Origin of the sequence: Microbulbifer variabilis (assembly GCF_023716485.1) — a bacterium.
Taxonomy (GTDB): domain Bacteria; phylum Pseudomonadota; class Gammaproteobacteria; order Pseudomonadales; family Cellvibrionaceae; genus Microbulbifer; species Microbulbifer variabilis_B.
Map to the genome: position 1 here is coordinate 2,795,950 of NZ_CP092418.1, position 57,671 is coordinate 2,853,620.

Annotated in this window: 61 protein-coding genes, 2 tRNA genes and 2 pseudogenes (2 of these 65 only partly in view); 15 read left to right on the forward strand and 50 right to left on the reverse strand. The window is 44.1% G+C overall.

From position 1 onward, the window contains the following. Window positions 1-648 carry the 3' end of a BatD family protein gene (locus tag MJO52_RS12455; protein WP_252081980.1) on the forward strand. The gene continues 1,056 nt to the left of window position 1, outside the view, so only the last 648 of its 1,704 coding nucleotides appear in the window; its start codon lies beyond the left edge, outside the window; it ends in the stop codon at window positions 646-648. Window positions 649-744: 96 nt separating this feature from the next. Here MJO52_RS12455 and MJO52_RS12460 read toward each other — a convergent pair whose 3' ends face one another. Next, the gene (locus MJO52_RS12460) at window positions 745-1,836 is read right to left on the reverse strand and encodes a glycosyltransferase family 4 protein (RefSeq protein ID WP_252081981.1); all 1,092 of its coding nucleotides are present in this window, start codon (window positions 1,834-1,836) and stop codon (window positions 745-747) included. After that, entirely contained in the window at window positions 1,836-2,954 is a 1,119-nt protein-coding gene (locus tag MJO52_RS12465; RefSeq protein WP_252081982.1) for a glycosyltransferase, read from the reverse strand. The genes MJO52_RS12460 and MJO52_RS12465 overlap by 1 nt, the downstream gene beginning before the upstream one ends. Window positions 2,955-3,053: 99 nt before the next feature. Between MJO52_RS12465 and MJO52_RS12470 the strand changes: the two genes are divergently transcribed. The 5 genes from MJO52_RS12470 (at window position 3,054) to MJO52_RS12490 (ending at window position 9,255) form a co-directional block, all read left to right on the forward strand. Then, complete coding sequence (locus tag MJO52_RS12470; RefSeq protein ID WP_252081983.1) at window positions 3,054-4,298, forward strand: glycosyltransferase; 1,245 nt, start codon at window positions 3,054-3,056, stop codon at window positions 4,296-4,298. A 4-nt stretch (window positions 4,299-4,302) separates the two neighbouring features. Then, window positions 4,303-5,079 carry an ABC transporter permease gene (locus tag MJO52_RS12475; RefSeq protein ID WP_286036963.1) on the forward strand — a complete coding sequence of 259 codons (777 nt, stop codon included), beginning with the start codon at window positions 4,303-4,305 and terminating at the stop codon, window positions 5,077-5,079. Next, window positions 5,076-5,780 (forward strand): ABC transporter ATP-binding protein, encoded by a 705-nt coding sequence (locus MJO52_RS12480; RefSeq protein ID WP_252081985.1) that lies wholly within the window; start codon window positions 5,076-5,078, stop codon window positions 5,778-5,780. The genes MJO52_RS12475 and MJO52_RS12480 overlap by 4 nt, the downstream gene beginning before the upstream one ends. Next, the gene (locus MJO52_RS12485; protein ID WP_252081986.1) at window positions 5,780-6,958 is read left to right on the forward strand and encodes a capsular polysaccharide export protein, LipB/KpsS family; all 1,179 of its coding nucleotides are present in this window, start codon (window positions 5,780-5,782) and stop codon (window positions 6,956-6,958) included. Before MJO52_RS12480 ends, MJO52_RS12485 begins: the two co-directional genes overlap by 1 nt. Window positions 6,959-7,074: 116 nt before the next feature. After that, window positions 7,075-9,255, forward strand: coding sequence for a glycosyltransferase (locus tag MJO52_RS12490; protein WP_252081987.1), 2,181 nt, complete (start codon window positions 7,075-7,077; stop codon window positions 9,253-9,255). A gap of 1,245 nt (window positions 9,256-10,500) precedes the next feature. Here the strand turns inward: MJO52_RS12490 and MJO52_RS12495 are convergent. From MJO52_RS12495 to cysC, 11 genes are all read right to left on the reverse strand, one after another. Further along, window positions 10,501-11,550 (reverse strand): XcbB/CpsF family capsular polysaccharide biosynthesis protein, encoded by a 1,050-nt coding sequence (locus tag MJO52_RS12495; protein WP_252081988.1) that lies wholly within the window; start codon window positions 11,548-11,550, stop codon window positions 10,501-10,503. Between the two features lie 280 nt (window positions 11,551-11,830). Next, window positions 11,831-14,374 (reverse strand): glycosyltransferase, encoded by a 2,544-nt coding sequence (locus MJO52_RS12500; protein WP_252081989.1) that lies wholly within the window; start codon window positions 14,372-14,374, stop codon window positions 11,831-11,833. Window positions 14,375-14,506: 132 nt separating this feature from the next. Beyond that, window positions 14,507-15,658 carry a capsular polysaccharide export protein, LipB/KpsS family gene (locus tag MJO52_RS12505; RefSeq protein ID WP_252081990.1) on the reverse strand — a complete coding sequence of 384 codons (1,152 nt, stop codon included), beginning with the start codon at window positions 15,656-15,658 and terminating at the stop codon, window positions 14,507-14,509. Further along, on the reverse strand, window positions 15,655-16,689 hold the full coding sequence (locus MJO52_RS12510) for a hypothetical protein (RefSeq protein WP_252081991.1): 1,035 nt from the start codon (window positions 16,687-16,689) through the stop codon (window positions 15,655-15,657). Before MJO52_RS12510 ends, MJO52_RS12505 begins: the two co-directional genes overlap by 4 nt. A 123-nt stretch (window positions 16,690-16,812) precedes the next feature. Then, entirely contained in the window at window positions 16,813-17,205 is a 393-nt protein-coding gene (locus tag MJO52_RS12515; protein WP_252081992.1) for an adenylyltransferase/cytidyltransferase family protein, read from the reverse strand. A 39-nt stretch (window positions 17,206-17,244) separates the two neighbouring features. Next, window positions 17,245-18,114, reverse strand: coding sequence for an NAD(+) kinase (locus MJO52_RS12520; protein WP_252081993.1), 870 nt, complete (start codon window positions 18,112-18,114; stop codon window positions 17,245-17,247). A 193-nt stretch (window positions 18,115-18,307) separates the two neighbouring features. Beyond that, entirely contained in the window at window positions 18,308-19,276 is a 969-nt protein-coding gene (locus MJO52_RS12525) for a 1-aminocyclopropane-1-carboxylate deaminase/D-cysteine desulfhydrase (protein ID WP_252081994.1), read from the reverse strand. A gap of 432 nt (window positions 19,277-19,708) precedes the next feature. Next, window positions 19,709-19,785: transfer RNA gene (locus tag MJO52_RS12530), tRNA-Asp, on the reverse strand. A 27-nt stretch (window positions 19,786-19,812) separates the two neighbouring features. Next, window positions 19,813-19,888, reverse strand: a tRNA-Val gene (locus MJO52_RS12535). A gap of 95 nt (window positions 19,889-19,983) precedes the next feature. Then, entirely contained in the window at window positions 19,984-22,350 is a 2,367-nt protein-coding gene (locus MJO52_RS12540) for a DUF6351 family protein (RefSeq protein WP_252081995.1), read from the reverse strand. Between the two features lie 203 nt (window positions 22,351-22,553). Further along, on the reverse strand, window positions 22,554-23,183 hold the full coding sequence (gene cysC, locus MJO52_RS12545; protein WP_252081996.1) for an adenylyl-sulfate kinase: 630 nt from the start codon (window positions 23,181-23,183) through the stop codon (window positions 22,554-22,556). A gap of 979 nt (window positions 23,184-24,162) precedes the next feature. On the opposite strand from cysC, the gene nhaA reads away from it, so the two are divergent. Next, entirely contained in the window at window positions 24,163-25,605 is a 1,443-nt protein-coding gene (gene nhaA / locus MJO52_RS12550) for a Na+/H+ antiporter NhaA (RefSeq protein WP_252081997.1), read from the forward strand. 180 nt (window positions 25,606-25,785) lie between these two features. On the opposite strand, the gene MJO52_RS12555 is transcribed toward nhaA, so the two are convergent. From MJO52_RS12555 to MJO52_RS12600, 10 genes are all read right to left on the reverse strand, one after another. Continuing rightward, window positions 25,786-26,181, reverse strand: coding sequence for a universal stress protein (locus MJO52_RS12555; protein ID WP_252081998.1), 396 nt, complete (start codon window positions 26,179-26,181; stop codon window positions 25,786-25,788). Between the two features lie 346 nt (window positions 26,182-26,527). Further along, window positions 26,528-27,358 (reverse strand): glycerophosphodiester phosphodiesterase, encoded by an 831-nt coding sequence (locus MJO52_RS12560; RefSeq protein ID WP_252081999.1) that lies wholly within the window; start codon window positions 27,356-27,358, stop codon window positions 26,528-26,530. Window positions 27,359-29,798: 2,440 nt separating this feature from the next. Then, window positions 29,799-30,191 (reverse strand): hypothetical protein, encoded by a 393-nt coding sequence (locus tag MJO52_RS12565; protein WP_252082000.1) that lies wholly within the window; start codon window positions 30,189-30,191, stop codon window positions 29,799-29,801. Window positions 30,192-30,456: 265 nt separating this feature from the next. Continuing rightward, window positions 30,457-30,636, reverse strand: a complete 180-nt coding sequence (locus MJO52_RS12570) for a hypothetical protein (RefSeq protein WP_252082001.1) — start codon at window positions 30,634-30,636, stop codon at window positions 30,457-30,459. A gap of 12 nt (window positions 30,637-30,648) precedes the next feature. Continuing rightward, entirely contained in the window at window positions 30,649-30,978 is a 330-nt protein-coding gene (locus tag MJO52_RS12575) for a hypothetical protein (RefSeq protein WP_286037021.1), read from the reverse strand. A 62-nt stretch (window positions 30,979-31,040) separates the two neighbouring features. Further along, window positions 31,041-31,214, reverse strand: a complete 174-nt coding sequence (locus MJO52_RS12580) for a LexA family protein (RefSeq protein WP_252082003.1) — start codon at window positions 31,212-31,214, stop codon at window positions 31,041-31,043. Next, window positions 31,215-31,448 carry a hypothetical protein gene (locus MJO52_RS12585; protein ID WP_252082004.1) on the reverse strand — a complete coding sequence of 78 codons (234 nt, stop codon included), beginning with the start codon at window positions 31,446-31,448 and terminating at the stop codon, window positions 31,215-31,217. Window positions 31,449-31,526: 78 nt separating this feature from the next. Next, entirely contained in the window at window positions 31,527-32,375 is an 849-nt protein-coding gene (locus tag MJO52_RS12590; protein ID WP_252082005.1) for a CPBP family intramembrane glutamic endopeptidase, read from the reverse strand. A gap of 120 nt (window positions 32,376-32,495) precedes the next feature. Further along, window positions 32,496-32,798 carry a hypothetical protein gene (locus MJO52_RS12595; protein ID WP_252082006.1) on the reverse strand — a complete coding sequence of 101 codons (303 nt, stop codon included), beginning with the start codon at window positions 32,796-32,798 and terminating at the stop codon, window positions 32,496-32,498. Between the two features lie 208 nt (window positions 32,799-33,006). After that, entirely contained in the window at window positions 33,007-33,225 is a 219-nt protein-coding gene (locus MJO52_RS12600; RefSeq protein ID WP_252082007.1) for a hypothetical protein, read from the reverse strand. Window positions 33,226-34,853: 1,628 nt separating this feature from the next. Here MJO52_RS12600 and MJO52_RS12605 point away from each other — a divergent pair. The 3 genes from MJO52_RS12605 (at window position 34,854) to MJO52_RS12615 (ending at window position 35,919) form a co-directional block, all read left to right on the forward strand. Beyond that, the gene (locus MJO52_RS12605) at window positions 34,854-35,234 is read left to right on the forward strand and encodes a hypothetical protein (RefSeq protein WP_252082008.1); all 381 of its coding nucleotides are present in this window, start codon (window positions 34,854-34,856) and stop codon (window positions 35,232-35,234) included. Between the two features lie 134 nt (window positions 35,235-35,368). Beyond that, complete coding sequence (locus MJO52_RS12610; RefSeq protein WP_252082009.1) at window positions 35,369-35,572, forward strand: hypothetical protein; 204 nt, start codon at window positions 35,369-35,371, stop codon at window positions 35,570-35,572. Window positions 35,573-35,697: 125 nt separating this feature from the next. Next, window positions 35,698-35,919, forward strand: a complete 222-nt coding sequence (locus MJO52_RS12615) for a hypothetical protein (RefSeq protein WP_252082010.1) — start codon at window positions 35,698-35,700, stop codon at window positions 35,917-35,919. On the opposite strand, the gene MJO52_RS12620 is transcribed toward MJO52_RS12615, so the two are convergent. The 8 genes and pseudogenes from MJO52_RS12620 to MJO52_RS12650 all read right to left on the reverse strand — a co-directional run bounded on the left by MJO52_RS12620 (window position 35,916) and on the right by MJO52_RS12650 (window position 39,105). Continuing rightward, a complete protein-coding gene (locus tag MJO52_RS12620) occupies window positions 35,916-36,443 on the reverse strand; it encodes a hypothetical protein (RefSeq protein ID WP_252082011.1) in 528 nt (175 codons plus the stop codon). The genes MJO52_RS12615 and MJO52_RS12620 overlap by 4 nt on opposite strands. A 19-nt stretch (window positions 36,444-36,462) precedes the next feature. Next, window positions 36,463-36,669 (reverse strand): holin, encoded by a 207-nt coding sequence (locus MJO52_RS12625; protein WP_252082012.1) that lies wholly within the window; start codon window positions 36,667-36,669, stop codon window positions 36,463-36,465. Further along, window positions 36,666-36,863: a hypothetical protein gene (locus tag MJO52_RS12630; protein WP_252082013.1), complete on the reverse strand. Its 198-nt coding sequence runs from the start codon at window positions 36,861-36,863 to the stop codon at window positions 36,666-36,668. The genes MJO52_RS12625 and MJO52_RS12630 overlap by 4 nt, the downstream gene beginning before the upstream one ends. Beyond that, complete coding sequence (locus tag MJO52_RS21570; protein WP_435583614.1) at window positions 36,812-37,063, reverse strand: 3TM-type holin; 252 nt, start codon at window positions 37,061-37,063, stop codon at window positions 36,812-36,814. The genes MJO52_RS12630 and MJO52_RS21570 overlap by 52 nt, the downstream gene beginning before the upstream one ends. A gap of 187 nt (window positions 37,064-37,250) precedes the next feature. Continuing rightward, a pseudogene (locus tag MJO52_RS12635) lies at window positions 37,251-37,679 on the reverse strand (IS5 family transposase); the annotation flags it as partial. Beyond that, entirely contained in the window at window positions 37,580-38,029 is a 450-nt protein-coding gene (locus tag MJO52_RS21465) for a transposase (protein ID WP_353505431.1), read from the reverse strand. The pseudogene MJO52_RS12635 and the gene MJO52_RS21465, both read right to left, overlap by 100 nt. A gap of 74 nt (window positions 38,030-38,103) precedes the next feature. Beyond that, window positions 38,104-38,586, reverse strand: a complete 483-nt coding sequence (locus MJO52_RS12645) for a YcxB family protein (protein ID WP_252082015.1) — start codon at window positions 38,584-38,586, stop codon at window positions 38,104-38,106. 210 nt (window positions 38,587-38,796) lie between these two features. After that, window positions 38,797-39,105 carry a D-Ala-D-Ala carboxypeptidase family metallohydrolase gene (locus tag MJO52_RS12650; RefSeq protein WP_252082016.1) on the reverse strand — a complete coding sequence of 103 codons (309 nt, stop codon included), beginning with the start codon at window positions 39,103-39,105 and terminating at the stop codon, window positions 38,797-38,799. A 127-nt stretch (window positions 39,106-39,232) separates the two neighbouring features. Here MJO52_RS12650 and MJO52_RS21470 point away from each other — a divergent pair, with 127 nt between their 5' ends. Further along, the gene (locus MJO52_RS21470) at window positions 39,233-39,700 is read left to right on the forward strand and encodes a transposase (RefSeq protein WP_353505432.1); all 468 of its coding nucleotides are present in this window, start codon (window positions 39,233-39,235) and stop codon (window positions 39,698-39,700) included. After that, a pseudogene (locus MJO52_RS21475) lies at window positions 39,616-40,008 on the forward strand (transposase); the annotation flags it as partial. The gene MJO52_RS21470 and the pseudogene MJO52_RS21475, both read left to right, overlap by 85 nt. Window positions 40,009-40,103: 95 nt before the next feature. Here MJO52_RS21475 and MJO52_RS12655 read toward each other — a convergent pair. The 5 genes from MJO52_RS12655 to MJO52_RS12675 all read right to left on the reverse strand — a co-directional run bounded on the left by MJO52_RS12655 (window position 40,104) and on the right by MJO52_RS12675 (window position 44,093). After that, window positions 40,104-40,931, reverse strand: coding sequence for a hypothetical protein (locus MJO52_RS12655; protein WP_252082017.1), 828 nt, complete (start codon window positions 40,929-40,931; stop codon window positions 40,104-40,106). Window positions 40,932-41,298: 367 nt separating this feature from the next. Beyond that, complete coding sequence (locus MJO52_RS12660) at window positions 41,299-42,063, reverse strand: substrate-binding periplasmic protein (protein ID WP_252082018.1); 765 nt, start codon at window positions 42,061-42,063, stop codon at window positions 41,299-41,301. A gap of 493 nt (window positions 42,064-42,556) precedes the next feature. Further along, window positions 42,557-42,799, reverse strand: coding sequence for a LexA family protein (locus tag MJO52_RS12665; protein WP_252082019.1), 243 nt, complete (start codon window positions 42,797-42,799; stop codon window positions 42,557-42,559). 99 nt (window positions 42,800-42,898) lie between these two features. Next, window positions 42,899-43,096 carry a hypothetical protein gene (locus MJO52_RS12670; RefSeq protein ID WP_252082020.1) on the reverse strand — a complete coding sequence of 66 codons (198 nt, stop codon included), beginning with the start codon at window positions 43,094-43,096 and terminating at the stop codon, window positions 42,899-42,901. Between the two features lie 295 nt (window positions 43,097-43,391). After that, window positions 43,392-44,093, reverse strand: a complete 702-nt coding sequence (locus MJO52_RS12675; RefSeq protein ID WP_252082021.1) for a hypothetical protein — start codon at window positions 44,091-44,093, stop codon at window positions 43,392-43,394. A 441-nt stretch (window positions 44,094-44,534) separates the two neighbouring features. Here MJO52_RS12675 and MJO52_RS12680 point away from each other — a divergent pair, with 441 nt between their 5' ends. Together MJO52_RS12680 and MJO52_RS12685 are read left to right on the forward strand one after the other, a co-directional pair. Continuing rightward, complete coding sequence (locus MJO52_RS12680) at window positions 44,535-45,086, forward strand: DNA-processing protein DprA (protein ID WP_252082022.1); 552 nt, start codon at window positions 44,535-44,537, stop codon at window positions 45,084-45,086. A 409-nt stretch (window positions 45,087-45,495) separates the two neighbouring features. After that, window positions 45,496-45,852 (forward strand): hypothetical protein, encoded by a 357-nt coding sequence (locus MJO52_RS12685; protein WP_252082023.1) that lies wholly within the window; start codon window positions 45,496-45,498, stop codon window positions 45,850-45,852. Between the two features lie 273 nt (window positions 45,853-46,125). Here MJO52_RS12685 and MJO52_RS12690 read toward each other — a convergent pair whose 3' ends face one another. The 14 genes from MJO52_RS12690 to MJO52_RS12750 form a co-directional block, all read right to left on the reverse strand. After that, window positions 46,126-46,572: a GmrSD restriction endonuclease domain-containing protein gene (locus MJO52_RS12690; RefSeq protein ID WP_252082024.1), complete on the reverse strand. Its 447-nt coding sequence runs from the start codon at window positions 46,570-46,572 to the stop codon at window positions 46,126-46,128. 150 nt (window positions 46,573-46,722) lie between these two features. After that, the gene (locus MJO52_RS12695) at window positions 46,723-47,607 is read right to left on the reverse strand and encodes a DUF2971 domain-containing protein (RefSeq protein ID WP_252082025.1); all 885 of its coding nucleotides are present in this window, start codon (window positions 47,605-47,607) and stop codon (window positions 46,723-46,725) included. Between the two features lie 137 nt (window positions 47,608-47,744). Next, the gene (locus MJO52_RS12700; protein WP_252082026.1) at window positions 47,745-48,110 is read right to left on the reverse strand and encodes a hypothetical protein; all 366 of its coding nucleotides are present in this window, start codon (window positions 48,108-48,110) and stop codon (window positions 47,745-47,747) included. Between the two features lie 102 nt (window positions 48,111-48,212). Further along, window positions 48,213-48,761, reverse strand: a complete 549-nt coding sequence (locus MJO52_RS12705) for a hypothetical protein (RefSeq protein WP_252082027.1) — start codon at window positions 48,759-48,761, stop codon at window positions 48,213-48,215. A gap of 580 nt (window positions 48,762-49,341) precedes the next feature. Next, on the reverse strand, window positions 49,342-51,525 hold the full coding sequence (locus tag MJO52_RS12710; RefSeq protein WP_252082028.1) for a hypothetical protein: 2,184 nt from the start codon (window positions 51,523-51,525) through the stop codon (window positions 49,342-49,344). Next, a complete protein-coding gene (locus tag MJO52_RS12715; RefSeq protein WP_252082029.1) occupies window positions 51,526-52,224 on the reverse strand; it encodes a hypothetical protein in 699 nt (232 codons plus the stop codon). Window positions 52,225-52,317: 93 nt separating this feature from the next. Then, on the reverse strand, window positions 52,318-52,554 hold the full coding sequence (locus tag MJO52_RS12720) for a hypothetical protein (protein ID WP_252082030.1): 237 nt from the start codon (window positions 52,552-52,554) through the stop codon (window positions 52,318-52,320). A gap of 32 nt (window positions 52,555-52,586) precedes the next feature. Continuing rightward, complete coding sequence (locus tag MJO52_RS12725) at window positions 52,587-53,513, reverse strand: hypothetical protein (RefSeq protein WP_252082031.1); 927 nt, start codon at window positions 53,511-53,513, stop codon at window positions 52,587-52,589. 10 nt (window positions 53,514-53,523) lie between these two features. After that, window positions 53,524-54,075: a hypothetical protein gene (locus tag MJO52_RS12730; RefSeq protein ID WP_252082032.1), complete on the reverse strand. Its 552-nt coding sequence runs from the start codon at window positions 54,073-54,075 to the stop codon at window positions 53,524-53,526. Between the two features lie 848 nt (window positions 54,076-54,923). Then, window positions 54,924-55,313 (reverse strand): hypothetical protein, encoded by a 390-nt coding sequence (locus tag MJO52_RS12735; protein WP_252082033.1) that lies wholly within the window; start codon window positions 55,311-55,313, stop codon window positions 54,924-54,926. Between the two features lie 336 nt (window positions 55,314-55,649). Then, a complete protein-coding gene (locus MJO52_RS12740; protein ID WP_252082034.1) occupies window positions 55,650-55,904 on the reverse strand; it encodes a hypothetical protein in 255 nt (84 codons plus the stop codon). Beyond that, a complete protein-coding gene (locus MJO52_RS21300; protein ID WP_286036964.1) occupies window positions 55,901-56,032 on the reverse strand; it encodes a hypothetical protein in 132 nt (43 codons plus the stop codon). The genes MJO52_RS12740 and MJO52_RS21300 overlap by 4 nt, the downstream gene beginning before the upstream one ends. Window positions 56,033-56,047: 15 nt before the next feature. Next, window positions 56,048-56,974, reverse strand: a complete 927-nt coding sequence (locus MJO52_RS12745) for a hypothetical protein (RefSeq protein ID WP_252082035.1) — start codon at window positions 56,972-56,974, stop codon at window positions 56,048-56,050. Window positions 56,975-57,019: 45 nt separating this feature from the next. After that, window positions 57,020-57,391, reverse strand: a complete 372-nt coding sequence (locus tag MJO52_RS12750; protein WP_252082036.1) for a hypothetical protein — start codon at window positions 57,389-57,391, stop codon at window positions 57,020-57,022. A 226-nt stretch (window positions 57,392-57,617) separates the two neighbouring features. Here MJO52_RS12750 and MJO52_RS12755 point away from each other — a divergent pair, with 226 nt between their 5' ends. After that, window positions 57,618-57,671, forward strand: the beginning of a protein-coding gene (locus MJO52_RS12755; RefSeq protein ID WP_252082037.1) for a hypothetical protein. 258 nt of this gene lie beyond the right edge of the window; the window shows 54 of its 312 coding nt (coding positions 1-54); the start codon lies at window positions 57,618-57,620; its stop codon lies off the right edge, out of view.

Consider the following 57,671-nt stretch of genomic DNA (forward strand, 5'->3'; position numbering starts at 1 on the left):
ACTACCGCAATCGTCGCCACTCAGCCCGGTAATTATCAGCTACCTGCCGTCACACTCACCTGGTGGGATACCAAGAGCCAAAAACAGCGCGCCACCCAGCTCCCCGCCTTCCGCTTTGAAGTCAGCGGTACTGCTGCAACCACACCCCAAACTCAAGAGCCAGGAAATCTCCCTACACTGGCTCCTGGAACCACCACTTTGGAGGAGCAAGATCATTTCTGGCGCAATCTGGCCATAGCCGCCCTTGCCTCCCACCTTCTGTGGATTTTTTACCTTTATCGATATCGTCCCCAACGGCTGGAACAGCCCACAGCGAGCGCCGAGCCAGCAAGAAAAATGCACCACGAAGCCAAGCTAAAGAAGGCTCTTGAAAGTGAAGATCCTAGACACATTCAACAAGCCCTACTCGACTGGCTTCTGCAACGCTGGCCACAAGTTGAGGGTAATAATTTAAGTGAGGTTTCGCACCAGTTAGGCTTTGAGGAGCTTCATGAGATCCAATCGCTGCTCAGCGCAGCCATCTATCAAGAACCTGTTAAACCGCTAAATATAGTAAAAATAAAAGTTCTGGTTGATAGGTTGATGAGTCGAAAGGGCGGTATGGACAAGGCATCGGAGGTTGAAGAATTACCGAAGCTCTTCACCTGAATTTTAGCAGTGGGCTTGACCTGACAGCTACCTAATCCTGCTATCGATTTAGCCGGCCAAGCCCCAACCCAGGCATATATTTAATCAGCGCTATTACTAGGCCCGATTCAAAATAGATTCCATCAATGAGAGAGTCTCAGAGGCTGCCTTATCCCAAGAAAACTCACTCGCCCTTTTCAATGCACAGGATTGCAACTCAGTTACTTTCAGATGATCTTCAGTCATTACTGCGAGTGCCTGTGTAATTTCTGCGGAGGAATCTGGATTGACTGTTAATGCTGCATTCCCAGCAACTTCAGCCATAGCACCTCGGTTAGCCGTCAAAACAGGGGTTCCCTGACTATAAGCCTCGACTATTGGCAAGCCAAATCCTTCATATAACGATGGAATTAGTAGTGCTCTAGCCTCCCGGTAGAGCTTTGGCAATTGATCGTCGGCCATATAACCGAGAATTTCAACGCTTCCCTCTAGGTCCAACGCCCGCACTCTCTCTTGCAGCTCAGGCATTCCCCATCCCCTACCACCACAAATTTTCAACGGCAGCGGCTCTGCCACTATCGTACGATATGAGGCATAAGCTTCTAGTAACCTCCTAAGGTTTTTGCGGGGTTCAATCGTACCCACAAATAGAAAATACCCACCAAGAGGGCCCGGGACTTCAGAAACCTTCAGAAAAGGAGCCTCATAAATAGTCACAACCTTCTCAGCACAAGCGGAAAATGACTGCTTCAACTCACTTGCTGTAGATTCAGAAACGGCAATAACTGAGCCAGCCAACTTGACAGCCAGAGGCATCAGTAACCTCTCAAGCTGCAGCCCCAAGCGCGACATAGTCTTAGGAAAGCGCTGCCATACCAAATCGTGGATTGTGAGCACCTTAGATACCGATGCCCCCAGGCAAAGCGGTAGGTGGTGACGGGGGGACCAAAACAGATCTACTTCATCCCTCCAAGCCCAAAATGGAAAAACTGCCTGAGCAAAGAAAGTACTGAGACTCCCCCTTTGAATGTTTCCAGACCGGACAGTCACATTTGGTAGGGATTGAAAATCAACCAGAAGAGGTTGATGGCTATATAAGTACCAATGATGCTCACTTCTTAACATTCGTTCCAAAAGTGCACGGGTATAACGTCCAATGCCTGTAGTGGGAATTGAAAGTGGCCGAGCATCCACTGCTATTTTGGCCATTAATCCACCACTCCCCTTTCCAAGAGAACTTCCCGATAGAGTTGGTGATATGCTTCTGCCATTTTGTCAGCAGTAAACAACCTCTCATAACGACTACGACCAGCGCACCCCATCTCCTCAGCTTTAACAGCGTCAGACCACAAATCATCCATCGCTTCGCGTAATGCAAGATGATCAGCCGGCCTCACAACATGGCCCGTTACTCCATCTTGATTAACAAAACTGGTTCCGGTACCGATTTCACAAGAGATAAGTGGCTTGCTGTTCATCAACCCTTCAATCAAGGTTACCCCGAAAGCCTCTGAGCGCAAATGCGAGGGGAACACGACGGCTCGGCATAATTTCATTAGCGCGACTTTCTCCTCATCACTGACAAAACCGGCAAAACATATGTTACTTGCTCCAAGCTTATCCACCCGAGATTTCAAGCGACTGGCCTCAGGTCCTTTACCAGCGATAACTACTCGATAGGGCTGATTCGCGGCGGCTCTAATTAAAAATTCCAACCCTTTGTAATACCGGAGAACACCAACAAATAGCATAAAATCCCGGCCAAATTGCAGCTCAAGGCTTTTCATTGTCTTATCCGAAGGTTCAGGGTACCCATCCTCGGATACCCCAAGGGGAATCACCTTCACTTTATCCTTATAAGCGGCAAGAACAGGGCTGCTTTCTAGATAATTGTATGATGTCGCTACGATACGATCTGCTCGAGCCAAAAACCAACGCATCAAAGGCCAATAAATAGCACCAAGTAGTCGTTGCCTGACAATATCGGAATGATAAGTCACTACCAGCGGGCGTGACTTTCCAGCCACAAAATAAGCTAGATCACCGAACGGCCAGGGGAAATGAAAATGTAACAACTTGGCTTTTGAGCGATATAGAGCCCCAAAAAAACCCGGCCCAATGCAGCAAGAAGCAATTGAGAACCAACGCTTTTTTGCAACAACAGGAAGCCGACCATTCAAATTTAAATTTGCGGGAGTATCGGCAAGAGTTAGCACACCACACTTGTCTGTTTTTTGTGCAACCTCTAAGATTACCTGCTCGAGCCCCCCTTGAGATTCTGGGTAAAACGTACGGTAACAGTGGAGAATTTGAAGTTCGGGGAACAATTGAGACTCGCTTAATTGATGGGTTAGTAACCTACTGGTAACCTGTTGTTTTATAACACATTAAGGTATATTAACGCCCCCCAATAGCCCGGTGTCAACGTGAAAATACTATTCTCTACCATGCAATTCGGGCCCGGATATAATCAAGGAACCGAAAAATACATACGCAATCTTGCGCTAGATTTAAGTAAGCGCGGTTGTGACGTAATAGTCGCGGGCGGCGACCCTGAAGGGATATTAGGTAATCGCACATTCATTGATGAAGGAGGATTTCGCCAAATCAAACTTCCAACTTTTGGATGGGGGACAACTGAAGGTGACTCAGTAGACAATTATCTTTCTTTACTTTCTGAATTGAAGCCCGATCTCGTGCATATGGTGAATCCGGCACATATTGGTATTAATTTACTCAATGCAGCTCAGAAATTAGGTATTCCATACTTTATTTCGATTACTGACTTCTGGTGGCTATGCCCCAAACATACATTGACTCTCAAATCCGGTGATTTCTGCTCAGGCTTTATCGATCAAAAAACTTGTTTTCAATGTATTGCAGAAACACACCCTAACAAACTGCTAAAAACTGCTTCTCAGTTCACACTTGTAAGAAATACTGTCGCTAAAATTCTGCATTTAAAGAATACTTCATTTACAACAACATTAGAAAACAAAAATCGCAAACAAATATTGGCCTCAATCCTAAATAAAGCGAAAAAGGTAATTTGCCTATCTAAAACAAGCCTGAAACTGATAAAAGAGTACTACTCACTCAATAATTGCCACTATATTCCTGCAGGCCTTTCCGATACTTGGTTCGAAACAGTTCCTGACCGGCAAACGACCCCTCCCCCCTTCGTAGTTGGGTTTCTTGGGGCTGTTGCCCCTCACAAAGGCCTGCATACTCTTACCCATGCGCTAAATACTCTCAGCGATTCAAAAATAAAACTCAAGGTCGCAGGAAGAATTTCCGACCAACGCTATGCCGAACAGTGCCTAAACTCCTATAAAATTACCGAGTATGTCGGTGAGCTTTGCGAATCACAGAGCAAAGATTTTCTAGACTCTCTGGACTTGTTAGTAATACCTAGCAACTCACCGGAAAATCAACCTCAAGTGTTACTTGAGGCAGCCGCCAGAAAGAAGCCCGTACTTGCTTCTAATATCCCTGGTTGTGCAGAACTACTTTCTCCGGCCGCCATTTTCTCTGTTAATGATGCGAACCAATTGAAAGAACTGCTAGATATGGCTAGAAAAGACATATCGAAAATAGGTTCCCCTACTTTGGGATTGTCCTCGAAAGCAGTTTCTGAGAAAGTTTTATCCGAATATCAAACAGTGTTTTAACCCCGTGATCTTTCTACAAAAACATCATAGAGACATCGTCTTTTACAAGGCGCTCTGTAATTTACGATCTGAAGCCTCAAAAACCTACCTGAGTTTCCTCTGGTGGATAATAGAGCCAATTTTTTCGATGGCGATCTATTACTTTATATTTGCTGTTGTATTTCAAAAGGGAACAGATGATTTTGTCCCCTTCCTTCTTGTGGGATTGGTAGTTTGGCAATGGTTTGCCCAATGTGTCAGCCACTGCTCAGCCGCAATCACTCAAAATCATGCACTGATCAGCCAAGTCAACTTCCCCAAAGTAGTACTCCCATCGATTAATATCGTTATGGACACCTTCAAGTTCAGTATTGTGTTTATGCTACTGCTCATTGGGTTATGGGTAATGGGGTATCCACCCACATGGAGTTACATCTACCTTCCATTAATCCTTACGATACAGTTCCTGCTCAACTATGCCTGTGGCCTGATCGCCAGCGCGCTCATTCCATTTGTACCAGATCTCTCTAATCTGATTCCCCATTTGCTGCGACTCGGTATGTATGGCTCAGGAATCCTCTATACCGTCAGCTCATTACCAGAAAACATTCAAGATATTCTTGCTTACAACCCAATGATCTGGGTAATTGAGAGCTACCGCGATATATTGATGTACAACCAAATACCTAACGTATCTAGTTTGGCAATCTACACCTGCGCAGCTATATCACTTTATGCCCTAGCTAGGTTGATAATGAGAAAGCTAAATCCCGTATTCGCAAGAGCACTGATGCAACGATGAGTGGAAGCAAGAAGCCAGCCATTAGCTTAAACAATGTACGAGTGACCTATCGCTCAGGAATTCCATTTACCCGTACAACCAATGTTTACAGCCCATTGAAAGATATTAGCTTCGAACTATATGAGGGCGACTCACTTGGGGTTCTCGGACGTAATGGCGCAGGGAAAAGCACCTTACTTCGCCTGTTAAACGGCATTATAAAACCAGATGGTGGTAAAGTGATCAACCATGGTCACAGAACTGCGCTGCTCTCACTGACTGTTGGCTACGACCAAAACCTTTCCGGCCGCCAAAACGCTGTTATCAGCGGCATGATGATGGGCCTGAAAAAGCATTTCATCGTCAGTAAACTAGATGAAATTAATGAATTCGCCGAGCTTAAAGAGTTTTTTGACCAACCTGTTAAAAACTACTCTACAGGTATGAAACAACGGCTTGGAATGGCTGTCGCTATTCATTTGAAATCTGATATCTTACTGATTGATGAGATTTTAGCAGTCGGTGATTCTAGGTTTAGAAGAAAGTCAGAGGCAGTAATGAGGGAAAAAATTACCTCAGGAGACACTGTGGTTTTGGTTTCTCATTCTGCAGAAACTGTTAAGCGGCTTTGTAACAAAGCCATATGGATTGAAGGTGGTGTTGTAGCCCAATACGGTGATAGCAAAGATGTAGTAGCATGCTATGAAGAGTCACAAAAGTAATGCGTGTTCTTATATACGAGCCAATGCCAGATATTCAACGTGCAGATGTAATCTTAGCAATTGCGCGTAAAGAAACCGAACTTGGAAATAATATTTTGCTATTGGTTGAAGAGGAAGTACAACTTTTTAGTAGAAACCACATCAATCAACCACACAGTGTAAACTGCACAAACATAGTAAAAGCAAAGATTGCAACAAGCGGATTAAATTTTATCTCCCTACCTAGAAGCAAAGCTCTAGCGAAGCAATTCGAAGCGAACCCAAATAAAACCCTAAGAGAAATAAAAAACTATCGAGCGAACTGCTTCCATAAAGTGATAGAAAGCTATAAACCGGAAAAGATAATAATTTGGAATGGGCTACCCCATTACCAACAGGACTTTATAAATCTTGCTCGCGATATAAATCCAAATCAGAAATTTTCCTTCTTAGAGGCCGGCTGGTTTCCACAGTCGGGCACTTACTATGAAGACCCCCTTGGAGTAAATGCGCAAAGCTCAATCTCTATTACAAAACCAAAAACTATCAGTTCGGAAGAGCGGCAAAACGTAAGACAGTGGAAAGTGTCATATAGGGAAAAATTTGGGGATAATGATATCTCTGATAATGGATATCTGTTTATTCCCCTCCAGTTAGAAACAGACACAAACATTACAAAGTTTTCTCCATTTTCCACTATGAAAAACTTTCTTGAGTGGGCCGAATCACATGTAGCCCCCAATATAGATATTATTGCACGCCAGCACCCTCTTGACCGCACCCCACCATTTAACCTCCTCCCCCCAAATAGCCGAATAAAGCTCGATAACGAAACCCCACTACATCAATTGATATCAAAATCTAGTTGTGTTTTGGGGATAAACAGTACTGTTTTACTTGAATCATTGATATACGACAAACCTGTTTACGCAGTAGGGGATGGGGTTTTTTCTGGAGCTGACGCCATCATTAAAACAGAGCTGGATGAAACTATACTTACCCATCATACTTTCTCAATTGAAGGCCAGGAAGAGCTCCTTCACTTGCTTTTACAAAAGCAAAAAAATCTTACAGTATCAAGAAGCTCATTTTTTAACAAGCTAATATCGGCCATCAAAGATCAGAGATACTCATGTTACCCTCTATCCGGTATTATTTTTTCTGCTTTTAAGGTATGGATAAAAAACAAGTTAAGTTAAAAAATAACGTAAACCTGATTTTTCTGAAACAAAACATTATAATTTTTTAAATAAAATCGAAACCCAACAGAAACAATTCAATGGTAATGTCCCAGTAATCAACACTCGGAGCTACCATGAATCAAACGATTTTCCTCGATGTAATAATTCCGTTCAGATATAGCCCACTGCGAGACAATTGTCTAATTAATTTGGAAACAGTTCTAAGTGAATTCACCTACCAAGATGCTCGTTTTATCCTTGTCGATTCTGGTAGTGATGCGGAAGCCTCAAGTAAAGCAAAAGATATTTGCATTAAGTATGGCGCCTTATACTCTTACATAAATACCGCAAATGAAACCTTTTCAATCGGAAAAGCACGCAATCACGGTGCAGAGATATCAACAGCAAAATATATCCTTTTCCAGGATATAGATCTACTCCCGTATGCGAATTTTTATAAAGACCTCGAAATACTTATTAATGAGAGATTCAGCGATGGGATAGATGAAGTTATCAATATCCCATGTATATATTTATCCGACAGCGCATCTAAAGAGTATATAAGCAACACGCCTGAAAACAGAAAAATCTATCTCCAAGACAGCATGAAAACTGGAGATGAAAGAATAGAGTTTTACGCTGCCAGTTCATCAGTTGCTGTTTTTGATCGGTACTATTACTGTGCCCTCGGGGGACATGATCCAAGATTCCAAGGGCATGGCTGTGAAGATTTCGAACTATTCTATCGAGCATATAGTAATAACCCAAGATTTCCAAGACCATCAAATATATACAGTAACGACGGACACTGGAATACGCAAAGCTACTCTGGATTCAGATCCTGGTATAGAAAGTATGGAGATGAGACTGCATTAGATGGCATATTTATTGCTCATCTATGGCATGAGCGGGAAAAAGAGTCTAGTGACTATATAAGGAAGTCAAAGGAAAACAAGAACCTGTTAAAGCAGTGTATGTTAGAACATGACAATCAATGTAGTTGCTGGCTGCCACCGATACCCTACAATGAAAAAAGAACCCTATTTCTTGGAGTTGAAGGCAGTGAGTTTACTGAGAGTATAAGAGAAGTCATACCCTCTCTTGGGCATGTTGATTACCAACGTGAATCATTTTTTGAAACAGAAACAGAGCTTAAAGAGCACATATCAAAGAAAAAAATAGATCAAGTATTTTTTCACAATCCATACGCAAACAAACAAAGATTAAACATCTATAGATATTGTAGAAATGAAGAAATACCATACATTGTATACGAGAGAGGAGCACTCCCTGGAGCCGTTTTCTTTGATATGAATGGATTCAATACTGACAGCACTTCATATCACGAAAAAAACTGGGACAGAGAACTATCTGATACCGAAATTTTATCAGTTACTGAGTATTGTAAAAACGAAATACAACAGGGAGGCTACCTTGAAAAGCAGCCAAAAAAAATGGGCTCGGAGTATATTAAAAATAAGTATCGAATAAATGGGAAAAAGATATGCCTTGTACCTCTTCAAAGACCAACTGATACTGTTTGCGAAATTTTTAAGGGGCCACTACGGGAATATTCTGATTTCTATGCATGGGTGGACATTGTATCTAAATCACTTAAGGAGTGGGTATTTCTTATTAAAACACACCCGCTTGAAAAAAACCCTACATACCCATTTGAAGACAATCACAATGTTATTAACTGCGACCTAGAAAATATATATGATTTAATCGATGCTGCTGACTCAGTATTCCTTCTAAACTCAGGAGTTGGATTGTTATCTATTCTAAGATTTAAGAACGTTGTTTCTGTTGGTGATGCGTTCTATTATCATAAAGGAATATGCAGTAAGGCTGAAACCCCAGAAGAAGCTGCGGCACTTATTTCGAGGGAGTGGGAACCAGATAGAAATCGTGTTTATAAGTTCCTCAATTATCTTATCAATGAGTTTTATTCATTTGGCCAATCCTCAACAAAATCAGTGAACAGAAATGGGGATGAAATTACTATCACCACCAAAGTTAAATTCGGAATAATTCGCATACCCGGGCAAGGGATTCAAGAAAAGTTTAATTCTAGGACGCTCCCTCTATTTTCCAAAAAATCCTACCTGCTTGGAGTAAAATTCTCACAAGTTGACATCCCCCATAATACAAAAAAAACAACACTCCACACATCGTCACACTTTATGCTTCGAGTCAAGAGGGCAATAAAGCTTCTAATTTGGAAGAGCATAGGCTCAAATAATGGCGTGGAACTTATTTCTGGAATTTATCGCCTGCTAGGTATAAAAAAAATAGCTTCTAAGGACATTTAATTATTACCCGAACCAACCCAGTATGCCACTCTTTTAAAAAGGGTTACTGATTTAGATAGGCGCTTAAAAATAAGAACAAGTATTGTGGTCAACTCCAAACCGGATATTTTTTAAGCAGATTTCTCAAATTTGATGGGAATTATATTGCCCCAGCCTCGTATGTACTCTGCGAGAGTTGATGAAATCCATATAAGCTCTCGCATCTTTTAAAGTATTCTTTCTTATTGCATAAGTGTTTTCGATTGACCGCTCTTGCTTCAGGTTGCTAAGAAGGTTTTGTTGGTTTACTGCCTAAAAAATTTTCTTATGATTCATTGAGCACATCATTCTATGCTGCTTCAAGAGCGCTTGGTAGATATGGTTGGTATGGTTGGTATGGTTGGTATACTGATTACCTTGATCAGAATGATACAGAAGACCCTTTGATTTCGTATGTAAGTTGACAGCCTTATGTTTCTGATCTTTTCGCACCGACATACTTGCCGTAGCGCTTGCGGTGGGGCTTTGCTGTAACCCTTTGAGGTTTGTATAAGCCCCACTACTTGTCTGATCTGAATAGCTCAGTTGGTAGAACATTCCGCCATGTAATGATACGCTGATAAGTCTCTTTAAATAGCTTGTTGCCAGCTAAGAAATTAACTCTTTCCGAATTAGGGTATCTATTTGTTACCGCGCCCCATCAGTTACTTTCTATGCCTTGCCCCCTTACCAGAGGCCAAGGTCTGTAGGTTTATATGTTTCCCAGGGGCAATATCCACGTAGCCAGTATGAGTTGCAGCTCTCGACGGATCGTCTAGGGAAGTCTATCTAACAACTCTGCAATTATTTTCAGTAAATGCCCGGCTTATCTCAGACTGTAAGTCTGGGACCGTTTATTCCCGCTCCGTTGGTAGTAACTCATCAATGTTTTTTCTTGGTCGGGAGAGGTGCCAACTCTACTAACTGCCCCCCCTCTTATCAATTGCACTTACTATCCGAAACTAAGCCCATCTAGAAATTTTTAAGTTGAAAACATCAATATGTCTTATTACGAGAAAAAAGGTTAATTATTTAGGATAAATATCATACTTAGCGCAAGATCGAATGAGATCAGTTTTATCTCAATAAATTTTTAGGGAATCCGAAAAAATTATCAGCTAGATAATAGCATAAACCCTGAAAATTAGAAATAAAAAATTCCTTCTCATCTAAAATAGTGTATTTTATAAGCTTCTCTGCGGAATAGTATGCTTTTCTCAGGTATCATTAATGCTCTATTTTTTTAGATGAAACAACACCTACCTCATAAAAAAGATTATTTATTAAGAGCATCAACAGATTCATACTATATTTACTAACATCTGCGTGAGATTTTATTTTTGGATGAGAATAATTGAAGAAGTTTGCCATGCTTTTATAATCACAAAATATGCTTTCCACCTCAGAAAAAATAGGCGAAAGCTCGGAGTAAATAATATTTATATTTTTATTTAGCTGGTTATTTTCAAGCAAAGATGAAAATTTTTCAGCCTTGCCTTCAGGGAATGTCCCAGATACAAAATGCGAATCTTCGTGCTGATTAAAATGATACTCACCTGTAATAATAGGATCAACAGAAACACACTTAAATTGGCCCAATATTGCATGGTAAAGACTACCCGTCCCTCCTTTAGATGCGCCGTATAATACAATATCATTTTTATGGATATTAAAATTAGCTGAAATCTCTGAAATTAATAATTGAATATCATTTTCTACTTGATTATTAAAGTTGTTGTTCAAGTAGAAACTACCCACAACACCGCCAATATCCGCCAGCCTAAGTACATATGTGTTATTTGGAATATATTTTTGTATGGATTTATAGTTTAGATAGAAATTCCTTGTCGCTATATCAGAATTATATGCTCTGTCAGCAACGGAGGAAAAAATGATCAATAATTTTGATTGATTACACTTTATTTGAGGTTCCTCTAAGGTATAAAATATAGACCGATAAAATTGAAGGTTTTCTTTTTTTATAAACTTAGAAAAAGAAGATGCGTCTTTGAATTTACTGAATGTGGAAACTCCACCTTCACTATGAGTTAAATAAAAACCACTATTTGTTAGTTTAACAACAAGGTTTTTAACGTTTTTATTTCGACGTGCAAGCCCGTAAATATTATGAAGCCTCTCGGATTTATGGCCGGCCTCTGATCGATCAATATCAATTGAGGATAACCCCAAAAGGTCAACCTCTATAGGCCCCTCAATAATTGAATCATTTAACTTAAGTTTCCCTGTGGAACTTTTGAAAATTTTTAGATTAAACATAAATCTACCAATAAATACTAATCTTAATCTGACAGATCTGTTTCTGAAGAACCGATAACTGCCAGATTAAGTGTAAATTTGTTAAAATTGCTGAAATTGCTAAACCCAAATACAAGCAAAATATTATATTTTTAGAGTCGATCTTAAGGGTATGCGCTCTCCCCTGAATACGCCAATAATTAAAAGAGAATTAAACACCATCTTTCTCTTTATCTAATACTAAGTCGCCTCACTAAAATAAGGCCAGACCTAGGTGTTTACAAAATTTTTTATCTAAACCTCATGTATCAAAAACAACATCGTTACTAATTTTCTCATCACAAACATAGCGGTAAAATGAATCCAAGGTAGAGGCCACATAATTTTCAGCAGAAAAACCAATAACTGGTTTCTTCTTTGGGGTGTTAGCAAATGTAATCATTGCATCAGCAAAGGAATTCGCTGTAGTCTCTGTTAAAATCCCTATGCCATCTTTTAGCACACATTTAATTCCTGGTACATTTGTTCCTATACATGGTACACCCAATGTTAACGCTTCTAATAATACAAGCCCCTGCCCTTCATAGTCAGATGCTAGCACCATACAATCACAAGCTTTTACTAAGGGATAAGGGTTTGCTAGCCTTCCTGTAAATACCACATACTCAGCAATTCCCAGTTGCCTGACTTCAGACTTTAAAATTTCTCTAAGAGGTCCATCGCCAACCACAAATAAAATAGCCTTTTTCTTCTCTTCTTTAATTAAAATAGAAAACGCACGAAATAAGCGTTTATGATTTTTTTCAGGGGAAAGTCTACCCACCACCACAAATTTCAAGTGATCTGTAGTATTGATAATTGTAGCACATTGAATTGAAACTAGTGAAAGTGGGATTTCAGATTTACGTTTTATATCTGAAGGGGAGATTGAATTTTCAATTGTAACCGTAGAGTATTTACTCGGGTAAAAAGATTTCAGTTTTCTCTCATTTTCAATCCGAACACTATCTGAAACTGATACAAATGTCTCATAATGTTTATAACTGCTGAAGACTGCATTTAGCTGCGGGAGACTTCTATTTGGATTGGAATTGCTCGCCTCAGCATACATATCACAGTGCTGATAGATCACCCTTTTATTTGTATCTAGATGTGCAAATAGCTGAGCCCAATAGAAAGTATAGCCTGAAAAATAAATAGCTATATCAAATGAATTATCACTAAAAACTCTTCGAGCTTCTTTTCTAAAAGCCGCATTAATTAATTCCTCATCATAACAAGAGGGATTTGTTTCTTTACTTGTAAACTTAGAGTATGCTTTAGCCTCATCAAACGTTAAACCAATCCCAGGATACAATAAAATCACCTGACATTTCTCAGCAAGCCTAACAAAGTACTCTTTTCTAATAATCGAAGAATCTGTTGCCTTAGCATCAACAATAAATGTCATTTCGTATTTACTGTGATCTATATTTTCGACTAGATTTACGAAAGAATTACTAATTCCATTTGCAAGCAAGCCTCCCGGATGGACTAGTATTTTTTTCTTAGTACTCTCTTTAACCGGTAAGTTTTGGCTTGAACCAAATAGAATACTCAAAAGCCTTTCGCTAGACTTTCCATCTTCATTAGGGATGAATTTTCCCACTGCTGCAGTATAACTGGGGAACTCAGATGGCTTCACTGCATTATGGATAGCATTTGAAAGTTCAGGTAATTCATTTACAACCTTAGCAGGAAGTTCTTCTAATTCAATATACAACCCTCTTTCACTCTCATAATGAGAGCGGTCTGGAACATATAAAATTATAGGTCTGTTAAGCGCAAAAAAGTCAAGGGTTATGCTGGAATAATCACTAATTAGAATATCTACGCCGGCAAGAATCTCATTAATATCCATTTCATCAGGGACAAAATTGAAACCACCCTTTAAAGAACCTTTAAGTTTTTCCTTTACTAAGCCATGAAGAGAAACAAGTACATGATACTCATCACTCAAACTTATTGATAAATGATCAAGTGCTTTAATAGCAAAGCCAAAATCCATCGACGGCTTTCCAATTCTACCCCGCCAAGTTGGAGCGAAAAGTACAACCTTTTTATTATAATTTATACCCAAACGTTTTAGGACACTTTTTCGGCTAGTGTTCAAGGTTGTGTCGATACGTGGAGATCCAATCTTACACACCTTATGAGAATTAAGATTCTTCGCGCCGTATGAGTCGACTGTAGTCTTTTTAGCGTACTCCCCAGCCAAGGGGATATGTGTTGCTTGAATGAAATTTCGTTGTCCATTTGCAAAAGAAAACAATCGATCATTCGTGTCAAGACCAAGTGTTTTAATTGGGATACCATGCCAAGTATTTACATAAAACTGACTGGGCTTTCGAATGAAATAGTCTGGAAAGGTTAAATTGTTGACTAAATATTCCGCCTTAAGCAGCGCTTTCGCATAGTCAATTGTATCTCGAGCAATAAGCTTCACATTTTTTCGGCAAGATATCTCAGCCGGAACACTCTCGGGGTTATTGACAACCCAAATTATGCTAAAGTCTTCTGCTTTTTGATGTCCAATCAAAGCCTGGTAAATAGCAAAAGGATGGCAACTTATATTTTTCCCCCAATGACTTTCAAAAAGTATAACGTTTTTTTTCACTCCTATTTCGTCAAAATTTTCCAGATAAAATCTTTGACTGGAACTAAGCCGAATAACCGCATTATGATATATCTTGCGCCCAAATTTAGATAACAATTGGTATCCCCGAATACGCCTCAATCTTGAGTCAATTGGTTTATATCTATGAAGAAAACCATGCAAGATCTTTATCACTTTCTGCTTTTTCATTGTCATACTATACCTCAAATGATTCTTAACCTTAGATCAACATTAAATTTCTGGGAGCAGAAAAAATAAAGCTAAATTATATCAACTACAATTACCTAAAAAATCACTCCGAAAACTTCACCTTAATCATTTTTATAAGATTACCCCCTTTCTCTTATAAAAAATGGTGTATCCTGCAAGATACTGAAAAAAAGGTTTCACCAGTCGTAAGGCAATTAAATATCTCTTAAATCTTGACTGAGGATTAAAAATTTTTTTTCTAAAAAATAGTTGCTTACCAACTAAGTAGCCGATGAGGCAAAAAGCTTCTGCCTCATTATAATGAGGCCACGCGAATTCAGCTCGAACATCACCATAAGTTATTGCTGTATTCTGTCCCCAAATGCCCTCCCCCATGGCTATTACCGGCTTACCTACTGCCAAACTTTGCAAAAGTACAGTGCTATTTATACCAATTATGCACTTAGCACCTGCTATATCTTTAAATAGGTCACTCTCTCTGGACCAGGAAAAACCTTTAGGGAGATCAAACATCTTCATTGAAGATTTTGGGTGTTTTCGAACAATTACTTTATGAGTTTTTGGTAACCATCTAGCAAGCTCACTAATAAATTCTTGCATTGACGTGAATGGTGAATATAGTCGAATATTTGAATCAGTCTCCACTTGAAGTGGAACTAAGATGTACTTCTCTTCGTTTTTTAACCCAGATAATTTTTTTCGCCTGTATGATTCACAGAATTCCTGGCCGTGTTTGTAATACCCCTCAAGCTCATAGGTAGCCTTTTTAGCAATTTCACTTCCACTATTCACGCCCTTAGGATCAAAATAATATGTATTTGACTGATCAAACCATGCCACTTCCATGAAGCGAACATCTATATTATGCTTTTTCGTAACATTCAGGAAACCGGTTTGGTAAGCAAAATTTCCATTCCATAGATAGACATAATCAAACCCCTTTCTTTTTAGTAAATCTTCGCAATCTAAATTATGCTGAGAAATAAATTCTTCTTGCGCAATACGATTTCTCTTAAGGATCTTCCATAACTCTCTTGCACTAGGAGTTGCTATGTATATCCGCCTATATACTACTGGGTCTAAATAATTTATTATTGCGGAAATATTGAGAGAAATGTTGTCATCATCATCAAATAGCGGCATTGCCACACTTACACAAATATAAACCAAATTCCCCGCCTTTTTTTCTCTAAGTGCGATTTCACGGAAAATTGGCAGCCGATGGCAATTACTAAGAGGGACGTAAAGCAGTACCCGTCTCATAAAGAAACCTTTAATCTGTGTAGAAGTCGACGAATACTTTGCCCCATCGGGGATGGGTCTGTCTGATTTTCATTCCTTATGCGCTTCTTTTCACTATCAGTAATCGCCCATTGCGCACGGATTTTTTCTCGCAGTATTTGGTGCTGATCATGAAAATTATAATTTATGATCTCATTAGCTAACCGCTCATCTGCATCTAGTGTATCCGATATAAGGCCCTGGTAATAGCCAGCATAAGGATCGTATATTGGGAAAAATTCATCCTTTCGTACGGAAGAAATATCATTCAAAGTAACAGCAAAATTATTGATTTCTCGATATTCAATTGAGTCTCTCCCAACCTTCACACTCTCTTGGGTAAACGACGCTCCTCTCAATACTGAAACTTTTTTTCCGAGAAAAAATGCATCAAAAATAATCCCGCTTATATCAGATACCACTAGTTGAGATTTTAATAACCAATCAACCTTATCCTTTTGGCTGACGACGATTTTAATTTTCTCAGGAATCTGTCGGATTAACTCTGAATTAAACACAATCGTATTATGGTGGGGTGCAACAACTAAAGTAAACCGCTTACTTAACTCTTCAAGACCGTCCAAACTACTCTCCAATGAGGAGTGCTCCCCCCAGGTCGGAGCATAATATACAATTGGTTCCTCATTTGCGCTCCATGAAAGTTCAGCTTGTTGTTTTTGCCAGCTACTTAGTACCGAGTGCCCAACAACTATTGAATTCGCTACACTTACAATTCTCTGTTGAGAGTAATTACCGAAAACAAAGTTAATATCTGCAAGACCGCGCCATAGTCCGTAGTTATAGTCTTCTTTAGCTAATCCATATTGAACAAAAGCAAGCTTGGCCGAGCGCAACGAACCCACCCCCTCAAAGGCAGTGTGGGCTATAATGAGGTCAAAATGATCTAGCTCTTTGATCGCAGAGCCTCGTTTAATGCGGATATATCTTGCTGAATGAGTATACTCTCGCTCAGTTGAACGGACAAAATCAGCATTATAGACTCTATCTTCCACTGCAACGTAACCATTCACCAATTCAATTATCGGCTTAAAGCAAGCTAGTTGATATTCGTTCCAAACAAAAAAACAAATAGATCGCACTTTAGATACTCACCACCTATCAATACCTACTTACTTTTAGGCCATCTCACGAACCAAATCTATTACTTGTGTTGTTGAAATCCCTTCTGTTCTGGGGAAATAGTGAACTTCACATAAGTTTGAATAGTGATCAAACTTACCTTCCCAATCATTTCCCATAACAAGCATTTCAGCATTGAATCGTTTAATATATTCAGCTTTCAGCTCAAGCGACTCTTCAAGAAATACCTCATCAACACAGTGAAGTGACTCAACAATTTTCATCCTGTCATCCTGGCTATAAATTGGTGGACGTCCCTTCTTGCTGATATTCAAAGCATCAGAGGAGACGCCTACGATTAAGTAAGCCCCTAATTCCTTCGCTCTTTCAAGGATATTTACATGGCCGATGTGAAATACATCAAAAGTCCCAAATGTAATAACTCTCACTGATACCTCTCATTTGTTTATAACTTGTAATTTTTTAATTTACTCGGCCCAACCAAGTTTCGACCTGCAAGTTTCGTAAAAATTATGCTCCAAGGGGTGCACCAGCGTTAATCGGTGCGGTTTTTTATGAATACGGATCACATCCCCTGGCTCAGTGATTATCTGATCATGACCATCACAAGTTACATAAGGCTTAGTGATATTCTGCCCTCCCACAATGATTTTAAATTCACTGCTGCCCTCTACAACGATCGGGCGGCTGCTCAGGGTATGTGGGTTTAGCGGGACCAAGACAATTGCATCGAGTTTTGGATGCATGATCGGGCCTCCACCCGAAAGTGCATACGCTGTCGAACCTGTCGGCGTAGAAATGATGAGCCCATCAGAGCGCTGCGTATAGACAAATTGACCATCAATGTAGAGGTCAAATTCAATCATACGGATAAATTCACCTGGGTGTAGGACGACATCATTTAATGCAGTGCCCCTGTCAACCGGCTTACCGCCTCTCGCCACAGACATATCCAGCAAGAAGCGGCTTTCGGCCATATATTTGCCAGCCAAAACCTCCCCGACTTTTCGTTCAACCTCATCCGGGGTGATATCAGTGAGAAAGCCTAAACGACCGCGGTTAATACCGAGTAAGGGCACACTGAATTTTGCCAAAGCACGAGCAGCAGCGAGTAGGCTGCCATCGCCACCTACTACAATGACCAAGTCGCAGAGTTCGCCTAACTTCTCTTTTGAAGAGACACGTGCCTTGTTGGCAGATACTGCTGTTGCAGTATCCTTCTCCAACACGACCGCGTAGCCCTCTTGCTCAAGAAAAGCCATAAGGCGTTTGAGTGAAAGCACAGCACTATCACTTCCTGTGCGGCCGATCAGACCGATATTTTGAAATTCCGACACCGCTCCCTCTCAGGTGCCCGAGCCTGGGCCTTGCGATTGATACTTTACCTTTCAGACATCGAAGCTGGTACTACACGACGGCGGGAAAAGCTTCTCAAAAAGTGACAGGAGATTATGCCTTAGCTTGCGTTTAGAGTCGAACAAACACACCCGGGGTAGGAGAAATTACCATACGAAGAAGGGAATTTTTAGTCTAGCAGCCTAGTTGAAATCCACGCCGACCCTGTAGTCCGCCGGAGTGGAGCGCCAAAATCTTGGTGCCACAGCTGAAATGACCCTCGTTAGCTTTCCGCGAAATCGCATACAGCAGCTTGGCAGTATAAATAGGATCTAGAGGGATGCCAGCTTGCATCTCAAAAGCCCGGTGAAACTCCTGTAGTCGAACGGGGTACTTACCATATCCTCCACAATGGAACTCATCAGTCAGCTCAACCTCACCTGCGTTTTTCTTTTTGAGACCTGATGTATTATATTGTGATAACGCCGCGAACCAATGCCAGGCAGCTCGACGAACAGAGCCTCCCGCTTTTAGCACCTCAACACCATGTACAGGAAAGCTACTTATGGAAGAGTTTAAGCCGCCCAGTGTTAGTCCAGTTCCACAGGCCACCCAAAGCTGGTCAAAGTTGATGGGGACAGTTCCTTCAATAATTTCCCCCAGTAAATGAACTCCTCTTACCCCGGCAAGATTTGCCCCACCTTCCGGCAAATAGGCCCCAATAGCAGAGCCAACACCAACCCGATTGAGAAAGTCTGACTGGCTGCGCTGCCTGTATAATTCACGGGACACGAATATAAATTTCATACCGAGGCGCTCGGCATCTTGAAGCATGGCACTAAGCACCGGTGGGCGCTCACCTCGAACAATACCAATTGTGCGAAAGCCAAACCGCGCTCCAGCAGCAGCAGTGGCATGCAAGTGATTTGACCATGCTCCACCACAAGTGATTAACGTCTCGACACCCAGCTCCCTTGCTTTAATCAAGTTAAAAATGAGCTTATACGCTTTATTACCTGAAATAAGTGGGTCCAGCAGGTCATCACGACGAATCCAGACCTCAACTCCCGGAAAAAGATTACTTCGGACCTTTTGGTAAGGAATCGCGCGCGCAGCTTCAGCGAAAGCATTCAGACCAAGAGTAGTTAGGTAGGAAACTGTCACGTATCTCCAATCCCTTCATAAAGAGGCAACCTGACAGGGCTCACTCCATAAAAGCAGCCCTTTACCGATAAGAACACAACCCCGCCCTCAAAAAAAGTTCACGAGCAAAGTGTGCATCCCAACCCATCCAGAGCCAGCAATACGATAGAGTCTAACGCCCTCCGTATTAGGTTGGCGCTCGGCACTTAGCCAGAGATCATATGAACAAGGTGAAGAGCCCCCTAGCGCAGGAGTAATATAACTGCTGCAAGTTCCTTCGTTCCCGCCAAATACCACAAGCTTGAGCACAAGAAAAAAGAGTTGTGCCACTCACCTCAAATAGCTTGAAGGGGTCAAGCAAGGCGCAGTTCCAGAGCTTTTCAGGCCTAATACCAGTTCGCCCACACACGAATAAAAAAGGCCCGTACGTATGTACGGGCCTTTTATCGTATCTGGCGGACCGGACGGGACTCGAACCCGCGACCTCCGGCGTGACAGGCCGGCATTCTAACCAACTGAACTACCGGTCCTCGGTAGTAAACTTCCATTTAGGAAGTTGGTGGGTGGTACAGGGGTCGAACCTGTGACCTACGGCTTGTAAGGCCGTCGCTCTCCCAACTGAGCTAACCACCCGCTGCTCATCTTCTTTCAGGGCCTAGCCCCTTGAGCGAGGCGCATATTACTAGAATATAATTTCCTGTCAATAATTTTCGCGCCAAGTCCCACTATTATTCATCGGGCATGCTTTCCGAAGGTACAGACACCGGCTGCATCTCCTCCTCCCCGACACTTGCCTCTTGCAATAGCTTGCCTTGTCGATAGTCTGGGTCAATTAAATGACCTGCAATTCGCACTGGGACCCCTTTAGGAATCAACTGCTCTCTTGGGCGGGCCAAATCCTGTTCATTGTAGTTGCATACCCCGGTTGGGAAGATGCGTCGTAAGTCATCGAGACGACCTGATATCTCTTCCGTATGAGAGCCATAGACGCCTTTTGCAAGAGCCCTCTCCACCGGCTGAAGCGCGCACTTAAAGATGTCATCAGTCACTGGTGCTCCGGCTACCTGCCTTGAGGTGCTGTGGGCAGGGTACTCCCGCATACATTTCCCTTTCGACTGGCGGTTCCAGTCTCCATTCCAAACATCAGATCCTGATGCTAGTACATTACCTTCGCTATCAAAGCATTGATCACTGGCATCCTCAGGTCGATTACCAACTACACCTTTAGCAGGGTCATTAATGATGTTTTGCATCCACCGGTCGACCAGATCAAGCGCATCATCCAATGGGTTGTAGTCTTTGTGACTCATCCAGATCAGTTGATTGTCAGCGTGGCCGCGGGCCCTCCGGATACGCTCTCGAGTCGAAAAAGAAGCCGAGCTGTGATGCATATCTGGTTCTTCGTCCAGATAGTGGCGCATATCAATTATCGGAATTTCTACATCCCCAAGGAAAACATGACCAGACCTATAAATCCCCTTGATTGCCTCCAAATCCGCGCGGCTACGCTTAGCTGGGCTCGCCAGAGTCCCCATGTTTAAATTTTGCTCACTCCATACGGAAAGGCGCACAGGAAAAAGCCCACCATTGAGAAACCAGAGCTTTTCTTGCGACTGATTCTGCGGGGCTTTCCACCCACCTATTGCAGCATTGATTTTTAAGAAATTATCGATGCTTATCTCTCCATCAACCAACGCTTTCAACCCATACTGAACCCCTTCGTTATCCCAGGTTGTATTCGCATAGCCATTTTCAGCAGCACCATAGAACTGGCGAAGATTTTCCCAATGTGTCCAATGCACTCTATCCGGCAAATCACCGGAAAAACTTTTAAAGAAGTGTACAAAGTTTGGGTTATTTACCAGTGGCACCAAACCACGCCAACCTTCTACGCATTCAGTTGCGCCGCTTGGTCGTCCCCTATAACGGCCATCAAACAAACCAGCGGCTAAAGTAATCAGCTTGAAGCGGCTATCCGCCTCAGGGTTCGCAGCCAACCCCTGTATCCGTTGACGCTCCTCAACATCCTGCCAGCGGGGGTTGTTAGTATCCAGGACATCGAAAAAATACTCTAAAGGCTCACAGTCAAAGGCGTAGATAGTCTGGGTTACCATATCTGGATAGGAGTAAAGTGGTATCGCCGCATCCAGTAGCCCCGGTGCATTTTGCGCCAAGATGTACTGCTGAATAGCACCTCCCGAGCCACCGATACCAACCGTATACATGGGCTCACCATAGAGTGCTTGGAACTGTTTTTTTAGGCGCCGTGCCGTATCCTCTGCCAACCATAAGTTATAGTGATTTCTGGTTTGATTCGCCGTCGAATAAACGATGGCATATCCTCGAGCCAACTGGTCCATTCGCCGAGTTGTCACATCTCCTTTGCTCAAATTACCTTGGCGCCAACCTATACCTACTCCCCCACGAAACTGATATATCAAACGCCGGTTCCAATTGCTGGCATTTGGTTTTTCGGCAGTTTCGCCGTCTCCTCGCAGAGCTGCAATAGCATAATGATGCCGGTTAATCGTGCCTGTTTCGACACGGACAATAAAATCTACTTGTCGACCATTTACTGTTACCTTATCAATATCGTTACGTGCTTCATGTAGGTAATAAAAGCTTCCATCTGTTGTGCTCCTATAGAAGTACGTTACCTCCGTTGCATGGCTACAGTCTCGGCTATAACCAATCACCTCTTTGGTTTTCTTCCCATCTGGACCTAAAGCAAAAATTGGGACCCCCTCCTTGGCCTGGTTATCAACCAATGGCTGCTTATCGGTGATCGCATTACGACCACAAAAGAAGGGGTACTTTGAGGGGCCAGTAAATAACGTTTCTACTGGTCCAACCTCACCAATTGAGATAGGGAATGGAAAATACTCAGGCGGACGTGACATCATTCTAGGGTGAGGCCCCGCATAAGCCGGTGTAGAAGCATAATCAAGAGCGCCAGCCGGCACCCCTATTACTGGAGCATCTGCTTTGCCATGTACTTTTGGCAATTTCGCATACGCGATCCAAGCGACTACCCCCAGCACTCCGAGCAGCGCCAAGAAAAATACAGAGAGAAACCAAGCTCCCCTTGTCGACATAAACGCCTCCACAGCTGTCAACTTCACCAAGTGATACAGCTTGAGTATATGAAGGGATAAAGAGGTCAACCGACAGTTGGCGCCGGGGAGGACTTATAGGAAGGATGTATCAGAAATATCGAACCAAGTAGCCCAACAAATCAGGCAAAGACAAAAAGGAAGCCCATCAGGCTTCCCTTATAGTATGCTTCATAAAAGTCAGCTTAATCCTTGGCAATAAGACCTTTCTCTTGCAGGGTAGAAATAATCACTTCCACCTCTTGCTCCAAGGTCATTTCTGCTGTATTAAGACGCAACTCAGGGGAAATAGGCGCTTCATAAGGGTCATCAATTCCAGTAAAACCCTTAATTTCACCCGCACGAGCCTTTTTATAAAGGCCTTTAGGGTCACGAGATTCTGCCTCCTCCAGTGGACAGTCTACAAACACCTCCAAATAAGGCAGATTGCCATCCTCATGCATCTTTCTAACCATATCGCGATCTTCTCGATATGGACTAATAAAGCTACTGAGAACCACTATCCCAGTGTCCGCAAACAGTTTGGAAATTTCACCTACACGACGGATATTTTCTTTGCGATCTTCAGCAGAAAAGCCTAGATTTGAGTTGATCCCCAAACGTATATTGTCACCATCCAAGCGATAGCTCAGGACATCTCGCGCAGCCAAAGCCTTCTCAACCGCTACTGCTACCGTGCTCTTGCCGGAACCCGACAGGCCGGTGAACCAAAGGGTCACGCCTTTGTGACCAAGAATACTGGCCCTGTTGTCACGAGTTACATCGCCATCATGCCAATGTACATTGGTCGCCTTGCGTTCAACTGTTGTCGTCACCGATCACTCCAAGATTTTGATTCAACTCCTATTCCCTCTTCAGTGAGAGGTTCGCAAGAAACCACTCCCCCAGAGGCTAGACGGCCAATTATCAGGCATTTGAAGCATTAGCGTAAAGGCTTTGCTTATAGCATATTAAACCACATATAGTAGTGGATGTGCATAAGTACCTCTGGCCACTTATTTCTAAATTTCGACCTCAAGCAAGAACAGTGGCACCAAAAAGAGAAAAATTTGAGGTATTAAGCCCTAAGAAGAAGCGCCTTTTTCCCTGGTCGAGAAGTAGAGACTATTTTTCCATTGACTGTTGTGGGCCAGCAAATAGATTTAACCTAAATTTGATCATGATTATAATTCTATTGAGAGCATCATAAATTCAATGCCTCAACACTGTGCACTTCAAATAAGTTTCTTTAAACAACAATCAGTATTAACCAGGTAGCAATTAAAGCATATCTCATTGCGCTCTATATTGCAGTTACAACACATATAAACAATTAAATATTACGTTATGAATCTAGCCTCATTTCATCTAATGACATTATGCAAGCATAGACAATTATACCTTTAGATATTTCGCATCCCGCATATAGAAGTGCCACGTAAGGACTATGACACAACCTAAAAGAGCGTTAGCAAACAAGTAACCCTAAAAAGTTATAAGGTGGGATAACCCCTTTAATAATTAGCTAATATTCAAAAGGGAGATTATCTTTTAGTAGGCGCCATGCTTCACTCTCCAATTACATATGTAAGCAATATCACACATATAAATTTGTGCTTACTTAGTGCCTGCTCGTAAGCGAGAGATGACCATTTCTCCCCCTATTTTCAAAACTAAACCCAGTTACACCCTACTCAATAAAAAACGTCAAATATAGAAAATGACACTATGACCATGATAACCTCTGGTTTGAACCGGCATGAAATAGCCCTGCACTTAGTGGGGCTTAGCTTTATAAAAGGAGGCAATTAGCCGATGGCAAAAAGTGTTCTGGATAGATTCAAAATTCGTAAAGGAAAAGTCTTTGAGGCACCGCTAGAGGGGGCCTTTGGCCGCCTGGTTACACCTTTTGAAGAATTTATCCATCGCCAAAGCAGCAGTGGTATCTTACTGATGCTCTCTGCAATGGTTGCACTGATTGTTGCCAACTCCCCTCTACAGGATGCTTACAAGCACCTGCTCCATATGCCTGTCAGCATTGGCACTGGTGACTGGGTGCTTTCTCTATCACTACATCATTGGATTAATGATGGCCTAATGGCCATCTTCTTTTTCTTGGTAGGGTTAGAACTTAAACGTGAATTTTTAGTTGGGGAACTCTCAGATCTACGCCAAGCAGTCCTGCCCGTGATGGCAGCGGTTGGCGGTATGGTAGTTCCAGCCTTGATTTATAGCTCCCTAAACAATGGCGACATCGCAGAACGCGGTTGGGGCATCCCTATGGCTACTGATATCGCTTTTGCCGTGGGCTGTATAGCATTACTAGGAAACAGAGTCCCAAGGGCTGTGGTAACTTTTCTGGTAGCCCTAGCCATTGTAGATGACCTAGGAGCAATTCTTGTAATTGCTATTTGGTATACAGAGCAAGTGAACACTACCGCTTTAATGGCCTCCGGATTTCTAGTTGTAATCATGGGCTTACTCAATGCCGCCGGGGTTCGCCGCTCTTCTGCCTACGTCTTTACCGGTATTTTGCTCTGGTACGGACTTTACAAGGCAGGCGTTCATGCCACTCTAGCAGGCGTAATTACGGCAATGGCACTACCTGCCAAGCCAAAGTATGATCCTGTAGCGTTCAGCACCTTTGTTAAAGATATTATCCGCAGCTTCGATCGATACTTTCGCCCCGGTGATAAGATCATTGCAAACGATGCCCTCCATGCACGTGTAATGGCCTTGGGTAACGGTGTAAATCTAGCTCAGTCCCCCCTACAGCGTATGGAAACCCGCTTACATATCCCGGTGGGCTTTATAGTAATTCCAATTTTCGCACTGGCTAATGCGGGCATCCCTTTCGATAGCTTTAGTAGTTCAGCAGCGGTACTCAACCCAGTAACACTCGGTGTCATTAGCGGCTTGGTTGTTGGCAAGCTAATTGGCATTGTAGGCGCAACTTGGATAGGCTGGAAACTTGGCTGGGGCAAGCTACCCAAGGCTGCGAACTTTCAGCATATCGTAGGTGTGGCATTACTCGCCGGCATTGGCTTTACTATGTCTATCTTTATAGCCGAGCTGGCATTTAGCTCCCAGTACGAACTTCTGGTGCAGGCGAAAGCCGGTATCCTACTAGCTTCTGTAATCGCCGGAGTTGCCGGCTTCCTAGTTCTACGCAATGCACCTATCTCTGAAGAGCAAGAGGATGAATTCAAGGAAGCTGAGAACTCAAATTCTGGACTGCCGCCTCATTCCGTCTCGTAGCAGGGTAGATTTGTGGTAGGCCTAAAATTTCCGCTTTAAATCGTACAACCGGAGCCGAGTAACTATAATCAATAGTTACTCGGCTAAGATTTACTCACATAACAATTACTTAGATAACAGCACCGGCTAGCTTTGGTAGCGAGCAACTCAACTAACAACAACAAATAATTTCAGTGTCAATTAAATTCGCACTAAAGTTACATCACAATGAGCATAATTTACGATACTATTTGCTGTAGAGCCTATTAGAGAGCTTATACCTTTCTTAGAGTGAGTCCCGAGCACGATTAAATCTACACTTCTTTTTTCAGCTTCCTTGCAAATCACCTCATAGGGCTTACCTACTTTCAGGATTCTATTTTTCTTAGAGATACCGAAATCTGAAACTATCTCCTCAAACTTCGGAATAGCATCCTCTTTAAGCTCTCGCTGATAATCCTTAGGCAAAAAGCTGTAGGGAAGCACATTTAATACGATTAACTTACTTTCATGCTGGCTTGAAAGTTCTACAGCCCTTGAAAGCACAAAGCGCCCTTCTTTGGAAGCCTCTATAGCGCAAAGAATTGTTTTATACATCTAACCCCCTCCCCATATTATGATAACTAAACACTACTAAAAACAGCAGATCAACACAAAACTCCAACTGCTAGATTCATTGTCACACCGAAATCCCCCCTAAGCACCCACCAAAAATCCAAATACATCAATTTCCAGCCTACTCATTACGGCATCTCTGTATTTGTAACCAGATCCAAACCATTCAATCAGGAAGGTACTTAATTCATCAGGAATTGGGGCTAAAAGAAGCCGCCTTGGAACCAACTAAGTATCACTAGAGTACCCAAAATACAATAAGGATCCAATTCACTTTAAAATTTTTTACATTTCAACCTTCCATAGCCTTTAAAAATAAAGTGATCAGTTAACGCTCACCAGCATCAACAAGCGCTCGATAAATTCGGCCTGGATAATCGCCAATAATCCCATCTACACCCAATGATATACTACGCTCAATATGGTCTTCATTGTTCACTGTCCAAAGGTCCACAGCCACTCCTTTTTTCTGAAAAAAGCGTACATAGGGCTTGGTCGTAATACTATATGGCAATTGTGCAACATCAAACTTGGGCTGAAAAGCCCAGCCAAAACCCGTACTCCAAGCAAGACTTGCTTCGATAAGCTCACTTATAGTTGCGCTGGTTCTAACCTGACCCCCGCTAAGTTCACGGAAGTACTTCATGGCTTTACTATGCTGGCTAGCAACAGTAACTTGCTTCTCCATACGGTAATCTGCAATGACTTGCCAAAGAGCCTCAGAAAGAGTCTTATCATTGGGCTTAATCTCTATATTAAAATAGCCATCTGGGTAACGCTCAAACAATTCATTGAGAGTTAACAGAGTGAGTCCTTGCCCCCTAAAAGGGTAGCTACTGCCATTATCTAATGTGAATTCGTGACCAGCATCAAGGGTTTTAATTTCACCCAACGTCAAATCCGCAATTTTTTCAGGTATCCCAACATTATCCTTAAGATCTGAATCATGATTAATGATGACAAAATAGTCTTTCGACAGATGAACATCTAACTCTAGTATATCGGCACCTTGCTCCAATGCTCTATCAAACGCTAGCTCTGTACCTTGAGGATATTCACCAGATGCCCCCCTATGTGCGAGAATCTCAATAGAAAATGCCTGATTACAATATCCAACACACAAAACACAGAATGCCAATGCACGCATAAATATCTTCATCTTTCAAACCCATTTTATGTTAAAGGAGAAGCCTTTCAATAAATAGCCAAAATATCTTCATCGCAAGCAAACCAAACCGCCACCTTTCAAGGCAATCGTCAAGTTTCAATTAGGCTTTTATTTACGACCAATTCAGCAGAATTAGCTAAACAACAATTAAACATTTTCTAGCAAGCCTTATCAGCTAACTCACATCATTGTCATAAGCGATATAATTTTTTCCAAACCAGCCCCACCTTAACTCTCCTCGTTAAATTAGTACAACTACAACTTCTCCCAACAATAGGTACCAGCTCACAAGTTTCTATTTTCTAATACCGCCATACTACTTCAGGTAAAAATATTCGCCAAAATTGAGACATCAAATTAAACATGACGCCTAAGAAATCCGCCAGAAATAGATTATAGCGCCACTAAACTATCAACATTTTGATATGAGACAGAACGTATGGAGACATACCCGCAAATAAAGCGCTAACAACTGAGCAATAAAAATTTAAGAGCTTAAAGCCATACTGACAGCCCAGCAAGAGAGAAAAAGGTTTAAAAAGGAGCTCGCCCTCTTGGCACTCAACAAGAAGAATCGCACACGCTGAGAGACTGATTAGCTTGAAGCTAGCCCGCAAAGTGATTGAAGCATATCGGGCATACCGTTTCGAATATAGCAGAAAGAAAAACTCCTCTGAACTACCTAGAATGCAGCATCACTTCCAAGTCACTGAGCCCTTCTAACGCAGCCATAGCTCAGGAGAAAGCCACAAAATCGTCAATTTACCTTATCGACAGGGATATCAATCGTGAGTTTCAAAGTTAGACGGCAAGTGTGTGAGACCGGCTTGATATGCAAGTATTCCTAAATCTCATCAATACAGAAGCGAAATAATTGCGCACTTAGACACGCCAAATGAACTTAACCGCCAGTTTAATGCAGAGAAGCCCAATCAAAATTTAGCGCGTTGATACTACCTATATCTGGGCTTGGTTAAGACTGGTGTTGCCTAGCAACCACCATCGATTTGCATGCTCACATGCATCGTCAAATGGTCCCTCTCAAAGCAAGCAAATGCCACATTAACAACAAAGGCCTTGGTAATGGCCCGGGAATATCAAGAAATACCCAGTGGAGCTATGCTGCTCTTAGATCAAGGCAGGCTGTATACGAGCCTTTGATCATTCCTTAATGTATTACTACAACTGGAAGCGCCTCCTGGTCGAATATTTTGTTGATTCGATCCATCTCCTATATAGCCTCCCTTATTCTGAACAATTGCCCTGGTGGTAGTAATCTCGATATGCCCCATTCCTTCTTTCATAGAAAGTCACCCTGGACGGTTTAAATTCGCAATAATCTTTCCCCTCCCGATCGTACAATTACGAATGTCATCGATGGAGTAAGGAGACTGTATAACAGCTTTGCTGCTCTGTTGAAGTAAAGGGTAAATAAAGAAGCATTTATTAGTGGAGTAACAATATTAATTTACACTTAAGAACTTTTGCCCTCTCATTTAGATGAAAAGCAGGAAAACACAGTGAAGTATCGCATGATAGAGAAGCCTCCTAATAAGTTATTAAATTCGTCTTGGGGGCAAATGTCGTACCCTCTCGATGTAGCCTAAAATGCATTCTGGCTGCCATTTAAAATAATTATTTAATCTAGGAGTTTCCGAATGGTTGCTTTAAGAGGTTCTACAAAAATTCCACCTTATCAACTCACAGAACACGACGAAGACTTACAAGACAATCCACCAAGCACTGGGTTTGCCGCAAGAGGCAAAGAGGGCAAAGCTAGAGCACGTGCATTAGCGCGAATTAACGTTGCAACTGGCTTAAACCTAACAATAGATGACTTTGAGGTAACTATGACGGCTTCAGGCGATACTAGTCGATATACACCAGTTGAGTGGAAATGCTCACGAACGGTGGGGCATGGTACTCGGGAGCGCACCTGGTCTCTTATTATAGATATGGATGACATCCCACCAGGTGCCGCAAGTAATGGGCCCGACCGTCCTCACATTGGATATTCGTATTGGTGCAACGGTTACGATCCTATAGGAAGGGTTAACGGTCATATCTTTATCGAATACGTATCTGCATCAAGACTAACCGAGTGAATAAAGGGAGTGGCTTGAGCAGTCCAGCAAAACTCAAGTCACTCCCAAGGGAAATCTTCCCATCTAGCGATTCAAGTAGGCAATGTAAATACTTACCGCACATTCAATTTTCTCTGGACACCATTGTCCCCTATAAACAAAGAGCCACTGCTATTTTTTTGCTGATTCAACCCATCGTCTATATGGCTACTTCTACTCAGAAGCATTGTCCTGAAGTGAATTAAACCCAGTACACAACTCAATTGCCTGAGGCTACCGACACCTTTTGCGCTAAGATACAGTAGAAGATAGCCATAACCGAAACTTAGATTACAACAATTGTATAGTTAAATGTGATGAGGCTCTTTATTGGTTTTAATAACCTCTCTAACCGTTGCACCACCAATATCTCTGCAAGTTTGACCATTACTAAAATAAAGCTTGACAGCTTCACCCCTAACCACTGGGCGAACAAAACGCCAAGGCCAAAATCCGAAACGCTGAGAGCCGACATAATTTATTACTGCATTAGCTCCTAAGGCATCAGCCTTATCAGCAAATACCTGCAAAACATCAGTTACACTGCCATAAGAATTTTTACCTATTTTAATTCTTTGGATCTTTTCATATTTTATATCTGATGCTGGGTGCCCCGTAACTAAGCATATATCCAGTGAGTCACTCGCTGAAACTGGTACTGAAGCAAGCATTAAAGTTGCAATTAAGCCTAAATTTTTCATTATCACTCCCTAAAACTAATAAAACCAAGTGTACATAATTCCCAAATCGACCGCACCCAAAAAAATGATAAAATTAGACGATATAACACCAAAAAAGTACAATTTCTTGCCAGCTGCATTTTTTCAAGACAGAGTTCAAAATATTCCCTTTCAACTCCAAGATTCCCTCAAAACGGTAAAGCTAAGATCTGACCATTTCTGTGCGGATGGCTTACCGACTTAAAGCCTACAGAAAAATGTTAAATCAACCAATTAGACAAGGCTTCTACAAAGATATTTCAGAAGGAATAGATATGATAAAAACAGCTGTGCGGCGCTGCATCCACTGCCACTTCTTTGGCGTGTCCAACGCACAGACACCATCACACTTGGGGATTTTCTTGGCCGCGCGGTTGGCGAGCTTGACCAGGGTTTTACTGGGCGCAATACCCACACCCACGGACATACAGATATTACGTCAGAGGGTATTGCGGATCTTGCGGCCGTAGTCCTGCCAGTCCTCCTGCAGCCCGTGCAGGTCCAAAAACATCACGTCGATGCTGTAGACCTCCACGTTGGGACTGAACTCCCTCAGTATTGTCATTATCCGGTGGGAGATATCGCCATACAGAAGGTAATTGCTGGAGAAGCTAGCCACTCCATGCGCACGCAGCAGGTGCTGGACCTTATAGAAGGGCTCCAGGTCGCCTATACCTAATAACTTCGCCTCCTTGGAGCGCGCCACCACAAAGCCGTCGTTATTTGAGGGCACCACCACCGGGCTCCCGTGCAGATCGGGCTTGAATATCTGCTAACTGCAGTCCACCAATACCAGCATTCAGCGCGGCCGGTAGTAACAAACCGAAGCCTTTACCCCCCCTCCACAATCAATTCCTGCCCCTCCCAAATAGGGATCGGCGCGTAGTCATCATTCGCAGATAGCAGCCGCCCCTGCTGCTGGTCCAGCACCTTGCAGGTCAGCTGCCCATCCAGGGCCACCACCACATCGCCATGGGTAGGCTTTAGCGAGCGATCGACAATCAACTAATCCTTGTCAAAGATACCGAGCCCCATCATGGAATCCCCATTTGCCCACGCCATAAAGATCGCCGCCGGCTTGTTGTTCATGTGCTCATCCAGGCTGAGGGCCACCTCCTCACCAATCAGCTGCAGCAAGGCGGTGCGCGCATTCTGATTGGGGCAGCCAACCACCCATTCCAGGCCCGCACATAGATTATTAACGTGGTGAAGTTGTTGAACGTGAGCGGTCAAAGGCATGGTCTACCTCCTTGTAGGAACGACAAACCCTAACCACCAAAGGCACTGGCCCCGGTGGCTTACCCCCACCAAGGTCCGCTACTGATTTATCGGGGCTTTAGGCGATAAACACCGATCAAAAGCCTTGCCCCGTCGAACGGCATGACGAAAAACGAGGTACGCAACAGCATAGAACACTGCGATACACAAACCAGTATCGCTGGCCACCATATCCCAAAGCTTTGAACGCGAACCCGATTCCGTTAAAAGCAATACAGGAGCCGCGAACTGGAAGAAGAAATTGTGAGCAGTGTGGGCGATGGTGGCAACCCAGACTGATCCCGAGCGCATTCTGAGCTCGCTGAATACAAAGCTCATGGCGATAATACCGAGGCCATAGATCAACGCCATGAGCAACGTATAATCTGTCTGGTAGAAACCTCCGTAAGCAATGAGTGGAAGATGCCAGGACGCCCATACAAGTCCGCTGACGAGATAGGGGTTCTTAACACCACCACTTACCAACTTTGGCAATAGGAATCCGCGCCATCCGAGCTCTTCCCCAAATGCGCCGATCAGGCCAAGCACTAAGACGGACAGAAGAACAGGGCTGAGTTGGATCAGTTGCTCCAATGACACCAGCGAGAATTGCCGGATATCGATGGCTGCAGATACCAGACCCGTTAGCAATACTAATAGGAATGGAATTGCGACTGCATAGACGTAGTAGCGTCCCTTTCCGATCCGAAAGCTGACATCTTCATATCCAGATTTCAGGATGAGTCTCAGCACTATTGAAAGAGAGCCAGGGATGCACATCAGGGCGACTATCCAAAGCGGGCCGAAATTCCTGACACCCCCGCTGGCGATGATGAACGCCTCCAAGCTCCAACTAATTGCAAGCACCAAGACGATAAAGACTAATGCTTGGTTTCTATCCCTCATCATACCTACGTGTGTTCAACGGCTAACACCTTACTCAGCCACCATCGGAATGGAGCCGCTTTGTGCTAGCGTAGCGTACAGCACAAAGGGAGAGCAGTGTAAGTGGTCAGATGCAGTAACTCCTTATGAGTTTTTCTCTTCACTATTTTCGTAATACGACTCAGACACTTTTATTGCTTTTGTATACGCTTTAAAACCATCGAAAAGCATATAGCTTCTAACTTGCGCCCATTCAGCTGCGCCAATATGACCAGCATTCCAACCTGACTCACTGCATCCAACTGAAATCTCACCAACAATAAATAGTTTTCCACCTTGATATTCAAAGCGTGGATTGTGCAAATCATGACTGCATTCCAAGTCTGTCAAACGCATTGAAATACATTTACCAGAAAAGTCTGAGATATTTTCTTTGTCCATACTCATTAGTACTACCTTACTTTACACATAACGCCGCCAACAGCGGGCGAGCGTAGCGGGGTCCAGCCAGTTTTGCTGGCGATACTGCCTGGCCTTGCTAAGTATTGAACCTTGCTACGATAGATATACATTCTGACAAAGAGACTTCCTTTGCCCACTTGATAGATTGCTGTATTTCTGGCTCGTGCCGCTCAAGGGCTTCATTAGACCAATATTACCTTGATGTACCGATCGGCAAATGATCGATTTCTGAAGCGACACCAGCAATTGCCAGAAAATCTTTATCATCTTCGGGCAGACCGACTTCAAACCTTAGTAAAGAAAGTTCAATTGCTCCCTCAAGATAGTGAATAGAGCCATCAATCATTCCGCTTGCGAATTCAACGGCACGCTTACGCTTCTCTTCGAGATATTCCTCGTGGCTAATTTCCATAGGATGCTTAATGCCCGAGTCATTTGCCACAGCGAAGCGAAGATCAAATGCACGCGCTTGTTATAAGCTTTTACTGCACATTTTTTTAAGTGTAAAAAGCTAATACTCTTTCAATTTACGGCGCGATAGCTCGGCAGTGCGCCAAATCGTTGGTGGATAGTCTTTGCTTCCCACAGACCAGATTAGAGTATCATCGGTAATTTTCACCGATCCATTTACAGGTCGTGCCTGATGGTTACTATATAGAGTTAAAATCATATTTTCATTCGATTTAAACGTACCGATCACCTTTGGGTCATTTATATCGTCTAAAATGGAGCCATCGATCTTCGCTCTACTCCGCGTTGTACCATAAAAATAACCACACACGTCTATGCCATCTCTGATGAGGACTAGCTCAAAGATATCCGCTGGTTCACCATAACTGTTTTTGATAGTACTCTCAGCTATCCATGCACCACCAATCTATCCAAAAGCGGAAATCGATAATAGCGAAATTAGAAGTAGAAATGCTGGCTTCATGGAACGATTCCTTAGCTTATAACAGTGTATTCAAAAGCAGCTGTAATATATCTACAGACCTCTTTCGGCAACGATTTAAAAAATCCTGTAGGAACATTAGACTACTGACAGTTGGCACCAGCGTACATATGTGGATGTATTGCAGCCACATCATATCCCGACATTTTCGCTGCTATATATCATTTTGAAAACCCCTTAGAAATCGAAAGGTTAGTACTTTTTTCCTGTGGATAGATGAAGGTGTTTATATCTCGGATATATAAAGCGAGTCAACTTGCCTGATTACCCCAAGGCAGCCCATAAAACGCTCACCCACTAGGTTTCGCCATAGCTGTAATAGAACGATGCACGGCCAGGCGGTTGACCACCTCAACAATACAGCTCGCTACTGAGTCAGCCCTCGCGGCCTGCTGCAGAGTTACCAGAACAACCTAATAAGTACAATTGCACTAAAAATAATGATTTATAAATTAAGACAACTATTGCCCCATAAATAGATTTTAGGTATTTTCAGTTGGCCTGATAATTGCCATATGGAAGTCACATGAATACTTTAAGTTTCCATAGACTCCACACCAACCTTTTTGAATGCTCTTTATTTTTTAGTTAAAAGGAATACATGATGAATGTAGAAACTGATATCAAAGCTGGGACAGTAGAAGGTGGGACAGGCGGAGTCAGACCAGAGCCTGGGCAAGGCTAGTGATTAGCCGCTAAAGCCAGGTCAATAAAAACCTCGTGTTGCGACTCGAGGTTTTCAAGTGCTTATTTACTGCTTTAATAGGCTATCTCCTCCTATCACAACCATCCTCATCCACTCGGAATGGTCATAGCCGCAATGGAACTATGTAAGGCTAGAGGGTTAACCACTTCAACTGCCTACGAGATCAGCGGCCCTACTCAGCTATACCTCCAGCCGCACGACGACATCCCCCTTTTAAGGAAAAATCATGGACGAATTCGAACTTGGAACAAAAATCATTCGCACTGCCGTTGTCACGATAGCCTTTTTCCTAATTAGCGCTTTTATATTCTGGAGGTAATAAAGCCATTAAAAATGGTTTGACGGCGGAGTTCCTGAGAGAAAAGTCCCTTACGACCATAAGATGAAGGCGTATGAAAACGCCGTGCTTTTGATACATGGCCTGGAGTCGAAACTAAACCGCCTTCTAACGGAGTTCGAGAAAATAAGAAAAGGCGATAGTTCAGACCGCAAAGCTACAAAATCCAAAGAAGCCTTCATCACGCGCTTTAATAAAGTTGATGACAAGCTGGAGAAACTGACCCTGCATTTCGGGCCAGAAGTACATAGGCTGATTGAAGACCTAAGGAAATCAACTAAGCTTGCCGCGCAGTCGGTTGGGATTTTAGATAAGGATCAAGAGCATTTTCAGCGGCTTCAAAAGAAGTTAACTGCCCTTTTAGAAGTCATCTTTAGAGATGGACAAAACCACTATAATACTCTGTCAACCAGCGCAGCTAACTAAGCACCGTACAGGGTTAAAAGGCCAGTTTTCGGTTCCGCTAAAAATACCCCCTATTTCCAGCTGCAGCAGTATCCAGGGCGGGGTCTAGGGTGCCTTTCTGGGCGTAGGGGATGCCGTTATTCGGTGTGTTGCTCATGATTTTTTCCTGCTTATATGGTGATTTGTGCGGACGGCCTGGGCCGGTGATGCTGCTTAGCTGGCTGACGGTGATCGTGGCGGTGCTTGGATCTGCAATGGATAAGGTGGTTGCGGTAGTTCGCAGCCGCTCGCAGCCAAACTCTGAAACTGGCACCTACCGTAAAAAACTGAGCTTTGTAGTGCTGGCAATAGCAGGTTGAGAAGCACCAACTAGACATACAAAACCCGATTGAGTGGGCTGGTCATCAAGAGAGATATCAGCAGCCAAGGTATAACCCCCTATGAAATTTCAGATACCTGTTAAAAAACTCGGTCCGAATCACCCGTGTGTTGGTCCCCTCAGGAGGACCCGCTCAACGTTTCTTTGCGTCGCAATCGCATGGTCCATGGTCTTATCCAGTTCAATCGGCAGGTGACGCCGCGCTATGCCTTCAGCTATTCGGATAAAAGGGAAACGTTTGCGGTAATCTGGCTTGCCTTTGAGGAAAATCAGGATGGGCTTAACCATTGGCCGGCGTTTATCGCCTGCCCTCTTCCATACTCCTAAGACACCATTAACTTTGCCAACGAAATATTTACCCTTCTTACCTTGCGAACTACCTGCACCACCAGCAGTACCAGAGCTGCCCCGCAATTCAGCCAGGATTTTTTATAGGCTCCGACCGAGATATTCCCATGCTTGTTTAATCTTGCCGCCTTGCCATGTACCACATACATACCAGCAGGCAGAACACCCATATGCCAAAGGGCTCGCTCAAAGCACTTGTCGTTCCAGTTCATATCCATGACCGAAGGGGCCAGGTATTTGCCGGGTGCAGTACCGTTGGAAACCTGATCACGGATAAAGACTTTGGCAATACCTGAACGCTTCGTGGCTTTCTTTACCAATACGGAGTTCAGCGTTAACTTTGCTGGGTTTGTAAATACACACCCCATAGCTGCACCCTCTTCTCCCCGGATTCGTAACGCCACATTATTGAGTGCGACAGAACTGGCATAAGGTAATTGCTTTTTTAATTCAGCAGATGCTTGATCAAACTTTGAAGTATCCAGCTTTACACTAACGCCCATCGTCCCCGCCCTGCAGATTCTAGCGCTGGTGGTTGTGGTTGTGGTTGTGGTTGTGGTTGTGGTTGTGGTTGTAATACCAATTAACCATTAAACCTGCTGCAGCTATCAGCACACCAGCAAAGCCAAGCCAGTTGTTTGCGAACCAACCCGCGAAAGCTCCGGCACCAATAGCAGTCGTATAGCCAGCCTTATCCGCTATTTCTCTCAGAGCATTCTGAAGTGTCATGACTGCTTCCAGGCAACAGTTGCCCTCTCAACGCTGCGCCCCACCACATAACCTCCGAGGCCGATTTTTACTATTTCCAGAAGGGCGAGAGTCTGGTTCTCGCTGAGGTTTGGCGCTGTCCACCCCAACCAATGAAAGACGGTCAGCCCCACGAATGTGAGCATGTTACTGGCCGCCAGTTTCTTTGTAGCCATGACTCTCCTCCAGCTTCTGCAGTGATTACCTGGGTAGCCGCTCTCAACTCCTCCAGGTCCATTGAGATTAACTTTGAATCCACCTGCGCCTTTAAGTGGTTGGCTTCTGTCTTACCTGGGAATGCCTTATCTATGACCTTGCCGAGTAAATTTGATATGAATGAAATCTTTAATAGCTCCAGATTGTGGGACGGGTACATTTGACTTGCACCAGTTAAAAGTTATCCAGACGTAAAAAAATCGGCTCAGTGGCCGGTTTATATGGTTAGGTACCTGCTAGAGACAACAATCGCAAGGTAGCTTATTTATACTCCCAAAACGCAGAAGTACCAAAAAGGTGTCAGCCCAAAATAATAAAGAAGTGGTCGATTGTGCTTAGAAGCTGTTTCATAACTTATTTAACGTAATTAACATGCATGCAATATAGAAAAAAGCACGATAAGTGGACAAATATCGCTCCCATCTAACAACCAAACGGCGGTAATTTCCCAACCACGCAAAAGTCCGCTCAACTTTCCAACGGCGAGTATACCTTCTGAGCTTTCTACCATCCTGCCTTGAGGCTTTTTCCCTATTTATCCTGTGTGGACAGATAAGGTCGATTCCACGACTCAACAGACTATCTCTAAGAGGATCAGAGTCCGCCGCTTTATCATAAACTAAGCGATGAATCTTTGTATTTTTATACGTAACATCAAGCAATGGATGTAATAACTTTACTTCTGCTGGTGAGGCCGAAGTAATGGTGCCTCCCAGTGGAATACCTTCGCCATCGACCACCACCATCCTCTTTGAACCCTTGCCCCGCTTGGTTTTCCCGACTTCGAAGCCCCCTTTTTTGCTGGTGCAAAGCTACCATCAGAAAAGACTTCCTCCCAGTTAAGCAAAGACTGTTGATCCAATAGCTCCAGGAATCTTCTCCATGCATGTAGCCAAGCTCCTTGCTCTTCCCAAAACTGAAGCCTTCTCCAACATGTACTCGGTGATGGATAGTGTGAAGGAAGATCTTTCCATCGCGCTCCAGAACGCAAAACCCACAGGATGCCTTCAAAACAAGCCCGATTATCAATGGGTTTTGGGCCTCCCTTTCCTCGTTTTAATTCAGGAAGACATGGTTCGATCAATTTCCATTGATCATTGGTTAACTCTGACTTGAATCGGCTCACTATTGCTGAACTTTTTTTCTATGTAATTGCGTGAGAATAACCGATTTCAAGTTATGAAACAGCCTCTAGTCTTATTAGCTGCTGATGTTTTGCAGATTTGATAAAAAGTCATTTTCCTGGTCTGTGTTTTCAAATGATGATTTAGGAATAATGTTAAAAATCAAATCTGACTGATAAAGCATGATAATCCGCTTGCTTTCACGCCACTTGACATAGTCTGACCATTTGATTTTTGCTACCCCTCTTTCGTTAATTGCATTAATGCCCTCACGATCCCATTCGAATTGAGCTGGAAGATTTAAGCTCTTTTGCTGCCGATAAATTTTATTACACTTGTAGCGCAGATAGACCAAATAATAGCCAAAATACCAAAGTAGCCAGCCAGAGGCGCTACCAACGGCGATTGATAATTCAACGTTTAAAGCACTATATAAAAAATAGGCAAGCCAGACTGTTAAAAGCGCAATGATAAAAAATTTGCTTACACTAAGCTTCTGATGAACCCATTGGGAATGATAGTAATCATCGGGTGTTATCTTAACTTCGATTTTATTCATACTTATTGCTAACATTTATATACTGATGATCTTGACCACTATTATCCTGATCACTGCCTCGGAAGCAATTCCGCGCCAGTTTTCCAAAGTAATCTTTCAAATCAGACTGCCGAACAAATTTTATACACTTCAGCGGGACGGCTAGTAACTTCAGACTGTAGGGCGGGTACGCTCGCCCGGCATTGATTCAAGGTCATCCAGGTGAAGGAATCACCTTTTGAATGCCCCCTTTTGCCATACCCCTATAACGGTGAAACCTTCCTCCTGGGTGATTTTAATTAACCGGTAGGCCCTGCCTGACGCCACCTGAACATCAATAGCCTGCCCGGTGGTATGGGTCATGGTGGCATTTAATCGAGCGTTATGAACTGGGCAGCGGTAATCGGAGTTAATAATCATCGGCTTGCCAAAGCGCTCTCTAACTTGGATCAGGCGTCTGAGCGTTTCATCTTTGAAATAATTTTTGCCACAACAACGACAGGCCAATTCCAACTCTGTGAAATAGTCATTATCAAACATGGAAGCACCAGAAATAAAAAAACCCGCACAGGGCGGGTTAATTTTTATAAAATAAGTGTCGCTACAGAACGATTTTACTAGAAGCTGTTTCATAACTTGAAATCAGTTATTCTTGCGACCTCATGGAATGATAAGACCAGTAAGTGTGAGTAGACTTAAGTCAGAATTAACCGACGCTCAGTGGAAATTGATTGAGCCTTGCCTTCCCCAGCTAAAACGTGGAAAAGGAGGTCCTAAACCCATTGATAACCGTGCATGTTTTGAAGGTATCTTGTGGATTTTGCGCTCAGGAGCACGATGGAAGGATCTCCCCCCATCTTACCCTTCGCCGAGTACTTGCTGGAGAAGGCTCCAGTTTTGGGAAGAGCAAGGCGCTTGGTTGGAGGCTTGGAGAAAATTTCTCGGACAGCTCGATCAAAGATCCCTGCTTAATTGGAAAGAAGTCTTTTTGGATGGTAGCTTTGCTTCAGCAAAAAAAGGGGAGCAGAAGTCGGAAAAACTAAGCGAGGCAAGGGTACAAAGTGGATGGTGGTGGTCGATGGCGAAGGTATTCCATTGGGAGGCACCGTTACTTCGGCCTCACCAGAAGAAGTAAATTTATTACACCCACTACTCGATGTTACCTATGAAAATACAAAAATTCGACGACTAGTGTACGACAAGGCTGCAGATTCTGATCCACTACGCCATAGTTTGGCCCGCCGTGAAATTGACCTGATTTGCCCTCACCGTAGGAATAGAAGAAAACCTTCGAAACAAGATGGCAGAAAGCTTAGGAGATATATGCGACGTTGGAAAGTTGAGCGAACTTTTGCATGGCTAGGGAACTACCGTCGTTTAGTTATCAGGTGGGATCGCTACTTATCTTCATACAGAGCTTTTTCTATATTGCCTGCATGTTAATTACGCTAAAGAAGTTATGAAACAGCTTCTAATACTTTTTAACTGATTTAAATAAACAGCGTATCTTAAAGCTTAAATCAAAAATAAGGATGCGATTAAAGCTCGTAAGCTTCCCTCAGCATATCTTTAAGATAAATATGATGTGTTTCAAACTCCATACCTTGCGCGTCTTTAGCTTTAATACTGACAGCTGTTTCATCACCATCAGGCCCAGGCATTGTTGAGACTTCTAGCTTGTATGCCTCAAAAAACTTTGACTCATCGCCGTAGGGTGCGTGAAAATGAAAAACTTCTTTCCCTTCTCCAAGCCACAGCAATTCGATAACAAATGCCATATCACCATTGCTTGAATTTGGATCAACAGCTGGATTATCTTTAAGCGACAACTCAACCTGACTGCCATCAACTGTAAACGATTTGACATCAACAACTTTGCTTGGAGTCGCATCAACTAATTGTCCATGAACAGAAAATAGTCTTTGCTCAAAATTTAGTGAACGCTCTTCCCCAATAAAATTTTCAACTTCAGAGACAAAGCCTTCAATGTGAACCATTGCATTATTTGGATTTCCAGCATTGAAACCATCTACTGCAATATCAAGCTGACGATACACCCAAACATCATCGACGGTAGAATAAAATCTCCAACCTTGATCATCTGCCTTGAAATTACCTATTAACAAACCGGGCGCATGAGGAAAATTAATTTCTAACGAAGTAAGCATTGCGGGTACTGAATGATTCGCTTGATCAACGGTCAAAATCACAGAACTAGCGCCATTCAAATTTAGGCCAGGATACTGTATTTCACCGTTAGATGAATGTAGATCTTGAAGTTCATACTTGAAAGTTTTTGCTTGCGCACCGAAGGCTAATAGAGCCACAGAGACAGCTACTATTTTAATGGCATTTCTAAAAAACATAAAAATTCACTGAAAAATAAATTGAATTAATCGCTCGAGAAGAAAGTTAACCTTATAACACACATCAAAACCCAGTACCTGATCACACTTTCGAAAAATCTAATCAAAAAATATATAAAGTATGAGTTAAAGCCTACAGAAGCTTATCAACGACAGTAAAGCTTAATTAAATAATAAACACAAAAAAACCGGCTTAGGGGCTGGTTTAAGAAAGGATGATCGGTCGCCATACATACAATTCGACAGCTTGCCCAAGATTATTCTTTTGATGGCTAGCTGTCAATAAATACAGTTTTATATATGCACAGAGTAGAAATTAGCGTGCCAGTAAATCCTAAAAGCCTCTAATAGCATCTAGATTACCAGCTCATTCGCAGATATTCGCTTTTTCCGAAATACCATGTTTCCTAAGAAGCTTTGCATATTCACCTATAGAACAAAGACGGGCCAGCCCTTTATTGAACTCATCTCTGGTCTTTTCATCCTTAAACGCCATTTTAAATTTCGAAACCGGTAAAAAGACTTTATGAGTATCCACCTCATCCATTGAGCGCCCCTGTTTCATGGAGAAGTGAGCAAAAATACTCTTATCGATAATGGCAATAGAATCTTCGTTCTGCCAGAAATCCCGGACCTGATCTCGTGAATCCTGTATCTCGACATAATTTTTGCTACCTGCCCCTCCAGGCGAGAAAAGGCGCTCAAATTCTGGCCCTAGATCTAGGTGAGCCCCCTTCCAGGCAATGACATGGTGCCCTACAAGGTCGTTCACATTATCTATTTTAATATCTTCACTCTTGCGGCTAATTGCGTAATTAACAAATCCAACATATTTCTTTGAGAAAAAATGGCCACCCGTCTCGCCATGCTCATACACATTTGTCTCAGCATCTGCTATGCCATTTTTAATAGCATTTTGAATATCCCCCCAACCCATCTGCAAGAATTTTATTGAATACCCAGGTAATGCCTGCTGGATTATTTCGACTTCGAGCCCGCTCTTCGCGTTATCAGCAACATAAGGAGGTGCATCATTAGCTATAGCGACCTTTAACTCCGACGTATTAGCGAATAAAGGTAACCCAAGCAATAATTGGAACAAGACTAGTAGCTTTAAGGTCTTGTTTCGCATAGTAAAACTCCTTAATAGCAGGAAATTCTTAATACTTAAATAGCAGGTTAGGCCAAAACATAGATACTATGTAAAAATACGATATCGAATACAATCGACTTTAACTGTTAATAAGGCTTAATAATTAAGGCGCCAATGGCCAGAGCAAATTGGTATAATAAAAAATTGTACTTAATTAACTGGAGGGGAAAGGGCCTTTCCTCATCCCTGCTAAAGCCTCTCTCGCATCTTGTAGCCCACTTCTATGCTGGACTCAATGATTTGGCATAGAATCTTAATGCTAGCTACCGATTTTTTTGCCACCTTTGCCACCTCCTGCAACTCCCATCTTCGGAAGTAACGGAGCCAAAATACTGTTAACTCAATTCTGGCCTTATCTTGGTTATTGCGCCCCTTTACCGCTCGTAGTTACATACCAACAACTTGATCAGCTTCCTCCGACCCTCCTTCGTTCACGGGTTCTGGATTCTCTCGATAATTTGACTTCATATTCCTAGCAAAGGAGGACATACGGGGCCAGGATACTGAATCTCCTGCTCTCTCCGGGAATGATAAGAATGTCCCGGTCGAAGATTCCCACCCCTTGCATAGAGTCGCCATTGGCACGAGCCATGAACGTCGTCGGGCCGCTGGTTATTAAATGATCATCTAGACTGAGGGCTTCTTCTTTGTAGTCGTCTGCCGGTGAGGGGAAGCCGCAGCTGACGCCGCTGCCGTATAGAGGGGTAAGTTTCACCGTAATGCTAGATACTGCTTATACATACAGTGTCGAGAGGCTGGGAGCCGTCAGGCAAGGGGGCGCATGACCACAGCGCCACCTCTTGACCTTGCCTGACTACTTTAATAATTCTCTAAGCTGTTCTTGCTTCTCATTAAGAGTGTTTAGCTCATCAACCAGGGTGTTGGTTGCTGCATCTAGGTTGTTTATCTGCACCTTTAGCATATCCCTTATTTTCGGGTCGGTAGTGTCTGCGGTCATCTCAATAGTGTTCAAGCAAGCGCGTATCTCGGCTTCAACATCTATAAATGTCATGGTCTAACTCCTTCTTTCCGGCGACACAGGAGCAATTTACCAAAATACTGTGTAAACATACAGAATAAAAAAAAAGAATGAATTCGGCGCCTATTCCGTTCCGTACTGGAAGTAAGGGTATGCATGAAACATGGGTGCTGAATGAGAAACTGGAGGATACTCCCGGGAGAGTGCTTGAAGGTGTACCTCACTCACCCAAAAAGACTGGTTGCTAGGCTGATTCGTTCTCACAAAAGGTCAGCCCAGCACACAACACTCTTTTGACTAGAGTGAAATTATCATAGCCTTGTGTAATCTAGTTCTTATTGCAGCGTTCACATGGCCGATTAGAATCGCCCTGAGTTCTAATATAGCCCAGGTTTACCGCCGCAGTATAAGTACCATCTGATAGGACGGCATCAATTTCATAGAGATCATCGCCACCAGGGACTGATATATTCCCGGTGACAGTACCACTTAAGCCATTGATAGTGACTCCTCCAGCGCTACCAGTTGTCCCATAGAAATCAGACCTCCAGCGGAATACGATTGCCATAGACTTGTTTTCTTTGGCAAACTTGGAATACTCATCTACGGTATAACTTATTTTTGCTGTTCTATTAGATGAACTAAAAGAAAGCAAACTCATTTTAGGTTTATTTTGAACCGAAACGTCATTACAAATTGTTTTGGCTGACAAAGGATCTTTAACTGTCACCCAGTGTGGTCCTCTGGTCGTAAATGTAATGGACTCTTTGGCTCTCCATTTAAAATCCTGATAATTATACTCATCCCATCCCATAAATCCGGTAGAGGTTGAGAAGGTTGCCTTTTTCCCGCTGTAATCAACATGCCGGGTATCATGATAAAAAGTTGTCGGTACACCCACAGCTGGATATTCGCTTCCCTTAGGATAGCTGCTTGGATCATACCCACTTGTAGAACACGTTGCAGAAAATACAGCCGAGGAAATTGTTAACCCTAATACCGCAGAGGTTATTTTAATTATTTTATTCATCAATAAATCCATTTAACACTTTAAAACAGAGTGCGAAGAATACACAGACAAACAAAAAAGTAAAACTTTTTTTAGACCAAAGAAACCCTTCCTTTCAAAAGGTTTTTCAGCCTTTTGTACACTAGTACAAAAACATCAATAAGATCACTACAACGAAAAGCAACTCGAAAAACTTTAGCAACTCATGAAGTGATAGATAAGCCCGCCGATGATTCAACGCAAAAACAAAACGCACCAAACCAAGAAACTTAACCAAAATAAATCCAGTTTTTATGATTTAAATTTCCGCTGTATATTTACGATCAAATTTCACTAGGATGTAAAGTGTTACAAGGATTTTGGCATGTCCGTAGAATATCTTTTTGAGTACCATCCATATCGCGGGGGCAATAACCCTAAGCATCTAGTTTTAACGCTAGCTCTCTGCAAAACTGCTTCTTAATGGAAATAGTTGAGATTCAACGCGGAAATCCAGAGTATCCAGTCGGGCTGGAAGATACTCCCAATCCGTCGGCAACACTGTTTGCCCGCGGCAATGTCAGCCTACTAAATCGGCCAGGCGTTGCGATTGTTGGATCTCGAGACGCTTCTCCAAACGGCCTGGAGATTGCTCGAAGAATCGCAGGTTACATCACCACTAAGGGCAATGTTGTCATAAGCGGACTAGCCCTGGGGATTGATGCCGTAGCCCATGAGGGCGCCCTGGCAGCCGGGGGAGACACTATCCCTGTGCTTGCCCATGGCCTGCACACTGCAAACCCTCGGGCAAACTATAAGCTAGCAATGCGAATACTCGATACTGGAGGCCTCTGGGTATCCGAACACCCTGAAGACGTATCACCCCAAAGACACTTCTTTGTAGCAAGAAACAGGATTCAAGTTGGCCTGTCTCAATCTTCTGTCATCGTGGAGTCTGCGGCATCAAGCGGGACTATGAAACATGTAGATTTCTACCTGCAGGCCCCACCCCCTCTTTGCTGTTGCCCCTCATAACCCTGAGGATTCACTAGGCTAAACTGTCAGGGCCCAATGAAACTCATCAATGAAGGGAAGGCGACAGCCCTAAGAACTAAGTCAGACTACGATCTCCTAGAGCTGTAACTACCCTACTCTCCTAAGAGAGCCAGTTATTGGGCTGATTCCTCCTCCGAGAACTCCAGCCCATACTTCTCCACTATCGCCATAAAGCGCTGCCCATAAATTGTTCTAGCTATCTCTATCTAGGAATCTACTCACTATCACATCCAATTGGCACCATTGTGCCCATATATTACCGGTAGTACAGCAAAAACTATATCTTCATAACTTGAACTCAACACCTCCCGCAAAGGAAAATACTTAATGTTGTTTTAAATAAAAAACAAGACTTGATACAAGCTTTTAATCAAAAAAGGATTTATTGATGTTAAAAATAAAATTATTGGTAGCCGTAGTTTTATCTTCTGTCACTACAATGGCCAACAGCGCTACCTGCCCATCCCAACAACTGTCACACCACTTTGTTTTTCAGGGAGAGCTATATCAATGCACTGGAGTCATAAAGGAAACAACTTCAGGATTTAGATCCAGCACCTATAAAGTTGAGATTGATACCACCAACAGAACCGGAAAAGATTGTTGGCTTGGAGATGTTGAAGCAGCACATCATGAAGGTACAATAATTAATATAAGCAGAGGTTCGATTTGTAAGAGCTATTGCGACGTTAACGCCTACTGTAATGACAATGGCGAGTGGATAAACTTCAAATACTCTTGGTAAAAGCTATCAATAACCACAAACAACTTCACGATACCACTAATAATGAGGAGTATTTCAACAGGTTGAATGCTCCCACTTGATGAGCTTATTTTAAGAGAAGCAGCCTACACAATAAGGGGAGGCCGCTTCTCTAATAAATAGAGCAGATTATGAACGCCGAGATCTGACAATCGCCTACTCTCCCAAGAATGCCAACATTTGGGCTAACTCTTTCCGTTAGAACTTTAGCCCATACATCTCAACTATCGCCATAAAGCGCTTAACAAAGATGGCCTAGACTGGCTCATAGGGCGGCATCCACTCGTCCGGGCCTTTGTCACCCTTGCTTTGGATACGGCCGTCATCCACCAACCACAAGTTTTCAGGGTCTTCAGCAAACTGACGCTTCAGCTCTACAGTCCAACTGGCACCGCCGTGCTCGTGCGCCCATGAAAGTGGCACGATGTGCTCAACATCCAGGCCAGAGGCCAGTGTGTAAAAGTTGCCAGTGTATGGGTCCAGCCAGAGACCGGTGTCCACCGTGCACTGCTTTTCATTGGTGAAGGTTGCTGGAGCCAGGGAGAATTGAACTAGCAGCTCATGGCGGGTGCTCTGGCAATCTCGGCCAGTATCAGACCAGTCTGGAAGCCATTCGTGGCGGTCGTACTCGTTGGTATTGGCTTCAGCCTCGAAACAGCCAGATAGAGCAGCGGATAAGATAACTGGTAGGATAAGGCGCATGACGGCCCCCCAATTGTTTTAAGGGATCGTACAGGGGGTGGATGGGAGGAACAAATACAACAGATCACAGTTCAAGTGTAAATTACTTTCAATTTAATCAATGAACCACTACTAGTGACTCCACAATCTTTAGCACGCAGCGCCTACTGCTCAAGAATCCAAATGTGGGCTAAAAAACCAATCCTTTCCTGCATTCACCGCACTACTATAAGTGTTATTAATAGGGGCAGAAGCTTGAATGGAGAGGTCTCGGTAATTTAATCTAAATAGATTAGGATCAATGACTGCCTCTTGAACCTGAATACTTCCTGGGTTAATGACACCCAATTTAAATGCCTGGTTTAATTGATCTACTATTTCCTGCTTCCTAGAACCCGCTCGGCAACCAATCACAACTCTCTTGATAGCTTCCGGGGGAATTTGATAAAGCAAAATGCATGATTCATGATTGGGGTCACTCTCCTCACAGGATGCTAGGTTATGGAAATCAGCGTCTTCACGGCGCAAAAACATCCGATACTCTTCTTCATAACTCCACTCCTCTCCCTTAACCAGTAAAGATTTTATGCTAGATTGTCCTTGAGGAATCTTTGCACGCTGACTGGAATACGCAACGTCATGTATCCGCCCTAAAAGTTGATCCGTAGGTCTCACAACTTTTTTATAGGAATACCAATCTTGAAAAAATAGATGAGAAGAATCGAGCTCGATCATGAAGCCAGTATGATTCTCAGCATAGTGAGCCCACATCAAAAGATTTTGCTCACAGGACGCTAAACACAAGATCGCATATTCCGGATAAATTAAATTAGGTGATTCTGTAGCCGTCTGTAGATTTTGAATCAACTGCTGGAAAACACCCCCGTACTGAGCCTTCGGCTGCATCGACTGTGTGAGTTCCAGCATACTTTGGGCTGATGCCTGCCCTTCAAAGGGGTCATTAAACTGAGACGGCTGGGTAAATCTCAACTTTGGCTGCAAGAAAAACTCATACGATGCATTCCACGTCATATACTTATATAGAGAAACTGCCACTCAGCTAAGTTCCTAATCTGCATAAACTAAACATTATCACCCATAAATTAATCAATGCTGCAATTATTTTTTCTAAAGGAGAACCGAAATAACAAATTACAAACCCAATATATCTTGCCCTATGAAATTCAACCGAGCTATACCGCAGATTCAATCATATAGCTAACATCAAGCACCGCATCATTGAGATCGTCCATCCTGCGGCAGGTGGCGTCCTGCTCGAACACCTTGCCACCGAGCAAATTCAGGGCAAAGACCATATTATTCTCATCGCGATAACCACCATCTCTGGCTTCGTGTTCGTTAATAGCAATGATTGCTGCTAAGTTTGGGGTTGCTGAATTTTGGACCAAAAGCTCATGACGGGTGCTCGGGCAATCGCCGTCAGAGTCGGACCACTTCGGTAGCCACTCATGGCGGTCATAGTTGCGCTCCCCTTTAGCTTCGACTTCAAGGCAGCCAGCCAGGGCGGTAGATGGGAGAATAGGCAGTAAAAGGCGCATGACGATCCCTCCATTGTTCTGAGGGATCGTACATGAGATAAAATATTGGAACAAACACAGCTTATTTCGAGCGGTACACTCTATTATTCAAGCGTCTCTAGCCTACTTCAACCCAAAAGCCGTAACGACTAGCACGATAGCAACACCAATTACCACCCTGCCCCACCATGTGTCATGCCAAGGCGGATCATCATTCGTTGCATTCCTAACCATAATATCAATGGTGGAATTTTCTTTTAAAGTCTCCAGACCTGCTTCCTCACGCATCTCACGCAGAGCAATTTCCTTTTCGATTTGGTCTTTGAGCTCATAAAATTTCTGCTTCAAAATACGGTGGTCAAGTATAAATAACGCACACACACCAAAAATGACAAAAGGAGGAATAATCACTTTATAAAAAGCTAGAATATCTCTACCTTCGAATGGTATTGCCGGTATTATTTGCCAAAGTCGATTTATCGGCCTTGTTTCCGCGATAAGCCAACTAGTCCACATGTGTATGTTACGAGCGAAAGTGAAAAGACTGCCTTCAGTCCAAAAATAAATACCTTTAATTGCAATCATGCAAAAATAGATCACAACAAAGAAACCTATTACATACGAAAATATTGATCGTCTTTTGGCTTTTAAAATCTTATCAGTAAACTTCAAATCAGCCTCCTTGGGGGGGGGTAGATAAATATACAGTACAGTTAGCAAGCACCACTTATATACCACCAAACCTCGAAACCCTAAAAGGAAAAATTACTAAAAAGTTAAAAAATTACAACTTTTTATTAAACTGGCATATCTTTCAACCTGTCAACACCTAACAGCTTTTAACTCTTGAAGTTAAAAGTAAATTTTACATCGTCCTTCCAGAAGGTTTATAAATCTACTCTACCTGATGATTTCATCCAAACTATTTCTATCTAGCTAGTTTTGACCCCAAAGCATGCACCAACAATTTTGCAGATTCTGTTAGCAAACAATTCTATAACTGCGGGTATATACCATATAGCCTGCGGCCACTTATCAATGGCCAAGCGATTTGCCATCTCTACAACCAACACGGACTATTATCATTATCAGCATACACCGGCACGGGACTGTTGAACGTCTCTGGATGGAGTTTGCCAGCCATACTCTGACAGTTTCAAAACGGAGAGGTGTTTACCCGTATCGTTGGTGCGTATTCGCCTCGAAACAGCCTGGTAGAGCATCAGGCGGGTTAACTGACACTGGGGGGGAGTTATTTAATAGCCAAGACACCCTGATTGCGAGGCTCGTCATCCTCACTTAGCAGTAGCGCCGGTGATACTCCTGAGGGCGCCGGGGCGCCACCTAGTAATGCACCAAGTAAAGTAGCAGTGTCGCTGGACACGGTGAAATCACCTTCAGCCAAGCCGTTTTTTCTCAGGTCTCGCCAACGGCGGCTCTTGCTCACACTCTCGGCACCCTCGCGCATAAACGGCAGCCACTGGGTAATGATGCCTACCCGGTCAATCAGTGCACTCATCGGTCCGGCTAGATGGTACGCAGAGCCCGAAAAGTTCTTCTTGCGCACATCCTCCTGTAGTTTGCGCAGCTCGCCGGAAAACTTATTCCATCTACCCACCTCAGACTCATCGAACAAGGCCCGCAGATTGCTCTCATTGTTCTTGAGCTGGTCGGAGAGTCGATTGATATAGCTGCCCCTGGATAGCTGCAGGCTGCCATCCTCGGCCACCTTAAAAGCGGGGCCGAAAATATTCATAAAAGCGGACTGCCGCAGGGCTCCGAATTCCGGAGAGTCTTCACCGAATAGCCGCTTGAAGTCCTCAACGATGGCCGCTCCCTGCTTCTTGCCTGTGCCACCGATTATCTTGTTGACCACTTTCTCTGGAGTGCTTCGCCCGTTCACAACATCATTGACAATGCGAGTGCGAGCTGTGGGCTTACCATCCTTGTGAGTGCCTTTGACTATCTGCATGTACTCGCGATTAAGGCGGCGAGCTTCTTTAAGGGCGTCCAGCTGCTCGGGCGAGCCGAAAAACTTCCCATTCTCCACGGCCTCATCAAGCCAGCTGCCATATTGCCGACGCACTTGCCCAAGTAGTGCTTGGTCGGCAGAGCCGGGGGCGGAGGCCCGCTCAGCAGCAGAAATTCGACGGCGCAGGCTTTCGAAGTTATCCAAACTTTCCATCTTGTTGGTCGCGATTGTAAGGGCGCCCGGTAAACCGGAAGACTTTTCACCTCGCAGCGCTGCATGAAGCTTCTCAAACAACCCATATGCGTTGGGCGTCTCGGTCTTGCTGGCAAGTTTGATATCGCCATCAAATCCGCGATAGGCCGCTCCCAGCCCCTCTTGCATAACCGAGCCCTCGGCCATCATAGGGCCACGTTCTTTGGCAATATCGTCCACTCTGGTGTACGCGTCGGTTTTAGCCTGCTTGGCATTCTCTACCTTTGACAAAATGCCGTCATAGAGCATCCCCGCATTACTTGCGAGTGAGCTAGCCCCTTCAGTCGGCCCCAGGTCATCCATCTGATACGGCACCACCTTGCCCAGCTGGCGCTCGCGGAAATCAGTGAAACGATTAACTGTCTGCTCTGCATCGCTTCCGTAAACGCCGGCCGCAGCCTCATTCTGTTTGCGCCATAGGTCAAAGTTGCCAGTTTCAATCCCCTGCTGCTCGGCGCGGGTTTTTGGTACCCAATCCTCTGGCATATCGACATTTTCAAGGACTCCCACCAGAGCATCACTGGAGAAGTCAGCACCCTCATTCAGTTCTTCAACTACCCTTAAGACTGCCTCCTCCGACATCTGATGCGAGTCCACACCAAGTCGCGTCAGTTCCGTTTTTACATTCTCTGGCGTGGCCCTTTTTGCTTGGGTAGCGCCTTTACCGAGGCCAACGCCCAGCAGCTCCAAAATTGCCGTTGGTACAGAGGCGGCACCGGCAGCCAATGCTGGACTTCCTGTAGCGTTATAGGTCGCATCACCCAGGCTCTTTTCGGCATATTCCATAGCCCGGCCGGCAGGTTCGATAAAGTCAGAGAGAGTGTTTAGCTTGTCCCTACCTTCATCGGTGCGCGGCTCATAGGTGAGGAAGTCACGAGTCGCCTCCACTGCTTGGGCACCAGCTCCCGGCTCGGCCCAGGGGTTTAACGATTGGGCAATGCCCGCAAGCCCGGAAATAGGCTCGGCCAGAACGGATGACCCCACCGCGCCCAACACTTCAAATTCTCCAACGGAATTGTCCACAAACCGCTCAAAAGACCCTGGCTGGTTAATGCCCGCAGGGTCCGGCAGTGTGTAGCCAATCTTGCCGGCGAACTCCCCGAACTCCATATCACTGTAATATGACTGGTGCAGGCTGCGCGCCAAAGCTTCATCGCTCATATCTGAATATTCAGGATATTGCTTACGTATTTCCGCGATAGTTAAAGCCATTTATCGAATCTCCAATGGGTCTTTATTTGTGTTGGCGGCGTCAGCTACCGCCTCGGGGCCATCGCGCTCAATATCTTCGAAGTCGATACCAAGTTTCGCCCGAACAATTCGGTCAACCATTTCGAGTTTTGCCTTGCGGGCTTCTGGGTGGTCCTTCCGAGTTGGAATCATCTTTAGCAGTAGCTCTTGGTCTTTATCAGTGAAAACACCTTCACCAGCCTCACGGAATAGAGATTTGAGAATTGGGGCCATGGCCGATACTGCACCATCAGCCGTTTGCGCCCCTGAGGTCAATGCCGGGAGTGAACCTGCAAACGGATTGGTGGTAGTTCCATCCATTCCCTTAGACAGACCTTCCATTCCAGCCTGATACGCCTTGTAAGTTTTGGCGTTAAGCGCTGCAGTTTTTTCTGCCTCAGAATTATTCTTTAAATCAATCTCGCCTTTCTTGTTCTTTATGCGCTGGTCATAAATCTTCTGAAGCTGCTCATCAGAGAGGAGCTCTACGGGCGTGCTTCCGCCAGTTGTCGTCAGGAGCTGGTCACCGACCTTATGTACTTTGGGGTCAAATCGAACACCTAAGTCACGCACCTCGGTAGAGCCGTCAGGATTCTTAACCGCAATCCCATAATTACCATTAGCGAGCGCCAAAGGAGAGCCAACAGTCTCAGGAGTGGCCATTCCTTTCTGTTCTATCATTGCTCTCTTGAGATTTATTTCATCAATCCCAGAATTGAGCTTGGCGCCATGATTTTGCAGCGCTGTTAGTTGGTTGTTGTAACCGCGATAAGCCTACGACGGGTCGCCACCGTTAAGGCCCACACCTGCAGCGGTTAGCATGCGTCCAATCCGGGCCCACTTATTGCCCTTCAGCTTTTCCACTTCACTCTGGTTTTCAATTAGCTGCTGTTCGTATCGATCGATGGTGCTGGCAAAAGGGTTTGAGGAGTCGAAGGTGGGGGATTGTTGGGGTTCTATGAAATTCTGGTCGAGCGCCCCGATAGGCTCGCCCATGCTGAGTATTAGCATTTCTCTATCCTGTTGAATTTCAGTTGTGCGCTTTATCCCATGCCCTGCATGATTCCACCGATGCCGGCCAGAATTCCCCCGGCTCCGTTGCTGCCTCCCGCCTGGGTAGATTCATTGAGAACAATTGGAGAGCCAATCGAGCCCTGATAAAGCTGCAGTTTTTGCCAGGGTGCCATGGCTACCTGCTGCATATAGTTTTGCATCGTGTTTCCGCCCTGCCCCATCATGCTCACACCGCCCGCGCCCATGTTGTAGGCGTTGCCGAATCCGGTATTAAAGAGATTGCCAGCGGTGCCGAAGTTATTACTGGCCAGGGATGTGTTGAGATTATTGGTTGCCAGCTGAGCACCCTGATTTGCACTTGATTGGCCGGCCGCGACCTGCACGGCTTGGTTATGGGCATTGGAGCGTATACCTGCAGCAACATCTGCGGCCCTGTCGTCTGCGCCGCGCATGGCAATACCTTCAGCAACCCCTCGGCGCGTCGAGCCAGCATTGCCCGTAGAAACCGCCCCAGAGGCGATGCCCGGCAACTGGTTTTCGCTGAGGTTGCGGTATATGTCGCGAGTGCTGGCTGTAATTTGCGAATTTAAAACATCGTTATTAACCAGGGAGTTCACGGTGTTCATATCAACACCGTTTTGCATTGGGGCCTGGTAGCCGCCCCCGCTCATTACTTGAGTCAAATAATCTTGCATCACATTGGCGGTATTGCCGAAGCCGTTGGCCGCACCAGATACTTGGTTGGCATAACCATTGGCGGTGTTGCCAAACCCCATTGCAGCCTGGATGTATTGCTGCATTTCCGGGGTCAAGTCGGCGACTGGTGATTGACCAGAGTTATAGAGCCGCTGCCCTTCCCCCCAGATATCATTCAGGTAGCCTTTCTGGTCCTCATCCAGAAAACTCTGGCTTTTGGATTCGCCGCCACCACCCATAAGACCGTCTAAAAATCCCATGTTTCACCTGTTAAAAGAGGCTGAGAATGCCTTTAATTAATGGGTCTTCTTTCAATCCATCTTCAAACGCTTTGCCAGCGTTAGAGAAATCCAGAGAACCGATATTTGCCATTGACTCGACCATGCTGCCGGAACCCGGCACTGCATCATTGAGGTCGTCTTTCCAGCGGTAGGTGGCGTCCTGCTCGAACACCTTGCCGCCGAGTAAGTCCAGGGCGTAGCTCTTGTCATCCTCATCGCGATAGCCGCCATCACGGGCTTCGTGTTCATTTGCCGCAATGAGTACGGCCAGGGCAGCCCATGGACCAGCCGAAGCTATCCAGCTGGAGCCCCCTGCGGCACCACTGCCCGCGCCAGTGCTGGCGGTACCGCCTGCCGTGCTACCTGCACCAGATGCGCTACCGCCTGCGAATTTGTTGTACCAGCTCATGGCCTGCATTGGGTTAATGCTGGATTGCTGCTGAGCTTGTGTTTGTTGAATTAGAGAGGGTGCCGGGTTGTACTGGGTTTCCCAGTCGGGCATGTAGGGGTTGTATCCGTAGTTCATGTCTTTTAAATCCATTGAAAGCTCTACAACCAAATTAGAAGCTCAGATAAAATCCTGTAAGTCTCAGCGTAAAATCGGGAATATCTATGTACGTGTCAACCTTGCAAGGAATCCTCTTTTCTTTAGTCATTTTTATCTTAGGTCTATTTGTTTATAGGTTTTTAACTCCTTACCTCACTCAAAAAGGTAAGAACCTGGCAACTAAGGAGGACATAAAGGAAATCAAAACGATTCAGGAGTGAGTTGGCCTTGAGCATTCGCAAAAGCTGGAAGAGTTTAAATATACACACACAAGAGAATTAGAGAAGCTGAAGCAAGAGCACACGAAAGAGCTTGAAGAAATAAAAAATCAAAACTCGCTACTCTTAGAAAAATTTAAAAATCATAACTCTCTAAGACTTGCTGCAGCAGATAAGCGGCTTGAAATTCATGCAGAGGCCTGCCGTCATTTATATGAAATAGTCATAGACTTAGAAGACAAAACTTCTAAGAATCACGATCTAGCGGTCGATTTATCAATTTTTATTTGGAGCAACATCATCTATTTCGATGGAAAAATACATAGCCAATTAATTGACACATCTTTAATTCTAGTCAATGTATTTCATTACAAATGAAAAAGATAAGTATTAAACAATATGAAGAACTGCTCAAACAGGCTAAGGTATCAATCGGAGAGAGTTATTCGTCAATTCTAGTTTCTGTGGAGTTACCTCCAATGAAAATCATCGATCCTTCGAAAAATATAGTTAAAGCGGAACCCTCCTAACATTTCCAACCAAGAATCCCCGTTCATCCACTCGGAATCGCCATAGCCGCAATAGAGCTATGAACGGCTAGGCGATTCGATGGCAAAAGCCCTTCTACCCCTCTGGCAAGTCCCACTTAACAGACTTGGTCGCACCAATAACTTCTATACCTTTTTCTCCCATATAGTTTTTAAGGTTTAATTTAAGTGGAAATCTATTCATTTTTTTAGGGGGAGGACCATTCAAGCGTTTTCCTAATACTAAAATCTCATAATAAATCGGATTCGTTGGATATTGTCTTAGATCAAGTGAAGGCGCTATATCAGGGTCGTTTTTCCCCATTACAGTTAGCACGTATTCCCCGGTAAGGTCCTTAGCCACCTTGATTTTAGTGAAATCAATTAATTCTTGTTCCTCAGATTTATGTTCTGATTGGGCGATAGACTGACCAGCTTTACCAAACTTTTTAGGCGAAATATCCTCGCCACCTCTTGCCCTCACCATAAGCACCTCATGAATATAAAGGATTCCAGCTCAATCTTATGGGGCCAAGTCCTAGCAAGAGTCTAATGACCCCAAATATATGTCACGATTTCAGGCTAGACCAATTTGGCAGCGGCCTCCTCTCAAGAGGTAAATTTGCGCCAATGCTCTAATGGTGCGGCTATAATTAATCCCCACCTATTTAAGGCGATACCCAGGCAGTCTCTGAGAAGCTACTTATTCCTCAATCACCACACGCGGATTTAGCATGCGCTGGGTGCACTCCATACGCCAGGCTCCCTTATTGACCTTCGTGTTCTCAACACTCTTGGGCAACAGGTTTGATTCTCTCTAACCTCACAGCGCTTGCACCTGCACCCAGGAGGTGCCCTCCCAGATATCCAGATATACAAACCCTTCCCCTGTCCAGGGTCCCAGTCCGTGCCGTCGGCAGTCACCAGCAGGCCCGGCTGCGGGCGTCGCGGCGGCTCGCGATAGAGCGGTGCCAGCGCCTCCAGGTCGGTAAAGGAGCGCTGTATCTTGCTCCGCCTGTAAATACCGCCACAGCTCCTCAAGGTTTCTCGGCTGCGCCGGTCCCGGTATGTAACTCATCGGCCATCCACCGGAATCAGGTCCAGGTCCCAGCCGGTCAGCCACCAGAAGCCGGCATCTACAGATTGGATTTTAATGGCGAGATAGCGAGCCTTAAGCCGTACATCCACCTTGAGCCCTTCGGCCACGTCGAACTCCCGCGGCTAGCGCCAGTGCACATCACCCATAGCCGTTGAGGCCCCGCCTACGGTGATGCGAACTTTGCCTGTACCATGAATTTGCGGAACAATTTGTCGAATCAATTTCCACTGTTTCGTAGGCGCTTTCAGTAATTGGTCTAGGTCAATGCCAGTGCGCTCCAAGTATACCGACTGAGTTGTGCTCGCTGTGCTGAGGAAGTCGGCTTCCTGCAGGGTGTGGGCAACTCTGTCGCTGCTGAAGTAATACATCACCGGGTAGAAAGCGGTATCAGCAAACTCACCCCAGCTCTGGGTGAGGTCCGCCCAGCTCTGCGTCAGCTCCTCCCAGGTCACAATTTCACCCTGCTTTGGTGCAAAGACTGCACAAGCGACGCCCGGTACATCTACAAACGTGAAGGTATTATCCAGCCAGTTGTAAACCATGGCCCGGTTAGCATTACCCGCACCTGTAGTGTAATAGGTCCATACTTCTTTGGTTTTATGGTTGGCTACGTAACGCACCTTGGTGCGGTCACCCACCTCATTGTAAAAAGTTTTATTCGCTCTCCGATGCGCTACCGGTCGAGTACTGGAACCATCATGTACAAAAATTTCAGTAGAACCAATTACAAAGTGAAACTTGTCGAACGCGGCAACAGCATCCCGGCAAAGAATGCCTTGGTCGAGTAGTTTGTCGAAGGCGAATACATATTGCCCGCCGACAAACTGCATCAGATAGGTGGCTTCCTGAGAGTAGATAATATTGGCCCCACCCAGAGGCAGACAATCAACTAGCTCACTTGCCCCAGAGTCCACCGGGTTAGCACCAGCAAGGCCGGACAGGTCCACCACATCCCAAGTCCAGGGTACTTGGCCTGGCTCAACCTCAGTAGACCAGCGCACAGTGTTCGGATAACTGACCCCACCCTCAGTAATACCCAAGGCCACCATGAAATTTTTGTAACCGCGCAGCAATTTAGCTCGTAGATTGGATGGTCAGTTAGGCAGCGCTTTAAATTCCGTATCCGCCGGCTCACGAATCTGCGGCACATCTACACCATTATTGAATATCACGCTTTCGCCCCACACCAGCGATTGCCAGTTTTCTGACGAAGAATATCCGTTAGAAAAATCTGCGCTGTTGGTGCGGTTAACAAAGGTTTCATTCTCGCGAATGTACAGCTCTGTTTGCGAGGCATAGGCCAGTTGCGGCACCCCATCGGAAATCCAGCCGACACCCAATACGGGGGCTTCTGCCAGGGCCTCTAGTATTTTCGGCGATGGCACCGTGCCGCGCCATTGGAAATCGGACGTTTTTGCCGGCCGAGAATTCGTTGACAGGTAGCTCAAATAGAGGAGTATCAACATTAATGCCACGCTCACCCAGTTGTCGGATAGGATAGAAAGTCATTAGGTATCCTCATCGCCACTCAACTCAGCCAGTAAGTTAGCAATATCCTCACTGGTGATTTCAGAAGTTTTTATTATCCAAGCAAGCGCATAATATGGCAGGCGCACGTCAACATAATGCGTGTGGGATCCACTATCGCCAATATCGTGGCTATGTACCTGACCACACCCTGCGATTTAATGGATGCTGACCGCCCATCTTTATCGCTGGGGAAAGGCCCGTGAATTCGTGTCGATC

Coding starts and splice junctions, on each gene's coding strand:
- MJO52_RS12460 (WP_252081981.1), bottom strand. CDS start 1,836: ATGGCCAAAATAGCAGTGGATGCTCGGCCACTTTCAATTCCCACTACA.
- MJO52_RS12480 (WP_252081985.1), top strand. CDS start 5,076: ATGAGTGGAAGCAAGAAGCCAGCCATTAGCTTAAACAATGTACGAGTG.
- MJO52_RS12485 (WP_252081986.1), top strand. CDS start 5,780: ATGCGTGTTCTTATATACGAGCCAATGCCAGATATTCAACGTGCAGAT.
- MJO52_RS12490 (WP_252081987.1), top strand. CDS start 7,075: ATGAATCAAACGATTTTCCTCGATGTAATAATTCCGTTCAGATATAGC.
- MJO52_RS12495 (WP_252081988.1), bottom strand. CDS start 11,550: ATGTTTAATCTAAAAATTTTCAAAAGTTCCACAGGGAAACTTAAGTTA.
- MJO52_RS12500 (WP_252081989.1), bottom strand. CDS start 14,374: ATGAAAAAGCAGAAAGTGATAAAGATCTTGCATGGTTTTCTTCATAGA.
- MJO52_RS12505 (WP_252081990.1), bottom strand. CDS start 15,658: ATGAGACGGGTACTGCTTTACGTCCCTCTTAGTAATTGCCATCGGCTG.
- MJO52_RS12540 (WP_252081995.1), bottom strand. CDS start 22,350: ATGTCGACAAGGGGAGCTTGGTTTCTCTCTGTATTTTTCTTGGCGCTG.
- nhaA (WP_252081997.1), top strand. CDS start 24,163: ATGGCAAAAAGTGTTCTGGATAGATTCAAAATTCGTAAAGGAAAAGTC.
- MJO52_RS12555 (WP_252081998.1), bottom strand. CDS start 26,181: ATGTATAAAACAATTCTTTGCGCTATAGAGGCTTCCAAAGAAGGGCGC.
- MJO52_RS12560 (WP_252081999.1), bottom strand. CDS start 27,358: ATGAAGATATTTATGCGTGCATTGGCATTCTGTGTTTTGTGTGTTGGA.
- MJO52_RS12565 (WP_252082000.1), bottom strand. CDS start 30,191: ATGAAAAATTTAGGCTTAATTGCAACTTTAATGCTTGCTTCAGTACCA.
- MJO52_RS12570 (WP_252082001.1), bottom strand. CDS start 30,636: ATGTCCGTGGGTGTGGGTATTGCGCCCAGTAAAACCCTGGTCAAGCTC.
- MJO52_RS12585 (WP_252082004.1), bottom strand. CDS start 31,448: ATGCCTTTGACCGCTCACGTTCAACAACTTCACCACGTTAATAATCTA.
- MJO52_RS12590 (WP_252082005.1), bottom strand. CDS start 32,375: ATGATGAGGGATAGAAACCAAGCATTAGTCTTTATCGTCTTGGTGCTT.
- MJO52_RS12595 (WP_252082006.1), bottom strand. CDS start 32,798: ATGAGTATGGACAAAGAAAATATCTCAGACTTTTCTGGTAAATGTATT.
- MJO52_RS12600 (WP_252082007.1), bottom strand. CDS start 33,225: ATGGAAATTAGCCACGAGGAATATCTCGAAGAGAAGCGTAAGCGTGCC.
- MJO52_RS12605 (WP_252082008.1), top strand. CDS start 34,854: ATGAAGGCGTATGAAAACGCCGTGCTTTTGATACATGGCCTGGAGTCG.
- MJO52_RS12610 (WP_252082009.1), top strand. CDS start 35,369: ATGATTTTTTCCTGCTTATATGGTGATTTGTGCGGACGGCCTGGGCCG.
- MJO52_RS12620 (WP_252082011.1), bottom strand. CDS start 36,443: ATGGGCGTTAGTGTAAAGCTGGATACTTCAAAGTTTGATCAAGCATCT.
- MJO52_RS12625 (WP_252082012.1), bottom strand. CDS start 36,669: ATGACACTTCAGAATGCTCTGAGAGAAATAGCGGATAAGGCTGGCTAT.
- MJO52_RS12630 (WP_252082013.1), bottom strand. CDS start 36,863: ATGGCTACAAAGAAACTGGCGGCCAGTAACATGCTCACATTCGTGGGG.
- MJO52_RS21570 (WP_435583614.1), bottom strand. CDS start 37,063: ATGTACCCGTCCCACAATCTGGAGCTATTAAAGATTTCATTCATATCA.
- MJO52_RS12645 (WP_252082015.1), bottom strand. CDS start 38,586: ATGAATAAAATCGAAGTTAAGATAACACCCGATGATTACTATCATTCC.
- MJO52_RS12650 (WP_252082016.1), bottom strand. CDS start 39,105: ATGTTTGATAATGACTATTTCACAGAGTTGGAATTGGCCTGTCGTTGT.
- MJO52_RS21470 (WP_353505432.1), top strand. CDS start 39,233: ATGATAAGACCAGTAAGTGTGAGTAGACTTAAGTCAGAATTAACCGAC.
- MJO52_RS12655 (WP_252082017.1), bottom strand. CDS start 40,931: ATGTTTTTTAGAAATGCCATTAAAATAGTAGCTGTCTCTGTGGCTCTA.
- MJO52_RS12660 (WP_252082018.1), bottom strand. CDS start 42,063: ATGCGAAACAAGACCTTAAAGCTACTAGTCTTGTTCCAATTATTGCTT.
- MJO52_RS12670 (WP_252082020.1), bottom strand. CDS start 43,096: ATGACATTTATAGATGTTGAAGCCGAGATACGCGCTTGCTTGAACACT.
- MJO52_RS12675 (WP_252082021.1), bottom strand. CDS start 44,093: ATGAATAAAATAATTAAAATAACCTCTGCGGTATTAGGGTTAACAATT.
- MJO52_RS12680 (WP_252082022.1), top strand. CDS start 44,535: ATGGAAATAGTTGAGATTCAACGCGGAAATCCAGAGTATCCAGTCGGG.
- MJO52_RS12685 (WP_252082023.1), top strand. CDS start 45,496: ATGTTAAAAATAAAATTATTGGTAGCCGTAGTTTTATCTTCTGTCACT.
- MJO52_RS12690 (WP_252082024.1), bottom strand. CDS start 46,572: ATGCGCCTTATCCTACCAGTTATCTTATCCGCTGCTCTATCTGGCTGT.
- MJO52_RS12700 (WP_252082026.1), bottom strand. CDS start 48,110: ATGCGCCTTTTACTGCCTATTCTCCCATCTACCGCCCTGGCTGGCTGC.
- MJO52_RS12710 (WP_252082028.1), bottom strand. CDS start 51,525: ATGGCTTTAACTATCGCGGAAATACGTAAGCAATATCCTGAATATTCA.
- MJO52_RS12715 (WP_252082029.1), bottom strand. CDS start 52,224: ATGATAGAACAGAAAGGAATGGCCACTCCTGAGACTGTTGGCTCTCCT.
- MJO52_RS12720 (WP_252082030.1), bottom strand. CDS start 52,554: ATGCTAATACTCAGCATGGGCGAGCCTATCGGGGCGCTCGACCAGAAT.
- MJO52_RS12725 (WP_252082031.1), bottom strand. CDS start 53,513: ATGGGATTTTTAGACGGTCTTATGGGTGGTGGCGGCGAATCCAAAAGC.
- MJO52_RS12730 (WP_252082032.1), bottom strand. CDS start 54,075: ATGGATTTAAAAGACATGAACTACGGATACAACCCCTACATGCCCGAC.
- MJO52_RS12735 (WP_252082033.1), bottom strand. CDS start 55,313: ATGGTGAGGGCAAGAGGTGGCGAGGATATTTCGCCTAAAAAGTTTGGT.
- MJO52_RS12740 (WP_252082034.1), bottom strand. CDS start 55,904: ATGAGTTACATACCGGGACCGGCGCAGCCGAGAAACCTTGAGGAGCTG.
- MJO52_RS12745 (WP_252082035.1), bottom strand. CDS start 56,974: ATGGTGGCCTTGGGTATTACTGAGGGTGGGGTCAGTTATCCGAACACT.
- MJO52_RS12750 (WP_252082036.1), bottom strand. CDS start 57,391: ATGTTGATACTCCTCTATTTGAGCTACCTGTCAACGAATTCTCGGCCG.